Source organism: Mycolicibacterium novocastrense, assembly GCF_001570485.1.
Lineage (GTDB): Bacteria > Actinomycetota > Actinomycetes > Mycobacteriales > Mycobacteriaceae > Mycobacterium > Mycobacterium novocastrense.
In genome coordinates, this window is the sequence record NZ_BCTA01000036.1 from 171,965 (window position 1) to 227,946 (window position 55,982).

The 55,982-nt window shown below is 67.3% G+C and carries 62 protein-coding genes (2 of these 62 running past the window's edge); 27 read left to right on the forward strand and 35 right to left on the reverse strand.

The annotated features are described in order from the left end of the window. The 3 genes from nusB to RMCN_RS13830 form a co-directional block, all read right to left on the reverse strand. A protein-coding gene (nusB, locus tag RMCN_RS13820) for a transcription antitermination factor NusB (RefSeq protein ID WP_067390031.1) crosses the window boundary here: on the reverse strand, positions 1–54 show its beginning. 426 nt of this gene lie to the left of the window's left edge; the window shows 54 of its 480 coding nt (coding positions 1–54); its start codon is at positions 52–54; its stop codon lies beyond the left edge, outside the window. 76 nt (positions 55–130) lie between these two features. Further along, positions 131–694, reverse strand: coding sequence for an elongation factor P (gene efp / locus RMCN_RS13825; RefSeq protein ID WP_064350768.1), 564 nt, complete (start codon positions 692–694; stop codon positions 131–133). A gap of 16 nt (positions 695–710) precedes the next feature. Then, positions 711–1,796, reverse strand: coding sequence for a M24 family metallopeptidase (locus RMCN_RS13830; protein WP_067390035.1), 1,086 nt, complete (start codon positions 1,794–1,796; stop codon positions 711–713). Between the two features lie 33 nt (positions 1,797–1,829). Here RMCN_RS13830 and RMCN_RS13835 point away from each other — a divergent pair, with 33 nt between their 5' ends. Further along, positions 1,830–2,375, forward strand: coding sequence for a B-4DMT family transporter (locus RMCN_RS13835; RefSeq protein WP_067390038.1), 546 nt, complete (start codon positions 1,830–1,832; stop codon positions 2,373–2,375). A 30-nt stretch (positions 2,376–2,405) separates the two neighbouring features. Continuing rightward, a complete protein-coding gene (locus RMCN_RS13840) occupies positions 2,406–3,302 on the forward strand; it encodes a hypothetical protein (RefSeq protein WP_067390040.1) in 897 nt (298 codons plus the stop codon). Here the strand turns inward: RMCN_RS13840 and aroQ are convergent. The 8 genes from aroQ to RMCN_RS13880 form a co-directional block, all read right to left on the reverse strand. Continuing rightward, positions 3,230–3,697, reverse strand: coding sequence for a type II 3-dehydroquinate dehydratase (gene aroQ, locus RMCN_RS13845; protein WP_067390044.1), 468 nt, complete (start codon positions 3,695–3,697; stop codon positions 3,230–3,232). The genes RMCN_RS13840 and aroQ overlap by 73 nt on opposite strands. A 4-nt stretch (positions 3,698–3,701) precedes the next feature. Continuing rightward, positions 3,702–4,778 (reverse strand): 3-dehydroquinate synthase, encoded by a 1,077-nt coding sequence (aroB, locus tag RMCN_RS13850; RefSeq protein ID WP_067390047.1) that lies wholly within the window; start codon positions 4,776–4,778, stop codon positions 3,702–3,704. Then, complete coding sequence (locus tag RMCN_RS13855) at positions 4,771–5,418, reverse strand: shikimate kinase (protein ID WP_064350774.1); 648 nt, start codon at positions 5,416–5,418, stop codon at positions 4,771–4,773. Before RMCN_RS13855 ends, aroB begins: the two co-directional genes overlap by 8 nt. Beyond that, positions 5,418–6,629 carry a chorismate synthase gene (gene aroC, locus RMCN_RS13860; protein ID WP_067391109.1) on the reverse strand — a complete coding sequence of 404 codons (1,212 nt, stop codon included), beginning with the start codon at positions 6,627–6,629 and terminating at the stop codon, positions 5,418–5,420. Before aroC ends, RMCN_RS13855 begins: the two co-directional genes overlap by 1 nt. A 37-nt stretch (positions 6,630–6,666) precedes the next feature. Then, positions 6,667–7,281 (reverse strand): TetR/AcrR family transcriptional regulator, encoded by a 615-nt coding sequence (locus tag RMCN_RS13865; protein WP_067390050.1) that lies wholly within the window; start codon positions 7,279–7,281, stop codon positions 6,667–6,669. 16 nt (positions 7,282–7,297) lie between these two features. Continuing rightward, the gene (locus tag RMCN_RS13870) at positions 7,298–7,702 is read right to left on the reverse strand and encodes a nitroreductase/quinone reductase family protein (protein WP_067390053.1); all 405 of its coding nucleotides are present in this window, start codon (positions 7,700–7,702) and stop codon (positions 7,298–7,300) included. 66 nt (positions 7,703–7,768) lie between these two features. Then, positions 7,769–8,257, reverse strand: coding sequence for a DUF3237 domain-containing protein (locus tag RMCN_RS13875; protein WP_067390056.1), 489 nt, complete (start codon positions 8,255–8,257; stop codon positions 7,769–7,771). Continuing rightward, the gene (locus RMCN_RS13880; protein WP_234787658.1) at positions 8,254–8,616 is read right to left on the reverse strand and encodes a nuclear transport factor 2 family protein; all 363 of its coding nucleotides are present in this window, start codon (positions 8,614–8,616) and stop codon (positions 8,254–8,256) included. Before RMCN_RS13880 ends, RMCN_RS13875 begins: the two co-directional genes overlap by 4 nt. A gap of 132 nt (positions 8,617–8,748) precedes the next feature. Here RMCN_RS13880 and RMCN_RS13885 point away from each other — a divergent pair, with 132 nt between their 5' ends. The 5 genes from RMCN_RS13885 to RMCN_RS13905 are packed head-to-tail and all read left to right on the forward strand — an operon-like array spanning position 8,749 to position 11,125. Then, positions 8,749–9,291 carry a DUF1097 domain-containing protein gene (locus RMCN_RS13885; RefSeq protein WP_067390062.1) on the forward strand — a complete coding sequence of 181 codons (543 nt, stop codon included), beginning with the start codon at positions 8,749–8,751 and terminating at the stop codon, positions 9,289–9,291. Beyond that, positions 9,291–10,028 carry a nitrile hydratase subunit beta gene (nthB, locus tag RMCN_RS13890; RefSeq protein WP_067390066.1) on the forward strand — a complete coding sequence of 246 codons (738 nt, stop codon included), beginning with the start codon at positions 9,291–9,293 and terminating at the stop codon, positions 10,026–10,028. Before RMCN_RS13885 ends, nthB begins: the two co-directional genes overlap by 1 nt. Further along, positions 10,025–10,645 carry a nitrile hydratase subunit alpha gene (gene nthA / locus RMCN_RS13895; protein ID WP_067390069.1) on the forward strand — a complete coding sequence of 207 codons (621 nt, stop codon included), beginning with the start codon at positions 10,025–10,027 and terminating at the stop codon, positions 10,643–10,645. Before nthB ends, nthA begins: the two co-directional genes overlap by 4 nt. Then, positions 10,642–10,932 carry a nitrile hydratase accessory protein gene (locus RMCN_RS13900; protein WP_064415737.1) on the forward strand — a complete coding sequence of 97 codons (291 nt, stop codon included), beginning with the start codon at positions 10,642–10,644 and terminating at the stop codon, positions 10,930–10,932. The genes nthA and RMCN_RS13900 overlap by 4 nt, the downstream gene beginning before the upstream one ends. Continuing rightward, positions 10,925–11,125: a CbtB domain-containing protein gene (locus RMCN_RS13905; protein WP_067390072.1), complete on the forward strand. Its 201-nt coding sequence runs from the start codon at positions 10,925–10,927 to the stop codon at positions 11,123–11,125. The genes RMCN_RS13900 and RMCN_RS13905 overlap by 8 nt, the downstream gene beginning before the upstream one ends. Here the strand turns inward: RMCN_RS13905 and RMCN_RS13910 are convergent. The 8 genes from RMCN_RS13910 to RMCN_RS13945 all read right to left on the reverse strand — a co-directional run bounded on the left by RMCN_RS13910 (position 11,122) and on the right by RMCN_RS13945 (position 19,259). Next, the gene (locus tag RMCN_RS13910; protein WP_067390075.1) at positions 11,122–11,553 is read right to left on the reverse strand and encodes a prepilin peptidase; all 432 of its coding nucleotides are present in this window, start codon (positions 11,551–11,553) and stop codon (positions 11,122–11,124) included. The two genes, RMCN_RS13905 and RMCN_RS13910, sit on opposite strands and share 4 nt — an antisense overlap. Positions 11,554–11,653: 100 nt before the next feature. Next, a complete protein-coding gene (locus tag RMCN_RS13915; RefSeq protein ID WP_131808550.1) occupies positions 11,654–12,175 on the reverse strand; it encodes a hypothetical protein in 522 nt (173 codons plus the stop codon). Between the two features lie 20 nt (positions 12,176–12,195). Then, positions 12,196–13,317: an esterase-like activity of phytase family protein gene (locus RMCN_RS13920; protein ID WP_110765854.1), complete on the reverse strand. Its 1,122-nt coding sequence runs from the start codon at positions 13,315–13,317 to the stop codon at positions 12,196–12,198. Between the two features lie 56 nt (positions 13,318–13,373). Beyond that, the gene (locus RMCN_RS13925; protein ID WP_067390084.1) at positions 13,374–14,180 is read right to left on the reverse strand and encodes a shikimate dehydrogenase; all 807 of its coding nucleotides are present in this window, start codon (positions 14,178–14,180) and stop codon (positions 13,374–13,376) included. 13 nt (positions 14,181–14,193) lie between these two features. Continuing rightward, positions 14,194–15,435 carry an endolytic transglycosylase MltG gene (locus RMCN_RS13930; protein WP_064415743.1) on the reverse strand — a complete coding sequence of 414 codons (1,242 nt, stop codon included), beginning with the start codon at positions 15,433–15,435 and terminating at the stop codon, positions 14,194–14,196. Next, entirely contained in the window at positions 15,428–16,009 is a 582-nt protein-coding gene (gene ruvX / locus RMCN_RS13935) for a Holliday junction resolvase RuvX (protein ID WP_067390087.1), read from the reverse strand. The genes RMCN_RS13930 and ruvX overlap by 8 nt, the downstream gene beginning before the upstream one ends. Before the next feature lie 4 nt (positions 16,010–16,013). Then, a complete protein-coding gene (gene alaS, locus RMCN_RS13940) occupies positions 16,014–18,710 on the reverse strand; it encodes an alanine--tRNA ligase (RefSeq protein WP_067390090.1) in 2,697 nt (898 codons plus the stop codon). Positions 18,711–18,857: 147 nt separating this feature from the next. Then, positions 18,858–19,259 carry a secondary thiamine-phosphate synthase enzyme YjbQ gene (locus RMCN_RS13945; RefSeq protein ID WP_067391112.1) on the reverse strand — a complete coding sequence of 134 codons (402 nt, stop codon included), beginning with the start codon at positions 19,257–19,259 and terminating at the stop codon, positions 18,858–18,860. Positions 19,260–19,381: 122 nt separating this feature from the next. Between RMCN_RS13945 and RMCN_RS13950 the strand changes: the two genes are divergently transcribed. Then, positions 19,382–20,002 carry a hypothetical protein gene (locus RMCN_RS13950; RefSeq protein ID WP_067390093.1) on the forward strand — a complete coding sequence of 207 codons (621 nt, stop codon included), beginning with the start codon at positions 19,382–19,384 and terminating at the stop codon, positions 20,000–20,002. A 72-nt stretch (positions 20,003–20,074) separates the two neighbouring features. Continuing rightward, positions 20,075–20,383 (forward strand): GlsB/YeaQ/YmgE family stress response membrane protein, encoded by a 309-nt coding sequence (locus RMCN_RS13955; protein ID WP_064415747.1) that lies wholly within the window; start codon positions 20,075–20,077, stop codon positions 20,381–20,383. Positions 20,384–20,449: 66 nt separating this feature from the next. Here RMCN_RS13955 and RMCN_RS13960 read toward each other — a convergent pair whose 3' ends face one another. Beyond that, positions 20,450–20,923, reverse strand: coding sequence for an SRPBCC family protein (locus RMCN_RS13960; protein ID WP_064415748.1), 474 nt, complete (start codon positions 20,921–20,923; stop codon positions 20,450–20,452). Further along, positions 20,920–21,294 (reverse strand): ArsR/SmtB family transcription factor, encoded by a 375-nt coding sequence (locus tag RMCN_RS13965; protein ID WP_067390096.1) that lies wholly within the window; start codon positions 21,292–21,294, stop codon positions 20,920–20,922. Before RMCN_RS13965 ends, RMCN_RS13960 begins: the two co-directional genes overlap by 4 nt. A gap of 166 nt (positions 21,295–21,460) precedes the next feature. Between RMCN_RS13965 and RMCN_RS13970 the strand changes: the two genes are divergently transcribed. Then, a complete protein-coding gene (locus tag RMCN_RS13970) occupies positions 21,461–21,901 on the forward strand; it encodes an SRPBCC family protein (RefSeq protein ID WP_067390099.1) in 441 nt (146 codons plus the stop codon). Here RMCN_RS13970 and RMCN_RS13975 read toward each other — a convergent pair. Together RMCN_RS13975 and RMCN_RS13980 are read right to left on the reverse strand one after the other, a co-directional pair. Then, positions 21,898–23,226, reverse strand: coding sequence for a replication-associated recombination protein A (locus tag RMCN_RS13975; protein ID WP_067390102.1), 1,329 nt, complete (start codon positions 23,224–23,226; stop codon positions 21,898–21,900). The genes RMCN_RS13970 and RMCN_RS13975 overlap by 4 nt on opposite strands. Positions 23,227–23,246: 20 nt before the next feature. After that, on the reverse strand, positions 23,247–24,083 hold the full coding sequence (locus RMCN_RS13980) for a DUF3097 domain-containing protein (RefSeq protein WP_067390105.1): 837 nt from the start codon (positions 24,081–24,083) through the stop codon (positions 23,247–23,249). A 119-nt stretch (positions 24,084–24,202) separates the two neighbouring features. Between RMCN_RS13980 and RMCN_RS13985 the strand changes: the two genes are divergently transcribed. Then, positions 24,203–25,003, forward strand: coding sequence for an SDR family NAD(P)-dependent oxidoreductase (locus RMCN_RS13985; protein WP_067390108.1), 801 nt, complete (start codon positions 24,203–24,205; stop codon positions 25,001–25,003). Continuing rightward, positions 25,000–25,473: a nuclear transport factor 2 family protein gene (locus RMCN_RS13990; protein WP_064415752.1), complete on the forward strand. Its 474-nt coding sequence runs from the start codon at positions 25,000–25,002 to the stop codon at positions 25,471–25,473. The genes RMCN_RS13985 and RMCN_RS13990 overlap by 4 nt, the downstream gene beginning before the upstream one ends. A 104-nt stretch (positions 25,474–25,577) precedes the next feature. Here the strand turns inward: RMCN_RS13990 and RMCN_RS13995 are convergent, their stop codons facing one another. The 4 genes from RMCN_RS13995 to RMCN_RS14010 form a co-directional block, all read right to left on the reverse strand. After that, positions 25,578–26,606 (reverse strand): zinc-binding metallopeptidase family protein, encoded by a 1,029-nt coding sequence (locus RMCN_RS13995; RefSeq protein ID WP_067390111.1) that lies wholly within the window; start codon positions 26,604–26,606, stop codon positions 25,578–25,580. Continuing rightward, positions 26,599–27,531 carry a transglutaminase family protein gene (locus RMCN_RS14000; RefSeq protein WP_067390112.1) on the reverse strand — a complete coding sequence of 311 codons (933 nt, stop codon included), beginning with the start codon at positions 27,529–27,531 and terminating at the stop codon, positions 26,599–26,601. Before RMCN_RS14000 ends, RMCN_RS13995 begins: the two co-directional genes overlap by 8 nt. After that, the gene (locus RMCN_RS14005; RefSeq protein ID WP_067390115.1) at positions 27,528–30,188 is read right to left on the reverse strand and encodes a circularly permuted type 2 ATP-grasp protein; all 2,661 of its coding nucleotides are present in this window, start codon (positions 30,186–30,188) and stop codon (positions 27,528–27,530) included. The genes RMCN_RS14000 and RMCN_RS14005 overlap by 4 nt, the downstream gene beginning before the upstream one ends. A gap of 75 nt (positions 30,189–30,263) precedes the next feature. Next, positions 30,264–30,731: a winged helix-turn-helix transcriptional regulator gene (locus tag RMCN_RS14010; protein WP_064415756.1), complete on the reverse strand. Its 468-nt coding sequence runs from the start codon at positions 30,729–30,731 to the stop codon at positions 30,264–30,266. A gap of 94 nt (positions 30,732–30,825) precedes the next feature. Between RMCN_RS14010 and RMCN_RS14015 the strand changes: the two genes are divergently transcribed. Next, positions 30,826–32,007 carry a thiolase family protein gene (locus tag RMCN_RS14015; protein ID WP_067390118.1) on the forward strand — a complete coding sequence of 394 codons (1,182 nt, stop codon included), beginning with the start codon at positions 30,826–30,828 and terminating at the stop codon, positions 32,005–32,007. Positions 32,008–32,190: 183 nt separating this feature from the next. On the opposite strand, the gene RMCN_RS14020 is transcribed toward RMCN_RS14015, so the two are convergent. Both RMCN_RS14020 and RMCN_RS14025 read right to left on the reverse strand, forming a co-directional pair. Continuing rightward, entirely contained in the window at positions 32,191–34,608 is a 2,418-nt protein-coding gene (locus RMCN_RS14020) for a S8 family peptidase (protein WP_234787659.1), read from the reverse strand. A 95-nt stretch (positions 34,609–34,703) separates the two neighbouring features. Beyond that, on the reverse strand, positions 34,704–35,681 hold the full coding sequence (locus RMCN_RS14025) for an AAA family ATPase (RefSeq protein WP_067390124.1): 978 nt from the start codon (positions 35,679–35,681) through the stop codon (positions 34,704–34,706). A 194-nt stretch (positions 35,682–35,875) separates the two neighbouring features. Here RMCN_RS14025 and RMCN_RS14030 point away from each other — a divergent pair, with 194 nt between their 5' ends. Then, entirely contained in the window at positions 35,876–36,046 is a 171-nt protein-coding gene (locus tag RMCN_RS14030) for a hypothetical protein (protein WP_308206369.1), read from the forward strand. On the opposite strand, the gene RMCN_RS14035 is transcribed toward RMCN_RS14030, so the two are convergent. Beyond that, positions 36,043–36,465, reverse strand: a complete 423-nt coding sequence (locus RMCN_RS14035) for a nitroreductase family deazaflavin-dependent oxidoreductase (protein ID WP_067390127.1) — start codon at positions 36,463–36,465, stop codon at positions 36,043–36,045. The two genes, RMCN_RS14030 and RMCN_RS14035, sit on opposite strands and share 4 nt — an antisense overlap. Positions 36,466–36,522: 57 nt before the next feature. On the opposite strand from RMCN_RS14035, the gene RMCN_RS14040 reads away from it, so the two are divergent. Beyond that, positions 36,523–37,317 (forward strand): SDR family NAD(P)-dependent oxidoreductase, encoded by a 795-nt coding sequence (locus RMCN_RS14040; protein WP_067390130.1) that lies wholly within the window; start codon positions 36,523–36,525, stop codon positions 37,315–37,317. On the opposite strand, the gene RMCN_RS14045 is transcribed toward RMCN_RS14040, so the two are convergent. Then, positions 37,318–38,184 (reverse strand): DUF8686 domain-containing protein, encoded by an 867-nt coding sequence (locus RMCN_RS14045; RefSeq protein ID WP_067390132.1) that lies wholly within the window; start codon positions 38,182–38,184, stop codon positions 37,318–37,320. Between the two features lie 46 nt (positions 38,185–38,230). Then, on the reverse strand, positions 38,231–39,997 hold the full coding sequence (gene aspS, locus RMCN_RS14050; RefSeq protein WP_067390135.1) for an aspartate--tRNA ligase: 1,767 nt from the start codon (positions 39,995–39,997) through the stop codon (positions 38,231–38,233). Positions 39,998–40,075: 78 nt separating this feature from the next. Here aspS and RMCN_RS14055 point away from each other — a divergent pair, with 78 nt between their 5' ends. Then, positions 40,076–40,960, forward strand: a complete 885-nt coding sequence (locus tag RMCN_RS14055; protein WP_067391115.1) for an oxidoreductase — start codon at positions 40,076–40,078, stop codon at positions 40,958–40,960. 36 nt (positions 40,961–40,996) lie between these two features. After that, positions 40,997–41,497: an SRPBCC family protein gene (locus RMCN_RS14060; RefSeq protein WP_067390138.1), complete on the forward strand. Its 501-nt coding sequence runs from the start codon at positions 40,997–40,999 to the stop codon at positions 41,495–41,497. Positions 41,498–41,509: 12 nt separating this feature from the next. Here the strand turns inward: RMCN_RS14060 and RMCN_RS14065 are convergent, their stop codons facing one another. Then, positions 41,510–43,015, reverse strand: a complete 1,506-nt coding sequence (locus RMCN_RS14065) for a carboxylesterase/lipase family protein (protein WP_067391118.1) — start codon at positions 43,013–43,015, stop codon at positions 41,510–41,512. Between the two features lie 31 nt (positions 43,016–43,046). Between RMCN_RS14065 and ypfJ the strand changes: the two genes are divergently transcribed. From ypfJ to RMCN_RS14090, 5 genes are read left to right on the forward strand one after another with little or no spacing between them, the layout of a single operon-like run. Continuing rightward, positions 43,047–43,940 carry a KPN_02809 family neutral zinc metallopeptidase gene (gene ypfJ, locus RMCN_RS14070; RefSeq protein ID WP_064415762.1) on the forward strand — a complete coding sequence of 298 codons (894 nt, stop codon included), beginning with the start codon at positions 43,047–43,049 and terminating at the stop codon, positions 43,938–43,940. Further along, positions 43,933–45,591, forward strand: a complete 1,659-nt coding sequence (locus tag RMCN_RS14075; RefSeq protein WP_067390141.1) for a DUF885 domain-containing protein — start codon at positions 43,933–43,935, stop codon at positions 45,589–45,591. Before ypfJ ends, RMCN_RS14075 begins: the two co-directional genes overlap by 8 nt. Before the next feature lie 40 nt (positions 45,592–45,631). After that, positions 45,632–46,306, forward strand: a complete 675-nt coding sequence (locus RMCN_RS14080) for an MBL fold metallo-hydrolase (protein WP_067390143.1) — start codon at positions 45,632–45,634, stop codon at positions 46,304–46,306. A gap of 56 nt (positions 46,307–46,362) precedes the next feature. Further along, a complete protein-coding gene (locus RMCN_RS14085; RefSeq protein ID WP_067390146.1) occupies positions 46,363–47,109 on the forward strand; it encodes an SDR family oxidoreductase in 747 nt (248 codons plus the stop codon). A gap of 13 nt (positions 47,110–47,122) precedes the next feature. Then, positions 47,123–47,950, forward strand: coding sequence for a mycofactocin-coupled SDR family oxidoreductase (locus RMCN_RS14090; RefSeq protein WP_067390149.1), 828 nt, complete (start codon positions 47,123–47,125; stop codon positions 47,948–47,950). A 103-nt stretch (positions 47,951–48,053) separates the two neighbouring features. Here the strand turns inward: RMCN_RS14090 and RMCN_RS14095 are convergent, their stop codons facing one another. Then, positions 48,054–48,938, reverse strand: a complete 885-nt coding sequence (locus tag RMCN_RS14095) for an acyl-CoA thioesterase (protein ID WP_067390152.1) — start codon at positions 48,936–48,938, stop codon at positions 48,054–48,056. 75 nt (positions 48,939–49,013) lie between these two features. Here RMCN_RS14095 and RMCN_RS14100 point away from each other — a divergent pair, with 75 nt between their 5' ends. The 4 genes from RMCN_RS14100 to RMCN_RS14115 all read left to right on the forward strand — a co-directional run bounded on the left by RMCN_RS14100 (position 49,014) and on the right by RMCN_RS14115 (position 53,479). Continuing rightward, complete coding sequence (locus RMCN_RS14100) at positions 49,014–49,664, forward strand: TetR/AcrR family transcriptional regulator (RefSeq protein WP_067391121.1); 651 nt, start codon at positions 49,014–49,016, stop codon at positions 49,662–49,664. 110 nt (positions 49,665–49,774) lie between these two features. Then, positions 49,775–50,998, forward strand: coding sequence for an amidohydrolase family protein (locus tag RMCN_RS14105; protein WP_064415769.1), 1,224 nt, complete (start codon positions 49,775–49,777; stop codon positions 50,996–50,998). 73 nt (positions 50,999–51,071) lie between these two features. Further along, a complete protein-coding gene (locus tag RMCN_RS14110; RefSeq protein WP_067390155.1) occupies positions 51,072–52,220 on the forward strand; it encodes an acyl-CoA dehydrogenase family protein in 1,149 nt (382 codons plus the stop codon). Then, positions 52,217–53,479: an acyl-CoA dehydrogenase family protein gene (locus tag RMCN_RS14115; RefSeq protein WP_067390158.1), complete on the forward strand. Its 1,263-nt coding sequence runs from the start codon at positions 52,217–52,219 to the stop codon at positions 53,477–53,479. Before RMCN_RS14110 ends, RMCN_RS14115 begins: the two co-directional genes overlap by 4 nt. 27 nt (positions 53,480–53,506) lie before the next feature. Here the strand turns inward: RMCN_RS14115 and RMCN_RS14120 are convergent, their stop codons facing one another. Next, complete coding sequence (locus tag RMCN_RS14120) at positions 53,507–54,526, reverse strand: Rv2578c family radical SAM protein (RefSeq protein WP_067390161.1); 1,020 nt, start codon at positions 54,524–54,526, stop codon at positions 53,507–53,509. Positions 54,527–54,555: 29 nt separating this feature from the next. Here RMCN_RS14120 and helR point away from each other — a divergent pair, with 29 nt between their 5' ends. Further along, on the forward strand, positions 54,556–55,982 hold the 5' portion of the coding sequence (gene helR / locus RMCN_RS14125) for an RNA polymerase recycling motor ATPase HelR (protein WP_234787660.1). 802 nt of this gene lie beyond the right edge of the window; the window shows 1,427 of its 2,229 coding nt (coding positions 1–1,427); it begins with the start codon at positions 54,556–54,558; its stop codon lies beyond the right edge, outside the window.

A 55,982-nucleotide genomic window follows, 5' to 3' on the forward strand; every position in this document is an offset into this window, starting at 1 on the left:
GACGGCGCGCTTGCGGGCCTGATGCCTTCCCCGATCGCCTTTGCGGTCACTCACCCCGTCGCTCCGCTGCGCTCCCGCTCGCCCCTCAGGTCACTCACCCCGTCGCTCCGCTGCGCTCCTCTCGCCCCGGTCAGGCATTCACCCGACCCAGATAGCTGCCGTCGCGCGAATCGATCTTGAGCTTGTCGCCGGTGTTGATGAACAGCGGCACCTGGATCTCGGCACCGGTCTCGACGGTCGCGGGTTTGGTGCCCGCGCTGGAGCGGTCGCCCTGCAGGCCCGGCTCGGTGTGGGTCACCTCGAGCTCGACGGTCACCGGCAGTTCGAGGTAGAGCGGGTTGCCGTCGTGGAAGGCGATCTGCACCGGCATGCTCTCGAGCAGGAACCCGGCGGCGCGGCCGACCAGCGACTCGGGCAGCGGGTGCTGCTCGTAGTCCTCGGAGTCCATGAACACGAAATCCGTACCGTCGCGGTACAGATAGGTCGCGTCGCGCCGGTCGACCGTCGCGGTCTCGACCTTCACCCCGGCGTTGTAGGTCTTGTCCACGGTCTTGCCGGAGACGACGTTCTTGAGCTTGGTGCGCACGAAGGCCGGCCCCTTGCCCGGCTTGACGTGCTGGAACTCGATGATCTGCCAGAGTTGGCCGTCGATCACCAGGACGAGCCCGTTCTTGAAGTCGGCGGTCGTTGCCACGTTGGTAGTACTCCTGTCAGAGAATGGCCAGTTCCTTGGGGAACCGGGTGAGCAAGTCTGGAGTGTCGTTTCCGACGACGAGCGTGTCCTCGATCCGGACACCGCCACGGTCGGGCAGGTAGACACCGGGCTCCACAGTCACCGCGGAGCCAGCAAGCAGTGTACCGACAGACGCGCCGCTGATTCCCGGCGCTTCGTGGATCTGCAGCCCCACGCCGTGGCCGAGCCCGTGGGTGAAGTTCTCGACGTAACCGGCATCGGCGATGACCTGCCGCGATGCCGCGTCGACGTCCTTGCACGCGACTCCCGGCGCCAACGCTTCGCGACCGGCCTTCTGCGCGGCGGACACCAACGCGTAGATCTCGTGCTGCCAGTCCGCGATCGGTGCGAGCACGAAGGTCCGGGTCATGTCCGAGTGGTAGCCGCTCACCAATGCACCGAAGTCGATCTTGACGAAGTCACCGGCGGCCAGCGCGGCGTCGGTGGGCCGGTGATGCGGGATCGCCGAGTTCGGCCCGGCCGCCACGATCGTCTCGAACGACGGACCGTCGGCGCCGTGCTCGAGCATCAGCCATTCCAGTTCGCGGGCGACCTCCTTCTCGCTGCGCCCGGCCCGCAGCCCGTCCCGGTCGACCAGGTCCCGCAGTGCCGCGTCGGCCGCCTCGCATGCCAGCCGCAGCAATGCGACCTCGCCGGCGTCCTTGACTTCGCGCAGGGCCTCGACGGTCCCGGCGGCGCGCACCAGTTCGGTCCGCTCGCCGGCGGCCTTCGTCAGCGCCGAAAACGCATCGACGGTCACCACGTGACTCTCGAAGCCCAGCCGGCGCACTCCGTCGGCGGCGGCACGACCCGCCAGATGCGGTCCGCAGGCCCGCTCGATCACGATTTCGGCGTCGGGCGCCTGCTGCCCCGCCTGCGTGCGGTAGCGCCCGTCGGTCGCCAACACCGGCGTTTCGTCATCCACCTTGACCAGCAGCGCGGCATTGGAGCCGGTGAACCCGCTCAGATAGCGCACGTTGACCAGGTCCGATACCAACATGGCATCGATTCCGGATTCGGCCAGCCGCTCGCGCAGCCGGTCCCGGCGCTGTGAAATAGTCACGGTCGATGACGCTACTCGCTAAGGTGAGGCCCCATGAGTAAGTGGTTGCTGCGCGGACTGGTGTTCGCGGCCCTGATGGTGATCGTGCGATTGCTGCAGGGCGCGCTGATCAACGCGTGGGAGACCAAGGCGGGACTGATCAGTGTCGTGCTGGTCGTTCTGTACGCCGTCGCGGTGTTCCTCTGGGGGTTCGTCGACGGACGCGCCGACGCCCGCGCCAATCCGGACCCGGACCGCCGCGGAGACCTGGCGATGATCTGGCTGCTGGCCGGCCTGTTCGCCGGGATCGTCAGCGGCGCGGTGGCCTGGTTCATCTCGCTGTTCTATAAGGCGCTCTACGTGGAGGCGCTCGTCAACGAACTCACCACCTTCGCGGCCTTCACCGCGCTGCTGGTGTTCCTGTTCGCGCTCGCGGGGGTGGCGCTCGGCCGCTGGCTCGTCGACCGCAAGGCCGACCAGACCCCGCACCTGCACCGCGCCGGTGACGACGACCGCGCGGACACCGACGTGTTCGCCGCCGTCAGCCAACCGGGCAGCGACGAGACCACCCAGACCGCGCCCCGCGACGACCGGGTCTAGCGCCGGGCCAAGCGCTCTGTAGTTTCCCCTGTGAATCCGGACGAGTTCTGCACGTCCGACCAATGGAGTGTGCTGTCGTCCGCGGCGTCGAACTCACAGCTCGCCGGGGTGCTCGGCGGCTTCCTGATCACCGCGATCGCCCTGCTGTTCGACAAGAACAGCCGCGAGGGCGTGCACACCCTCGCGTTGTTCTCCTCGGCCGTTCTGGTCCTGATGCTCGACAGCTTCCTGTTCAGCTTGATCACCGGGACCCAGGTGCCCGACGGATCGCGCCGGGCCACCTGCGCGATCGCCTGGACTCAGGGTGCGGTGTCGACCGGGATGCTGGCCGCGGGTGCGGCGGCGTTGTTCGGCGGGCTCGGCTGGATGCTGGCCAGTCACGCCGTCAACAAGGTGAGCGACCAGGACCCCGCCGACGTGCGCGCGTACTGCTTCCTCGCCGAACTCGGAGGCTGGCTGACCTTCGCGGCCGCGATGACCGCGACGCTGATCGTGTCCGAGACCTCGATCGACTATCTGCGCTTCATGTGGGGCCACCGGCCCGCGGTGTGGGTCGAGGGCACCATCGTCGTCGCGGCCGCGGCGTTCGTCATCGCCGATTTCGTGCTGGTGTACCTGCGCACCCGGACGTTGCGGAAGTCGTTGGCCGACACCGCCGAACCGACGCTGCTTGAGCTTCGGTCGATCAAGTTCGCGACCATCGGCACCGTGGTGCTCGCGATCGTCGGATCCTGGCTCGCCGTCAGCCTGGCCCGCATCCCCGAGGCCTGGCTCACGGCGCCGAACCCCGCAATCGTCATCTGCGTGCTGGTGCTCACCCTCGTGTTGCCGACCGTGATCTCGACGGCGATCTGCTACTCGGTGGCCAGCACCGACGAACGCGGATCCTCACCCATGCTGGCCAGATACCGCAGGGCCAACAGGTAACCCTGCACCCCGAGCCCGACGATCACCCCGGTGGCCACCGCGCTCAGGTACGAATGATGCCGGAACTCCTCGCGCGCGTGCACATTTGAGATGTGCACCTCGATCAGGGGCGCGCGGAGTTCGCTGCACGCGTCGCGCAGGGCGACCGACGTGTGCGTCAGCGCACCGGCGTTGATGATCACCGGATCCCCCGCGTCGGCGGCCGCATGAATCCAGCCCAGCAGGTCGGCCTCGTTATCGCTCTGGCGCACAACGGCCTTCAGACCGAGAGTCTCGGCCTCGCGGTCGATGAGCGCCACCAGCTCGTCGTGGGTGGTGCTGCCGTAGACGTCGGGTTCGCGCCGGCCCAGCCGGCCGAGGTTGGGGCCGTTGAGCACCAGCACGGTCTGGGTCATGACGTCACCGCCCTATCTCTGCGTAGGCCGCCGCCAGGAGCGACGGGTCGGGCCCTTCCAGGCGCCCGGGCTTGCCCAGACCGTCGAGCACGACGAACCGCAGCACACCGGCGCGGGTCTTCTTGTCACCGGCCATGTTCTCCAGCAATTCGCCGAACGCGTCGGGGTCATAGCTGACGGGGAGTCCCAGCGAGGTGAGCACGGAGCGGTGTCGCTCGGCGGTTTCGTCGTCCAGTCTGCCTGCGAGCCGGCCGAGTTCGGCGGCGAACACCAGCCCCACCGAGACAGCAGCGCCGTGCCGCCACTGGTAGCGCTCGCGGCGTTCGATCGCGTGGGCAAGGGTGTGGCCGTAGTTCAGGATCTCGCGCAGTTGCGACTCCTTCTCGTCGGCGGCCACCACCTCGGCCTTGACCGCGATCGCGCGGCGGATCAGTTCGGGCAGCACGGTGCCCGTCGGGTCGAGCGCCGCGTCGGGATCGGCCTCGATCAGGTCGAGGATCGTCGGATCGGCGATGAAACCGGCCTTGACGATCTCGGCCATACCCGCCACGAGTTCGTTGCGCGGCAACGTCTCCAACGTCGCGAGGTCGACGAGCACGGCCGCCGGCTGGTGAAACGCGCCGACCAGGTTCTTGCCCGCGTCGGTGTTGATGCCGGTCTTTCCGCCGACCGCGGCGTCGACCATGCCGAGCAGCGTGGTGGGCACGTGCACGATGTCGATTCCGCGCAGCCAGGTCGCCGCGGCGAACCCGGCCACATCGGTGGCCGCTCCCCCGCCCAGGCTGACGATCGCGTCCTTGCGGCCGACCCCGATGCGCCCCAACACTTCCCAGATGAACCCGACGACGGGCAGGTCCTTGCCCTTCTCGGCGTCCGGGATCTCGATGCGGTGTGCGTCGATCCCACTGTCCGCCAGGGTGCTTCGAATGACCTCGGCGGTCTGCGCAAGCGTCGGCTGGTGCAGGATCGCCACCTTGTGCCTGCCCTCGAGCACGCGTTCGAGATCGCCGAGCAGTCCGGTGCCGACGATCACCGGGTAGGACGGGTCGACGAGGACGTCTATGGTCACGGGCTCAGTCACGGTTGGCCTTCGGATTGCGGGCGGCGACCGCCGCCGGGGACGGCGGGGCCTCGGTACTGGGTTCGGCGGTCAGCTGCGACGGCCCCCTGCGCCACGGCGAGCGGCGCTTGCGTCGCGGAGGGTGGGAGGTTTCGGGGTTCTCGAGGCGGGCCACGATGTAGCGCACCACCGCGCCCGGGTTGCGCCGGTTGGTGTTGACCCGCAGCGTCGCCACTTGGCGGTACAGCGGAACCCGTTCGGACATCAGCGCTTTGAACTTCTCGCTGCGATCACCACCTTCGAGCAGTGGACGCACGGTGCTTCCGCCGGTCCGGCGTACCCCCTCGGCGGCGCTGATCTCCAGATAGATCACGGTGTGACCGGCCAGCGCCTCGCGCACACCGGGTGTGGTCACCGCGCCGCCGCCCAGCGACAGCACGCCGTCGTGGGTCTGCAGCGCCGAGCGGATCACCTCTTCCTCGATCCGGCGAAACTCCTGCTCGCCGTCGGTGGCGAAGATGTCGGCGATTGTGCGGCCCGTGGTCTCCTCGATCGCGGCATCGGTGTCGAGCAGCGAGAGGTCGAGCGCCTTGGCCAGCCGCCGCCCGATGGTGGACTTACCCGAGCCGGGCAACCCCACCAGCACTGCTCGGGGCGCCATCAGCCCGAAGCCTGGACCCGATGCGGCGAGGGTTCACGTTCAGCCACCGCCCGCAGGTAGTTGTCGATGTTGGCGCGCGTCTCGGTCAACGAGTCGCCGCCGAACTTCTGCAACACCGCGCGCGCCAGTACCAGCGCCACCATGGTCTCGACGACCACGCCCGCGGCGGGCACCGCGCACACGTCGGAGCGCTGGTGGATCGCGACGGCCTCCTCACCGGTGGACATGTCGACGGTGGCCAGGGCGCGCGGCACCGTGGAGATCGGCTTCATCGCCGCCCGGACGCGCAGCGGTTGGCCGTTGGTCATCCCGCCTTCCAGTCCGCCCGCGCGGTTCGTCGAGCGCATGATGCCGTCCGGTCCCGGATACATCTCGTCGTGGGCGACGCTGCCGCGACGGCGCGCGGTCGCAAAGCCGTCGCCGATCTCGACGCCCTTGATCGCCTGGATGCCCATCACCGCGGCCGCGAGTTGGCTGTCCAGCCGGTTGTCACCGCTGGTGAAGGAACCCAGTCCGACCGGAAGGCCGTTCGCGACGACCTCGACGACGCCGCCCAGCGTGTCGCCGTCCTTCTTGGCCGCCTCGATCTCATCGATCATCGACTTCTCGGCGTCCTTGTCGTAGGCGCGCACGGGGCTGGCGTCGATCGCCGCGAGGTCGGCGGCCTGCGGCGGCGGGCCGTCGTAGGGGTCGGAGCCGCCGATCGAGATGACATGGGACAGCACCTCCACGCCGAGGGCCTCGGAGAGGAACGCCCGGGCGATGGTGCCGGCGGCGACGCGCGCCGCGGTCTCGCGCGCGCTGGCGCGCTCCAGCACCGGGCGGGCGTCGTCGAAACCGTATTTGAGCATGCCCGCATAGTCGGCGTGCCCGGGCCGGGGCCGGGTCAGCGGCGCGTTGCGCGCGCTTTCGGCCAGCTCCGCAGGGTCGACCGGATCCGGCGCCATCACCGTCTCCCACTTCGGCCACTCGGTGTTGCCGATCTCGATCGCGATCGGGCCGCCGAGCGTGACGCCGTGCCGGACCCCCGCAAGCATCGTGACCTGGTCCTGCTCGAACTTCATCCGGGCGCCGCGGCCGTACCCGAGACGTCGGCGCGCCAGCTGACCGGCGATGTCGTCCGAGGTGACGTGCACGCCCGCGACCATGCCTTCGACCACGGCCACCAGGGCGCGGCCGTGTGATTCACCAGCAGTGGTCCATCGCAACACGCGTCCCATCTTCCCACGTCGGCCGTCTCACCCCGAATCAGCCGATGACCAGGCCGCCGAGAACGTGACCGAGCTCGGTGACGGCCTGACGATGCGCGGAGCGCTGATCGGTTGCCCGCGCGACGATCATGGCCGTCTCGCACAGGGCCCCGAACAGGAAGTGGGCCAGTGGTCCGGGTGGACGCTTGGCGATCACGCCCGCGTCGACCGCGCGGGCGATCGCGGCCTCCATCATGTCGAGCAGCGGGGTCTCCAGCCGGCGCATCTCCTCCCAGCCCAGCGCGGTGAACGCGTCGCGCAGCACGATCCGCTGCACCCCGGGGTCGAGGCACTCGTCGAGGAACACCCGGCAGGCCGCCCCGAACGCGTCCCACGGATCCTTCTTGCGCGCGTAGGCACGCTGATAGGCCTCGGCCAGCGGTACGGCCATCCGCTCGACCTCGCGGGTGAACACCGCCTCGAACAGCCGGCGCTTGCCCTCGAAGTGGTGGTAGACGGCGCCCTTGGTCACCCGCGCCCGGGCCGCGACCGCGTCCAGCGAGGTCGCCTCGTATCCGTTCTCGGCGAACAACGCGCGCGCCGCGTCGACGAGCGCAGAGACGGTCGCCTCGGTGCGTTCCGCTTGGGTGCGCCTGGCGCTCTTCGTCGTCACGGCCGAACGATAACCGCTACGACCCGGCCGGTTCGAGCGCGATCAGCGGCAGTCGCCGCTCGGTGAAGCGCGCGTAGTACTCGGCTTGCGGATACATGCCGACAAACGCCCGCCACGCGCGCTCGCGCTCGGCGCCGGTCAACTCCCGGGGCCGCACCGACGTGCGAACCCGGCCGATCTGGACGACGCCGGTCCCGGCGTGGCGCAGGTTCAGCCACCATGCGGGAGTGTGGGACGCCCCGGCGTTGGCGGCCAGCACGACCACGGCGTGACCGTGCCGCAGATAGAGCACGGCCGTGCGGCGCCGCGCACCGGTGCGACGGCCCGTGGTCTCGAGCACCATCACCGGAGCACCCGCGAACCAGCGGCGTCCGAGGCGCCCGCCGCTGGCCCGGTAGATCCGGGCATGCACGCGGCCCATCGCCCGCTGCGCACGCGTGCCAGCGGTTGACCACCCGGTTCGACTGCCGGGCAAGCCGTTCGTCGTTCACAGCACTCGGTAGACGCGGTAGTCGACGTGACCGGGCGACAGGATGTTGTAGCCGACCGCGACCACCTCGCTGAGCCACGCGTATCGCTCGTCGGAGGTGGCGAACCTCGGTGTCGTGCGGACGTAGGTCTCGTCGAAGCCGAGCACCTCGCCGTGCGCCAACCGGTCGAGTCCGTCGGCCGGCACCTTGATGATCCCTGCGCTCTCGAAGTGGATCAGCACACCGTCGTGGGTGCGCAGCGTCGCGCGGACATCGACCCGGCCGCAGCCGTCGTCACCGACGAGCAGCCAGTCACCGCCGCCGGCAAGCACCTCACCGCGCAGCCGCGGTCCGTCGATGTGCCCGCCGGTCGTGATCAACGTCATGCGGGTTCCGGTGGGAGTCGGGATCGGTTGTGCCGGTTGCAGGTTGACGTGCATGTCGAACAGGTGCTCCACCGGCAGGGACTCGACGAGGGGCAGCTGGGCGACCGCTGCCGTGGTCACGCTCGATCCCCCGCCATGGTCGCCGTCAGCTGGACGGAGTCGATGAACGAATCCTTGCGCGAAACCAGCCCGTCGGGCGTGACGGTGACCAGGTCCAGGCAGTCGAACCGGACACCGCCGGAGACCAGCGTCCAGTCCAGCACCCAGTGCGCCTCGCCGTAGAGAACCCGTTTGGTTTCGAAGGCGAAGTCCGGGAACTGCGCGAAGACGGCGGCGAACGCCTCGTGCGCGGCGGCGCGGCCGACGACGGGCTCGGCGCCCAGATGTGTCCAGAAGCAGGTGTTCTCGGTGTGCAGAGCGGCGATCGCGTCGGGGTCGCGGTCGGCCCAGGCGGCGAAGTAACGCTCGGATAGAGCCATCAGATCATTTTGCATACTCGCAGTATGTACTAACATACCCTGAGTATGCAATAGCTGTACGCCGATCCCGCGTTGTCACGAATCCAACATGGCCGTCACATCGCGGAAACACATTGGCTGCACAGTTCATCCATGGATTCAAGATCGGCATTGACGGTGAGCATCGGTGTGCTCGGCGGACTCGCGGTGGCCGTGACCGCGGAAGTGATCACGGTCCCGATCTGGGTGGTCTTCCTGACATGGGCCTCGTTCTTCTTCGTCGGCGGCGGAATCGGCGGATGGGTGCGGTCGCTGACGAGCAATCTGGCCGGCGTCCTGATCGCCTCGGCGAGCCTGTATGCGGGCCATCTGTTGGGCGGCAGCCTGGTGGCGGTCGCGGTCGCCGTCGGAATCGGCAGCGCGGTGATGGTGCAGGCGTCCTGGGTGCCGCTGCTGTCGACGACGCCGGCGGTGGTCGTCGGTTTCGCGAGCACGGTGTCCACGGTGGCCGGGACGGGCAACGCGATCACCGTGACGTCGATATCGCATCCGGGCCTCGTCGCCGCGACGGCGTGTGCGCTCGGCGCCTCGTTCGGGCTGCTCTCGGAGTACGTCGCGAAGGTGTTGACCCGCGAGCCCGAACCCGACCACACCAGCCCCGAAATTGCACCGACGACGGAAGGCAGCCCCGCGTAATGAAACTGCAGCACTACCTCGGCGGCCTCGAGGGGCTGCCCGAACCGCTCACCTTCGAGAAGCGGGTCTTCGTCGAAGAGTGGGAGAAGCGGATCTTCGGTATCCACGTCGCGATGATGGGGCTGTCGAACCACCTCGGATCCGCGCTTGCGCAGTACCCGATCGACACGGTGCCGACCGCGTTCAAGGACGAGTGGACGTGGGCCGATCTGCGCACCGGCGCCGAGGCGATGAACCCGTTCGACTACTTCAAGTTCCGCTACTACGAAAAGTGGCTGGGCGGCATCACACAGTTCTTCATCGACAAGGGCTACGTGACCGAGGACGAATTATCCGCGCGCAAAGAGGAATTGGCTGTGGATGCCGCCCCTGCCCTCACCGATCCGGAGCCGGCGATCGACGAGCAGGTCGTCGACTACCTGCGCCGCGGCGACAGCCCACGCCGCGACGTCGCGCATCCGAAGTTCGCCGTCGGTGACGGCGTGCGCATCACCAACGTGCCCGCCGCCGCCCACACCCGCCTACCCGGCTATCTGCGTGGCCGCATCGGCACCGTCGAGCGGATCTTCGAGGGCGACTACGCGTACTTCACCCACACCGGCGACGGCATCGGTGACCCGATGCCGATCTACATCGTCGCGTTCGACCCGCAGGACCTGTTCGGTGAGCGCGCCGAGGACGGTCCGCTGACCATCTACGCCGAGCTGTTCGAGGCCTACCTGGAAGGAGCGCGATGAGCGACCAGTTCCACTACCCCGAGGACCGCGAGCTGTCCAGCGCTGCCAAAGTCGCCGCACTGGAATCGCTTCTGATCGAGAAGGGCGTGATCACCAACCAGACCGTGGACAAGGTGTTGTGGTACTTCGAATCGGAGATGACACCGCTCAACGGTCGCAAGATCGTCGTGAAGGCATGGACCGACCCGGAGTTCGCGGCTCGCATCGTGGTCGACACACCTGCGGCCATCGCCGAACTCGAGCTGCCCGAGGGCATGGCAGGCGCCGAGGGTGAGCATCTGCAGGCCGTGGCCAACTCGCCCGGTGTGCACAACCTTGTCATCTGCACGCTGTGTTCGTGCTTCCCGTGGCCGGTGCTCGGTCTGCCGCCGTACTGGTACAAGGACCCCGTGTTCCGTTCGCGGGCGGCACGCGAACCGCGCAAGGTGCTCGCCGAGATCGGCGTCGACCTACCCGAGGACACCGAGATCAAGGTGTGGGACAGCAGCGGTCACTCACGGTGGTTCGTCATCCCCGAACGTCCCTCCGGCACAGAAGAATTCACCGACGAGGAATTGATGGAGCTGGTCACGACCGAATCGATGATGGGTGTGGCGCTGGCGGGACCGGTCTCATGAGCCTGCACGAAACCTGCACCACCGACCAGGCCGCGCCGCAGTTCGATCACGACTGGCAGCGCCGGGCGTTCGGCCTGGCGCTGGCCCTGTCGGAATTCCGCCACTTCGATTGGGTCGACTTCCAGCAGAGCCTGATCGAGACGATCGGGCGGTGGGAGGACATGCCCGAAACCGAGCGCGGCGACTGGCAATACTACGACCACTGGGTCAGCGCCCTGGAGAAGGTGATTCATGACCACCATCTGCTGACCGCGCCGGCCCGCATGACAGGAGACAGCCATGACTGAGGCGACCGCCACCCGCATCGAGGCCAGCGCGCTGACCGCCACGGCGTGGTTGACCGGCACGGCGTTCCTGGCGTTGATGGTGCTCTACCTCGTCGGGCTCGACCAGGGTGCGACCTCGATCTTCGGCTCGGACACCCACATCCACGAGTTCGTGCACGACGCGCGCCATCTTCTCGGGTTCCCCTGCCACTAGGTCACCACGAGAGCGGTGGCGGTCGCAGCGGCCAGACACATCGACAGGCCGTGTGGGACGGTGCTTTTCGAACGGCACATCACGGCGACGACGGCCCATGTGGCCGTCACCAGCGGTGCTGTGAGCGCGGCGAGGGTCCACACGTCGACACCGAATGAACCGGTCAGCGCTCCGAGACCGATGGCGAGTTTGACGTCCCCCGCGCCCATCGCCGTCGGCGCGAGCAGGTGCACGGTCAGGTAGACGAGGAACAGTGCCAGGGCGCCGATCGAGGCGGCAACACCGCGTCCCGCCACGAACGCGACCGCCACGATCACCAGGGCGCCCGGCAGGGTCAGCCAGTTGGGCAGCCGACGCTGCGTGACGTCGAACACGCTCAGCGTCACCAGCCACACCAGCGCGACGACACCGCAGACCCCCGCCCCCACGAACTGAAGGCTAACGGCGTTCCGGCGCCGTGCTCATCACTTCTTTGAGCGCGGGTGTTGCGGTGAACCGCTCGACCTGGGTGTCGTGGCCTGGTGCGCCTCAACACGTCTCGACGGCAGTGATGGCCAGCAGCCGTCGCAACGGGATCACGAACCGCTCGCCATCGGCGTCGAGATGAACCGCTCCGGTGCGGCCGGGAACCGGAACTCCACACACCGAGCCCTGCGAGGTCGTCACCTCTATCCTGGGCGCGATCGGCGCCTCGCTGCGCGACTGCGGCCACCACCAGGTCAACGCCGCCACCGCGGTCAGCGCGGCCGCGGCGAACGTGAACGTGATCCCCACGCGCAGTCGCGAAATGGTGGCCGGACCGAGACGGGGCTGCCCGATGACAGGGTGTGCGATCGTGGCGACGAGAAAGATCCCCGCGACAGCCAGCACGAAACCTGCGAACGCGCTCACAGCGCCGATCTCCTGCAGCCAGTGCGGGCGGCTCCGACCCGAATCATCGCCGGTGAGAACGCCGCACAGGCCAACGAAGCCCAACACGGCAAGCTGAAGTGTCTGCCACTGGCGCGCCGACTCTTGAATGCGGTTGTCGTACTGATACGGCATGCCCACGGTGTTTCTCCCGGTCGCGGTTACAGCGCGAACGCCAGGAACTGGGTCACTTCGATCGGCTGGAAATTGTCGTCGCTGACCAGGACGACGGATCGGCGGCCGTCGGGCAGCACAGGACCCTGAGTGATTCCTTCGACGTTGTCGAGCGGCTCGAGTTCGTCGAGGGCATTGAGGTCGAGGGCCAGCGACTTGGCCATCGGTGTGACCGACGCTTCGTTCAACGAGGGCATCCCCAGCACATCGGTGGCGTGGCCGACATCAGCGCGATAGAGCGCCACCGCGACGGCTTGGGGAAGATTGGCTGCGCGTTCGATGACCAGCAGTGAGCTCTCCGAGAGTGCCAGGATGTCGGGCACACCGTTCTTCCCGGTTCGCGGTGCCGCCCGTTCCACTCGATAGACGTATTGCGCGACGGCCGTCCTCGACTCGACGTCGAACTTCGTGATGCGGATCTGCCCGGCTGTCTGCTCGTCTGCGGTGGGGCCGTCCTGGTACAGCGAGTGCTCCATGGCCGCGAACAGGTAGCGGCCGTCGGGCGTGAGCGAGAGCCCCTCGAGCACCCCGTTGGGACGAGGGCCGCTGGTCTCGTCGGCGGACAGGGCGATCCCGGGCGGCATGACGAATTGCCCGCGGTACGTACCATCGAGGCCGGCGATCCTGATCCAGGGCTGCAACAGTCCCGCCGGGTCGGTGTCGTCACCGTCGGCGACGAATCCTTCGGAGGTCCAATACAACTGCTCGCGCGCACCGTCGAAGGCGATCGCCTCGGCGTCGGGGGCCAGCACCGGCGGCTCGACGGACATGTCGTTGGGGCCGAAGGGTTGTCCCGATTCGTCGAGCAGGTCGTGCCTGCTGACGAAGTGACCGCCGTCGACACCACCGTCGGAGACATTCAGTCGAACGCTGTAGAACCGAACCGTGCCATGGTCGGACTTGTCGTCACTGATCGTGTAGTACAGGTCGCGCTGCGGGTCGTAGCTGATCCCGGAGAGACCTCCGATCACGGTGCTGTCGAAGACCGCGCCGTGGGGCGCCTGCCACTGACCCAGGTATTGCGGCGCCGAGGCATGGGCAACGGGCGGCGTCGCGGACAGGATCGCTGCCGTGGTCACCGAGAGAGCGGCCTTGCCGGCTGAGTTCATACCCTTACCAACGCCAGACCGGGCGAGCACGTTCACCACCGCCGGCAGACCGGTGATCATCGATCCCGCAGCGCGGCCCGCATCGCCTCTTTCGGCGCCGGCATCCCGGTGAAGAGTTCGACCTGTGCGAAGGCCTGGTGCAGCAGCATCTGCAGGCCGCTGATCACCTGCCCACCGGTGTCCTGCACCGCGGTGGCCAGCGGGGTCGGCCAGGGATCGTAGATCGCATCGAGCAGCAGCGGGACGACGGCCAGCGCGGGGGCATAGGCCGCGGCGACGTCGGCCGGAATCGTGTTGATCATCAGGTCTGCGTCGGCCGCGGCCGCGGCCAGGCCGGTTCCGCCGATGTCGACCCATCGGGCGTCGGCGCCGACCCGCGTCGCCAGGTCCACCAACGGACCGGCCTTGTGCGGATCACGCGCGATCACGGTGATCCTGGCGACGCCGCGTTCGGCCAGCGCGACGATGGCCGCCGGCGCCGTGCCGCCCGACCCGATGACCACACCGTGTCGGGCAGGCGCCTCGCCCAGGGCGCCGCTCACCCCGTCGATGTCGGTGTTGTCGGCCCGCCAGCCGGTATCGGTGCGCACCAGCGTGTTCGCCGAGCCGACCAGTTCCGCGCGCGCCGTGCGCTCGTCGGCGACCTGGAGCGCGGCGAACTTACCGGGCATGGTGACCGACAAGCCGACCCACTCCGGTCCGAGCCCACCGACCAGGCCCGGCAGCTGTTGCGCCGTGCATTCGATGCGCTCGTAGGTCCAGTCGGTCAGGCCCAGCGCCCGGTACGCCGCGAGATGCAACTGCGGAGAACGCGAGTGCGCGATCGGCGAGCCCAGCACCGCCGCCTTTCGGCCCGGACTCACCGCGCTACTGCGCTCACCGCGCCGAATCGAGCACACCGTTGCGCCGGGCGAGCTCGATGTTCGCGAGGTGCTGCGGGTAGTCGCGGGTGAACAACGTCGTGCCCTGCATGTCGATGGTGACGAAGTACAGCCAGTCCCCCGGCGCCGGGTTCTCCGCAGCGGTCAAGGCCGCAGTGCTCGGCGAACAGATCGGGGTCGCCGGAAGGCCGGGCCGCACATAGGTGTTCCAGTCGTTGTGCTGCGCGCGGTCGGCGTCGGTGGTGGCCACCTCGATGCGGTCGAGCGGATAGTTCACCGTCGAGTCGAACTCGAGCGTGCGGTTCTCGGCCAGCCGGTTGTAGATGACGCGCGCCACCTTCGAAAAGTCCTCCGGTGTCGACTCCCGCTGCACCAGTGAGCCGACGATCAGGATCTCGTAGGGCGACATGTCCATGGCCGCGGCCGTCTCGAGCAGTCCACCGTTGGCGTATTGCGTTGCGCTGGTGGAGATCAGATTCGTCAGGATCTCCTGTGGCTGTGCCGAGGGGTCGATGTTCCACGTGCCCGCGGCGATCAGCCCCTCGAGGCGGCGATGGTCGTCACCCATCGCCTGGACGGGGCCGAGGGCCCAGTCGGCCACACCGAGCGATGCCGGCGCCGCCGTCGCGGCCACGTTCTTCAACGCGTCCGCGGACACGCAGTGCCGCTCACCGTCGAGGTCGACACACGTCGCTCGGGAGATCAGGGTGAGGATGCCCTCGGTGACCGCGTTGGTCTTGACATCCCGCACATCGTCGAGCTGGCGCCCTTCGGGGATGGTCAGCTTGCCGACCCGGTTCTTCGGATCCGAAAGCCGCGCAACGGCATTGGCCGCCGGGATCTCGGTCCGCATCTTGTAGAAGCCCGGCTGGATCGCCGATATCGCGTCGTTGCCCTCGGCGGCGTCGACGAACACGCTGGCGGTCGCGACGATGTTGTGCTCCTGCAACGTCTTGCCGATCGCTGTCGTCGAGTCGCCGTCATGCACCTGGATCACGACATCCGCGACGCCCTCACCGGTGAAGTCGTTGCCTCCGAACAGTGAGTGCCACAGCTTGGAACCCAGGAACACCGCGCCGATGACGACCACGATCAGCAGGCCGACGGCCAAACCACCCGCCACGCGGCGCTTGCGCCGGTTGCGCGCGGCCCGGATCCGCTCCGCGCGGGTCATCCGGCGCCGCGGCGGGCCCACCGCTACCGGTTCGGCCCGCTCGCCGCCCCAATGGTTAGTCATCCCCGACCTCTCCATGCGCGGCAACGTGCTGATCCGCTCCTCGCGTGCGCGCCGCTTCACGCCGCTGGTCCAACCAGTTCTGCAGAATGCCCACCGCCGCCGCCTGGTCGATCACCGAGCGCTGGCCTCTGGCGCGCACACCGGCATCCCGCAGCGAGCGTTGAGCCACCACCGTAGTGAGTCGTTCGTCCGCGAGTCGCACCGGTGTCGGGGCGATCCGTTCGGCCAACGCGTCGGCCAGCGCGACGGCGTCCTGAGCCGAGGTCCCCGATCGATCGGCGAGCGTGCGCGGCAACCCCACCACGACCTCCACCACATCCAGGTCCTTGACCAACCCGGTGAGCCGCCGGATGTGCCGGTTGGTGCGGTCGCGACGGACGGTCTCGACGGGGGTGGCCAGGATGCCGTCCGGATCGCTGGCGGCAACGCCGATCCGCACGCTGCCGACGTCGATGCCGATCCGGCGTCCGCGACCCGGATCCGGCGGGTTCAGTGACTCCCCGGGCCGATCCGGCCGACGGTCGCCTGATGCCCCCCGCGCGTGCGGATCGCCTCCCGCCGGTGTGGAATCCACGCCGCTAGCCTCGGTCGATCTCTGCGCGGAGCGCGGCCAGCGCCGCGTCGATGCCTGCCGCCCCCTTGCCGGAACCCTGTGCCAGATCGGCCTTTCCGCCGCCGCGGCCGTCGACCGCCGCACCCAACGTCTTCACCAGATCGTTGGCCCGGAATCCGAGGTCTTGGGCGGCCGGATTGACCGCGACCACGAACGGGACGCTGTCGTTCTCGCCCTCCGCGATCAACGCGACAACGGCGGGATCGCTGCCCAGCTTGCCGCGCACATCGCCGACCAGCGTGCGCAGATCACCGGCCGACATCCCACTGGCCATGCGCTGCGCCACGAGACGGACCTTACCGACAAGTTCTGCGCCGGCGGCGGCATTGGCTGCCGCGGCACGCGCATTGGCCAGGCGCAACCGGTCCAGCTCTTTCTCGGCTGCCCGCAGCCGCTCGACCAGGTTCACCACTCGCGCAGGCACCTCGTCGGAGGGCACCTTCAGCGTCGAGGCCAGTCCCGCCATCAACGCCCGTTCCTTGGCCAGGTGGCGGAACGACTCGAGGCCGACGTAGGCCTCCACCCGGCGCACGCCGGAGCCGACCGACGACTCACCGAGGATGGTGACCGGACCGATCTGCGCGGAGTTGTGCACGTGGGTGCCGCCGCACAGCTCCAGCGAGAACGGTCCACCGATCTCGACCACGCGGACCTGTTCGGGGTACTGCTCACCGAACAGCGCTATGGCACCCATCGCCTTGGCCTTGTCCAACTCGGTGGTGAACGTGTGCACCTCGTGGTCGGCTTCGACCGCCTCGTTGGTCACCTCTTCAATCTGGCTGCGCTGGTCCTCGGAGAGCGGGCCCTGCCAGTTGAAGTCGAAGCGCAGATACCCGGGCCTGTTCAACGAGCCGGCCTGAACGGCGTTGGGCCCCAGCACCTGCCGCAGCGCGGCGTGCACCATGTGGGTCCCGGAGTGCCCCTGTGTGGCACCGTGGCGCCACTTCGGGTCGACCGCGGCGACGACCGTGTCGCCCTCGACGAACTCGCCGGACTCCACGTGGACACGATGCGACCACAATGTCTTCGCGATCTTCTGCACGTCGGTGACCGCCGCCTTGGCCGCGGTGGAGGCGCCCGATCCGCTGATCGTGCCCTCGTCGGCGATCTGGCCGCCGGACTCGGCGTAGAAGGGTGTGCGGTCGAGGATCAACTCGACGCGGTCCGGCGGCGGGCCGCCCCCGTCGTGGCTCACGACGGGTACGCGCTCACCGTCGACGAAGATACCGAGAATCCTTGCCTCGGAGGATAATTCGTCGAAGCCGGTGAACTCGGTCGGACCCGCGTCGACCAGGTCACGGTACGCCGACAGGTCCGAGTGCGCCTGCTTGCGCGCCGCGGCGTCGGCCTTCGCGCGTTGGCGCTGCTCGGCCATCAGGCCGCGGAAGCCTTCCTCGTCGACGGACAGACCGTGTTCGGCCGCCATCTCCAAGGTGAGCTCGATCGGGAATCCGTAGGTGTCGTGCAGCGTGAAGGCATCCGAGCCGGACAGCACCGTGGCTCCCTTGGCCTTCGTCGCGCCGGCCGCCTCGTCGAACAACCGCGAGCCGGAGGCCAGCGTCCGGTTGAACGCGGTCTCCTCGGCCACGGCGATGCGTTGGATGCGGTCGAAGTCTTCGGCCAGTTCGGGATACGACGGGCCCATCGCGTCGCGCACGGTGGTCATCAGGTCGGCCATGATCGGCTGTTCGACGCCGAGTAGTTTCGCGGCGCGGATGATCCGGCGCAGCAGGCGACGCAACACGTAACCGCGGCCCTCGTTGCCCGGGCTCACACCGTCGCCGATGATGATCGCCGCCGTGCGGCTGTGGTCGGCGATGATGCGGTACCGCACATCGTCGGTGTGGCTGCCCTGGCCGTAACCGCGCGGGGCGCGCGCGGCCATCAGGTCGATGGCCGGACGCAGCAGGTCGGTCTCGTAGACGTTGTCCACACCCTGAAGCAGGCACGCCACCCGCTCGACGCCCATCCCGGTGTCGATGTTCTTGCGCGGCAGCGGCCCGAGGATCTCGAAGTCCTCCTTGGAGGTGCCCTCGCCGCGCTCGTTCTGCATGAACACGAGATTCCAGATCTCGATGTAGCGGTCCTCGTTGGCGATCGGACCGCCCTCGACGCCGTACTCGGGTCCCCTGTCGTAATAGATCTCCGATGACGGACCGCACGGCCCGGGAATGCCCATCGACCAGTAGTTGTCGGCCATCCCGCGGCGCTGGATGCGCTCGGCCGGGAGCCCGGCGACCTCCTGCCACAGGGCCATCGCCTCGTCGTCGTCGAGGTAGACGGTGGCCCACAGCCGCTCGGGGTCCAGCCCGTATCCGCCTTGTTCGACCGGGTTGGTCAGCAGCGTCCACGCGAACTCGATGGCGCCCTTCTTGAAGTAGTCGCCGAACGAGAAGTTGCCCGCCATCTGGAAGAAGGTGTTGTGGCGGGTGGTGATGCCGACCTCGTCGATATCGGGCGTGCGGATGCACTTCTGGATGCTGGTGGCCCGCTTCCACGGCGGAGCCTGCTGCCCCAGGAAGTACGGGACGAACTGCACCATGCCGGCGTTGACGAACAGCAGATTCGGGTCGTCCAGGATCACCGAGGCGCTCGGCACCTCGGTGTGGCCCGCCTTCACGAAGTGATCGAGGAAACGCTTCCTGATCTCGTGTGTCTGCACGTCTGATACATCCTTGAAGTTTCGCTGATACCTGCGACTATTCGACCGCACTACAGTACCGGTCGCCGTTGTCACGCCGAAAAGACAACGAACGGGCAGCGTCGACGGTGCCCAGGTCAGACTCGGTCGGGTGTCACCGACGTCACGTCACCCGTCGATGAAGCTCAGTCGGACCTTGCGTTGCGGATTGTCGCGGTTGAGGTCGACGAGCACGATGCTCTGCCAGGTGCCGAGCAACGGCTCGCCGTCCTGCACGGGCATGGTCACCGACGGCGACACCAGGGCGGGCAGCACATGATCGGCACCATGTCCCGGCGAGCCGTGCGAGTGCCGGTAGCGGTCGTCGCGCGGGAGCAGGTTCTCGAGGGTGTCGACGAGATCGTCGTCGGAACCCGCACCCGTCTCGATGATCGCCACACCCGCCGTCGCGTGCGGCACGAAGACGCTGCACAAGCCGTCGCCGCGGCGACCGCAGAACGAGCGCACCTCGTCGGTCAGGTCGATGATGCGGCGCTGGCCGGTCTCGATGTCGATCACGTCGGTATCCACGTCATCGAGCGTACGAGGCTTCTCGGCCGAATCGTCCATTGAATCGACCACCCCCCAGGAGGAAGCTGGGAGGTGGTCCGGCGGCGCCGCTGGGGCGCTGCCCCGAGCAAAGGGGGTCGGCCGTGTACGCACGTTCCACCACCGTCCACGCACGACCTTCGTCGGTCGACGACGGCATCGCGTTCATCCGGTCCGAGGTCCTGCCCGCACTCGAAGCGATCGACGGGTTCGTCGGCCTGTCGCTGTTGGCGGATCGAGAATCCGGCCACTGCATCGCGACCAGCGCCTGGGACTCCGAGGACGCGTTGCGGACCAGCGCCGAGCGGGCGGCACCGCTGCGCGATCGCGCCGTCGAGGTCCTCGGCGGTGAGGCGACCGTCGATCAGTGGCAGATCGGCGTCATGCACCGCGATCACCGCTCGGCAGAGGGCGCCTGCGTCCGGGCCACCTGGCTGAGGGTGCCGCGCGAGCACATCGCACGCTCGATCGAGTTCTACAAGACCGATGTGCTGCCGGCCCTGGAGGCACTGGACGGCTTCTGCAGCGCCAGCTATCTGATCAACCCCGAATCGGGGCGCGCCGTGTCGTCGGCGACGTTCGACAGTCGTGAAGCCATGGCGGAAAACCGCGAGCAGGCCAGGGAACTGCGCAACGCCCGCACCCGCGAACTGGGCGCCGACATCGTCGATGTGGGCGAGTTCGATCTGGTACTCGCCCACCTGCGCATCCCGGAAATGGTCTGATCCGGTCGTCGATCCGTTTATTGACGTCGGTGTCGGGGTATATCAGCTGCACCCCGAGACCCTGGAGGAACCATGACCGTCACCGGCGTTATCACCGCGATTCTCATCGGCGCAGTGGTCGGCGTGCTCGCCCGCCTGATCCTGCCCGGCAGGCAGCCCATCGGCATCATCGTCACCGTTCTGGTGGGCATCGTCTCGGCTCTGATCGGCACCGCGATCGCCCGGGCGCTGGGTCTTCCGACCGCCACAAGTGGCGTCGACTGGATCGAGTTGCTCTGCCAGGTCGTCGTCGCCGTGATCGGCGTGGCGCTGGTGTCCGCGCTCATGGGCCGCAGGCGCACCGGCGTGACGGGCGGCCGCCGCGGCGGCGTGCTGCGCTAGCGAAACCACCCAGGCGATCCCGGCTGCACCCCCCGGCAGCCGGGATCGCTTCTGTCGCAGCGCCTGTCATAGGGCGGCCAGCAGTTCGTCGAGCTTCTCGTAGCCCTCTGTCATCCCGCCCTCCATTCCGGAGGACAGCAGCGCGTCGCGGGCCTCGACCGTCGGGCAGATCGACCGGCCACGCAACCGGCTGCGGCCGCCGCCGAGATCCTCGAACCACAGGTATTCGATGTTGACCTGATCGGGCGCCCCGTCGAACTCGAACGTCTGCAGGATGAACTCGTTTTCCCGGACGGTGTGGAATGTGCCGTTGAAGCCGTATGCGCCGCTCTGGTCCTTGTGCACGTAGCGATACCCGCCGTGGCTCTTGAACTGCCATTCCTCGATCGTCATCTCCAGTCCGCGCGGGCCGAGCCACCGCTTGAGCAGGTCGGGCTCGGCGTGTGCGCGGAACAGAGCGTCGACGGGTGCGTCGAACTCCCGGGTGAACTCCATGGCCAGGGTGTCCACGGGGGCGGTGAGATCCAATGCGTTGCTCATGTGTCGGTTCCTTCCTCTGGTGTGTCGGTTGGTGTGTCGGTCATCTCAGCCAGCAGGGCATCCAGCCGGCGGTAGCTGCGTTCGGCGTCGAGCCGGTACCGGTCGATCCATGCGGTGAGCCGCTCCAGCGCGGCGGCGTCCAGGTGCACGGGCCTGCGCTGAGCCTCGCGGGTTCTGGTGACCAGGCCGGCGTGCTCGAGCACCTGAATGTGTTTGGACACCGCCTGTTTGGTGATCTCGAAGGGTTCCGCGAGTTCGTTGACCGTGGCCGGCCCCCGCGAGAGCCGCGCCACGATGGCCCGCCGGACAGGGTCGGCCAGCGCCAGGAAGGCGCGGTCGAGCGCAGCGTCTGCATCGTGATCACGCTCCAATTATCAACCCTTTAATTGATCAACTTAATGATTGAATACCAAGGTAGACCGCGACTCGCTCACCCGTCAAGGGTTGCGGACAGCGGAGCAATGTGACTATCGACGATTTGCCGGCAGATGCCACAAACGTCGGATTTCAATGTCGCCGTTATATACGTTTCGCTGCATGGGATCGGTGGTGTCGTGCCGTGTGGAGCAGTTCTCAGCCGCCTCAGCTGCGGTCGTCTACGACACCCTTATGGACGCCTCGCGGTGGCAGGACTGGATGCCGACGGTGTCGGCGGCGTCGTGGGAGGCGGAACCCGGGGAATCGGCAGTGGGTGCGGTCAGGCGCGTACGCAACGGATTGTTCGTCACCCGCGACCAGGTGACCGCGGCGGCGCGCCCGCACCACCATGCCTATGTCGCAATGATCCGCTTCTTACCGATCAGCGATTTCCACGGCGATGTGCGCATCGAAAAGCGGCCGAACGGAAGTCTCATCGTCTGGACGGTGACTTGTCGATCACACATACCCGCAACGGGCAGCCTGTTTCGGTTCACGACGCGCCGATCGTATACCCGTCTCGCGGCGGCGCTGGCTCGAGAGGCGGAACGGCGGGCCTAGCGCTTGCGACGGATGATCGCGCGCAGCTTGTCGAGCCGGGCGGCGATCTCCCGCTCGACGCCGTGAGACGTCGGCTTGTAGTAGTCGACGCCGACCAGTTCATCGGGCGGATACTGTTGCGGCACGACGCCGTCGGGATCGTCATGGCTGTACTTGTAGCCGACCGCATTGCCCCGCTTCTCCGCGCCCGAGTAGTGGCCGTCGCGCAGATGCGGCGGCACCAAACCGGCCTTACCCGCCCGGATATCGGCCATCGCCGCCCCCAGCGCGGTGGTCACGGCGTTGGACTTCGGGGCTGTCGCGAGATGAACCGTGGCGTGCGCGAGCGTGAGTTGGGCTTCGGGCATGCCGATCAACTGCACGGTCTGCGCTGCGGCCACGGCGGTCTGCAAGGCGGTCGGATCGGCCATCCCGATGTCCTCGCTCGCCAAGATCATCAGCCGGCGCGCCACGAAGCGCGGATCCTCCCCCGCGACCAGCATCCGGGACAGATAGTGCAGCGCGGCGTCGACATCGGATCCGCGGACGGACTTGATGAACGCGCTGATCACGTCGTAGTGCTGATCCCCGTCGCGGTCGTAACGGACGGCGGCCTTGTCCAGGGACTGCTCGATGGTCTCGACCGTCACGGCCTCCCCCGCTTCGGCCGCGACCTCGAGCGCGGTCAGCGCCCGGCGGGCGTCGCCGGCCGACAGCGCGACCAGAAGGTCGACAGCCTCGTCGGTGACGCTGACCTTGCCGGCTAGTCCGCGAGGGTCGTCGATGGCGCGGCGGACCAGCGTGCGCACCGCATCGGCGTCGAGGGGTTGCAGCTGCAGGATCAGCGACCGCGAGAGCAGCGGGGCCACCACCGAGAACGACGGGTTTTCGGTGGTGGCGGCGACCAGAGCGACGACACGGTTCTCGACCGCGGACAGCAGGGCGTCCTGCTGGGTCTTGGAGAAGCGGTGCACCTCGTCGATGAACAGCACGGTCTGCTCGCCGTATGCGGCCGCGCGCCTGGCGACGTCGATCACGGCGCGCACCTCTTTGACGCCCGCCGACAGGGCCGACAGCGCCTCGAATCGGCGGCCGGTGGCTTGTGAGATCAGCGACGCCAGCGTGGTCTTACCGGTACCGGGCGGGCCGTAGAGGATGACCGAGGCGGCACCCGAGCCCTCGACCATCCGGCGCAGCGGAGAGCCGGCCTGCAGCAGGTGGTCCTGGCCGACCACCTCGTCGAGCGTGGCCGGACGCATCCGCACCGCCAAAGGCGACGACGCGCCGACGGGCCCGGCCGCGGGCGTGGGAGCCTCGCCGGGGACGTCGAACAGACCGTCGGACACGCCTTCTGCTTACCACGCCGTCACGACGCGGGTTGCGTCACGAAGTCGATCAGCTCCTCGACCCGCCCGATCAGCGCGGGCTCGAGGTCGTTCCAGTCCCGCACCCGCCCGCGGATGCGCTGCCACGCCCGCGCGATGTCGGCCTGATCGGCGGCGGGCCAGCCGAGCGCGCGGCACACGCCCGTCTTCCAATCGATGCCCTTCGGAATGACGGGCCACGTCTCGACGCCGAGCCGCTCGGGTTTGACGGCCTGCCAGATGTCGATGAACGGGTGCCCGACGACCAGGGTGTGGGCGCCGCCGGGGCCGCGCCGGACCGCGTCCGCGATGCGTGCCTCCTTCGACCCCGAGACCAGGTGGTCGACGAGGACGCCGAGCCGGCGGCCGGGCCCGGGCCGGAAGTCCTCGACGATGGTCACGAGATCGTCGATGCCGCCGAGGTGTTCGACGACGACGCCCTCGATCCGCAGATCGTCACCCCAGACCTGTTCGACGAGTTCGGCGTCGTGCCGGCCCTCGACGTAGATGCGGCTGGCCAGCGCGACCTTGGCCCGCGCGCCGTGCACCGCGACGGATCCCGACGCGGTTCGGGTGGTCGTGGGTGCGGCCCGGCGGGGCGCGGTCAGGATCACCGGCTTGCCGTCGATCAGGTAGCCCGGCCCGACAGGAAACGGCTTGCGCCGTCCGTTGCGGTCTTCCAGTTCCATGCGGCCGTATTCGACACGGACGATGGCGCCGACGTATCCGGTCTGCGCGTCCTCGACGACCAGCCCGATCTCGGCCGGTTGTTCGGTGGAGCGAACCTTCCGCGGGTGCGGATTGTTGGCCAGGATGTCGGAGCCATATCGATCAGCCACCGGGCGATCGTAGGGCCGCCTCTCGCCGTCGACGGACCAAAGTGTTTCCGACACGCCGAGATGTCGGGTGGCCCACGTCCGCGCGCGGAAGCCGACAGCGCGTCGGCGACAATGCGGGCGTGACGGATCTTGCTCGATACGGACCTTGGGCGGTGATCGCCGGCGGCTCGGAAGGTGTCGGCGCCGAATTCGCCCACCAGCTCGCCCGCGCGGGCTTCAACCTCGTGCTGATCGCGCGCAAACCCGATCCGCTCGAGCAGACGGCCGAGGCTTGTCGCCGCAGCGGCGTGGAGGTGCGCACCCTAGCCGTCGACCTGACCTCACCCGACGCGATGGAACGCACCGTGGCGGTCACCGGTGACGTCGAGGTCGGCCTCCTGATCTACAACGCCGGAGCCAACACCTGCAGCGAGCAGTTCCTCGATGCCGGCCTCGCTGACTTTCAGAAGGTGATCGACCTGAATGTCGGCACGATGCTCGCGATGGTGCAGCACTTCGGCCGTCCGATGCGTGAGCGCCGCCGCGGAGGCATCTTGATGGTGGGGTCGATGGCCGGCTATCTCGGCTCCGAGCGCCATACGGTCTATGGCGGGGTGAAGGCGTTCGGCCGGATCTTCGCCGAGAGCCTGTGGCTCGAATTGCGTGAGTATGACGTGCACGTGCTCGAACTGGTCCTGGGCGTGACCCGCACACCGGCGATGGAGCGGGTGGGCTTGAACTTCGACGTGCCCGGTATGCGAGTGGCCGATCCCGCCGATGTGGCGCGAGAAGGTCTGGAGCAGTTGGCCAATGGGCCCGTACATGTCGCGGGCGGTAACGCCGATGACGTCGCACGCCGTAACGACCCGGACCGCGCGAAGGTAGTGCTGCGCACGCACGAGTTCATGCAGAAGCTGCTGGGCGAGAGGGGAACCCGATGACCGAGTTGGCGGACCTGGAGCGGCGGCTCGCCCGCATCGAGGACGAGCGCGCGATCGAACGGCTGATCGCGTCCTACGGTCCGCTGGTGGACGCCGGCGAAGCCGATGCGGCAGCAGACCTCTGGGCCGACGACGGCAGCTACGACGTCGAGGGTTGGCACATGGCGGGCCGTGAGGAGGTCGCGGCGATGGTGCGCTCCGGCGCCCACCAGGGTTTGATCCGTCGCGGTTGCTGCCACTTCCTTGGGCCCGCGGTGGTCACGGTGGACGGCGACGATGCGGTCGCGGTCTGCGAGTCGCTGTTGGTGACGCGCCACGACGACGGTTTCGCGGTATCCCGGGCAGGGGCCAACCACTTTCGGTTGCGCCGCAGCGACGGGCGGTGGGTCATCGTCGAACGGCGGACCCGTCAGCTCGACGGCGGCGCCGAGGCGCGCGAGCTGTTGGCCACGGGTGTGGCAGGGCGGTGACTCAACCGGCGCGAGCGACCGCGAGATGACAACGTTGCGCGGCGTGTTGCGTGCAGACACGGCCGCTCGCGGAGGTGGTGAGGGTGCTCGCGGTGGTGGTGGGACTAGGTGTGGGTGATCTCGTCGACCACGGTGTGGACGAACCGCATCTTCTCGAGCACCGGGACGGGCAGCACAAACGGGTACACATCGTCCTTGCCCATCGAGCGGTTGAGCATGTTCAGCGCCCACGACAGCGGCAGCCACATGTCGATGATCGCATCGAAGCTGCTCGGCCCCAGCACCTTTCGTTCGAACGTCGCCGCCGCGGGCGCCACCCCGAACGCGGCGGCGGTGTCGAGGGTGTCGCGGATGTGCAGATAATGCGCGAACGTCTCCGCCCAGTCCTCGGCCGGATGCATGGTGGCGTAGGAGGAGACGTAGGTCTCCCCCCAGTTATCGGGCGGGCCCTCGTTGTAATGGCGGTCCAGCGCCGCCTGGTAATCGGCGTCGGGGTCGCCGAACAACTCGCGGAACCGGGCGTCGTAGTCGGGTGACACGCTGACCAGGCGGTAGTAGTAATAGTGCCCCACCTCGTGGCGGAAGTGGCCGAGCAGCGTGCGGTACGGCTCGTCCATCGCCTTGCGCAACTGCTCACGGTGCACATCGTCGCCCTCGGCGAGATCCAATGTGATGACACCGTTTTCGTGACCGGTGAATACTTTCTGGTGCTCGCTGGAGAGCAGGTCGAAGGCCAGGCCGTAGTCGGGATCCTCGTCACGGCCGACGATCGGCAGCTTGAGCTCGTACAGTTCGACCAACAACCGCCGCTTGGCGCGCTCGGCATCGGCGAACGCCGCGAGCGCCTTGGTGTCGGAGTCCTGGGGCCGGGTGCGGGTGAGGCTGCACGACTCACACAGCTTGTGGATCGGGCCCTTCTCCACCAGCCAATTGCATTCCGCCAGATGCATGTTCGCGCACAGTTGATACTTCTCGCCGTCGACGAAGCCGGCGTGGTTCTGCTCGTCCCCGGTGGCGATGACCAACAGCGCCATGTCGTCGAGGGAGAACCCCAGCGGTTTACCGCACGACAAGCACAACGAGTTCTCGAACGCCAGGCGCTGTCCGCAATTGGGGCACAGGAAGTCACGCATGCAGCACTCCCCCCTCGAACGGTTCGACGTCGACGGAGACGTCGATCTCGCTGCTCTGCGAGTCGGTGTAGATGATGCCGCGCAACGGCGGGACGTCGGCGTAGTCGCGGCCGTACCCGACGGTGATGTAGCGCTCGTCGACCATCTGGTCGTTGGTGGGATCCAGGCCCAACCACTGGTTCTGCGGTGTCCACACGGCGGCCCACGCGTGGGTCGCGTCGATACCGATCATCCGTTCCTTCCCGGGCGGTGGATCGGTCGCCAGATAACCGGACACATAACTGGCGGCCAACCCGTTGGCGCGCAGGCAGGCGATGGCCAGCCGTGCGAAGTCCTGACATACCCCTTCGCGTGCCGCCAAAACCTGGCTGACCTGAGTGGACACCGTCGTCGATCCCGATCGGTAGGTGAAATCGGAGTAGATGCGGTGCGTCAGGTCCTCCAGCGCGTCGATCAGCGGCCGTTCCGGCTCGAAACTCGCTGCGGCGTAATCGCGTAGGGCCGGCGTGATCTCCGGCGGTTGCAGGTCGAGGGTGAACTCGGTCGCCAACGCCGCGTCCACGCCGACGGGGCGGGCGATCTCCCACGGCGCCAACGCCGAACCGGCCCCGTACAGCGTGGGCGGCGGTGGGTCGACTTCGACCACCGAGCGGCTGGTCACCGTCAGCGCCCGGTGACGTTCGGTGACGTGGAAGTACGAGCTGATGTTGCCGTAGACGTCGCGACTGGTGGAGCTGTCGGCGGCCGGCGGATCGATCTCGAGCTCGTGCGACAGGCAGCGCTGCCGCTCGGTGTCCCGTGGGGCCAGGAAGCCGCGGCCGTAGGAACTGGTGACATCGGCGGCGTAGCGGTACACGGTGCGGTGCATGATGCGGTAGATGCGGCTGGCGGCCGACGAGGTCGGGCCGTCCGGGAAGGCGGTCATGGCATCAACCTTCGCTCGTCCTTGCCCCACAGGTGCTGCATCCCGCCGGGCAGCGACAGATGGGTCGCGGTGATGACGTTGGCCAACTCGCGGAGGTCGGCATGCATCCCGTCGAGCAGCTCGGCCAGCTCGGCTCGCCTGCCGTTCACGATCTCCTCCAGGTCATCGGGGTCGAGTCGCCGTAGCCGGGTACCGATCTCGTCGACCATCCGCTCGGCCCGAGACGATCCCGAGGAACCGGGCAGCGCCTTGAGATCCGTGCGTAGCCGCTCCAGCTGGTAGGCCAGCGAGCGTGGGTTGTCGGCGTCGAACAGCACGAGGTCGGCGACTGCGGACACGCTGACCTTGCCGAGCATGCGGCGCCGGTAGATGATCGCCGACTCACACACCACCAGAGTCGATTCGGTGATGGCCTGTTCGGCGCCGGGGTTACGGGCGGTGGTCAGCGTTGCACTCAGCAACGCGGTGAGGTTCAGCCCGCGTTCGATGCGCTTGCCGATGTCCATCATCGTCCAGCTGACGTCGCGGATCATCGACTCCGCCGCCACGCCCGACAGTGCCAGCATGCCCGCGAGGGTCAGGCTGGCCGTTGCGGTGAGGAACGCCTCGCCCTCGGCCTGCGAATCGGGCGGCTCGTCGGCGGGACGGCCGGACGATGACGCGGGTGGATGAAGCAGCGCCCGTTCGACAGCGGCCAGCACCATCCAGGTGTCGTTGGACATCTGGTCGCGCACCGAACGGGTGAGCAGGCCCAGACGTTCGACGGACTGCGCCAACGAGCCCGGGCGGTGCCGGTCTGCGGTCAACGACCACAGGGTCGACTGGGCGGTGGCGATCAGCTCCGCGTCGTCACCGTCGGCGCCGGTGTCGGTACCGGTTTGGTGGCCCAGCGCGGTCAGCAACACCGGCACGCATTCGCTGCCGTCCATGTCTCGGCGGTAATGGAATTCGTGGTAGCGCTCCCTGGTCACGGTGAGCAGCCTCGCCATGTGCTCGGCGCGTTCGGCGTAGCGTCCCACCCAGAACATGTCGGCCAGCACGCGCGGCGAGCTCACCGCCCGCGTCGGGCTCGGCGTGATTGCGGGCAGATCGACCGGCGAAACCCGCTCCACGGTGCCCCGCTCCGGTGCCCGAACCCAGACATCCTTGGCCGCAACGGTGTTCAGTGTGTACGCCACGTCGCCCGGCGCCAGTACGTAGCCGAGGCCGCCGATCATCGGCGCATACCCGCCGCGCTGTGCCACGGTGAACAGCCGCATGCCGACGTTCGCTGCAGACAGCGCACCCGAACTGACGATGCTTGGCGCAGAGGAGAACTCGGGTAGTTCCTGGCCGACCCACTGCCACGGCGTTGCTTCGATGCACGCGCTCAGCTGGCGGCGCTGCTCGGCGGACAGGGCCGGGCCGACGATCGGGCGGCCACCGGTCACCGGCCTGATCAACAGCGACGACAGGTGAGCGACCAGGTGCGAGCGCTCGGTGCCGTTGCCGCCCCAGTACATCGGCGTGGTGTCGAGCATCGGTGACTCGCCGAGCAACACCTCCGAGAGTTCAGGCAGAAACCGCTGCAGCCCGGGGCTTTCGAGGATGCCGCTGCCCAACGTGTTGACCACGGCGACCGTGCCACGGCGCAGCGCCTCGACCAGACCGGCGACTCCGATCCGTGAGTCCGAACGCAGATCCAGCGGATCGACGAAGTCCGCGTCCACCCGGCGCAGCACGACGTCGACGCGCTTGAGCGTTCCCATCGAGCGCATCCACAGCTTGCCGTCGCGCACGACGAGGTCGGCGCTCTCCACCAGCGGGAAGCCGAGCACGCCGGCCAGATACGCCTGGTCGAAGGCGGTCTCGGAGTGAATGCCGGGGCTGAGCACCACCACCGTGGGCTCCTCGGCCGACTCGGGGGCGGCGTCGATGAGCGCCAGTCGCAGCGCCTGCGCCCACGGAGACGCCGGCCGCGGGCCGATCCGTTCGTAGAGGTCGGGAACGGCGTGCGCCACCACGCGCCGGTCCGCCAGCGCGTAGCCCGCCCCCGAGGGTGCCTGCGTCCAGTCGGCGTTGACGCGGAAACCGCCGTCGCCGACACGGCTGACGTCGCAGCCGTGCAGAAACAGCTGGTGGCGGCCGGGGATGTCGATGCCCCGCGCGGCCCGCACATAGCCGGGATGGGCGAAGAGAAGCGCAGCGGGCAGCACGCCGCTGGTGATCGACAGCTGAGGCCCGTACAGGTCGGTCAGGACCGCATCGAGAAGTCGGGAGCGCTGCAGCAGACCGGATTCCAGCGTGTTCCACTCGTCGGCAGAGACCACCAGGGGCAACGCGTCGAGATGCCAGGGTCCCGGTTCCGCGGGCTCATGGCCGTCGGGGCCGGCCTGGCCGACCACCGAACCGCGCCCGTCGACCGAGACGTAGGTGATGCCGTCGTTGTCGACCAGGCTGCGCACCACGTCACTCAGCTGCGCCAGGCCGGGGCGGCCACGCCCGGCGACGCATTCGGCCAACTCCTGCCACCCCGGGCGGATATCGCCTGCGGCGTCGACGAACTCGTCGTAGCCGCTGCCCGCGCCCGGTCGCACGTCGAACAGCGCCTGCTGAACGCGCGCGGTGCGGTACCTACCCAGCAGGTCGTCGGGCGGGTGGTGTAGCGGTAATGCCATCAATGCAGAACCGTAACCGGTGATCGCCGAATGTGGCGGGACGGCACTCTTGGCGCGAGACCCCACCGCCGGGGCTCACCGCTTCAGCCGTACCGCGAGTTCCTCGGGCGGGACGCGGTGGCCGTCGGCGCAGCGGATCTCGACGGTGGCCTCCGCGCCACAGCCCCGGTGCGCGAGGCGCAACGGCGTGCGGTTGGGCAGATGGCGGCGTCCCCACTCGAACATCGCCCAGACCACCGGCATGAACTCGCGGCCCGCCTCGGTGAGCACGTACTCGTCGCGGCTGCGCTGACCCGGCTCCTGATAGGGCTGGCGCTCCAGCAGACCGGCCTCCACCAGGTCCGAAAGCCGGGCTGCGGCGGCAGCTTTGGTGATCCCGACCCGGCGCCAGAAGTCCTCGAAGCGGGTGGTGCCGTAGTAGGCCTCGCGCATGATGAGCATCGCCGACTTGGTGCCCGCCACCGCCATCGTCTTCTCGATGGGGCACTCCCCGACCGCCGACCAGGCATCCCGGTCGGCCAGCCTCCCCTGCAGAACTGTCATGGAATTCACCGTACCCCTGAGTTGTTATCGCTATACCTAGCTGCTATAGCTGGGTATAGACAAGTTCACTCAGCGTGGAGGCTAGGAGACAGCAATGTCGGGATTCTCAGGTCGGGACGCCGTCATCGTCGGAGCGGTTCGCACACCGGTCGGAAAGGGCAAGCCGAACGGGGCGCTGCACGACGTGCTGCCCGTGGACCTGCTCGCGCACAGTCTCAGGGAACTGGTGGCCAGGACCGGCATCGACCCGGTGCAGATCGACGACGTCATCGCCGGGGCGGTCACCCAGGTCGGCGATCAGGCGGTCAACATCGCGCGCAATGCCGCTCTGGGCGCCGGGTTCCCCGAATCGGTACCCGGTACGACGGTCGACCGCCAGTGCGGCAGCAGCCAGCAGGCCATCCACTTCGCCGCCCAGGGCGTCATCTCGGGCGCCTACGACATCGTCGTCGCCGCCGGTGTGGAATCGATGTCGCGGGTACCGATGGGCTCCAGCGTGCTACCCGGCAGCGACCCGTTCGGCGCGATGGCCCAGCGCTACCCCGAAGGCCTTGTGCCACAGGGCATCAGCGCTGAGTTGATCGCCGCGAAATGGGGTCTGTCGCGTCAGCAGCTCGACGAGTTCTCGGCGGGCAGCCATGAGAAAGCCGCGGCCGCGACCAAGGAGGGCCGCTTCGACAACGAACTGATCCCGGTCGCGGGTCTCACCACCGACGAGATCATCCGGCCCGGCACGACCGTCGACACGCTGGCCGCGCTCAAACCGGCGTTCTACAACCCCGCCTACGAGCAGCGGTTCGGCCAGATCGGCTGGAAAATCACCCCGGGCAACTCGTCGCCGCTGTCGGACGGCAGCGCGGCGGTGCTGATCACCACCAGCGAGGTGGCCGCGCGTCTGGGTCTGCGTCCGCTCGCCCGTATCCACTCGATGACCGTCGTCGGCTCCGATCCGCTCTACATGCTGACCGGTGTCATCCCCGCGACGGAGAAGGTGCTGCAGCGTGCCGGGCTCACCCTCGCCGACATCGACCTGTTCGAGGTCAACGAGGCGTTCGCCCCCGTCGTGCTGTCCTGGGCACAGGACACCGGAGCCGATCTCGCCAAGACGAACGTCAACGGCGGCGCGATCGCCATCGGTCATCCGCTGGGTGCGTCCGGCGCGCGCATCATGACGACGATGGTCAACGCGCTCGAGCAGCGCGGCGGTCGCTACGCCCTGCAGACGATGTGTGAGGGCGGCGGCATGGCCAACGCCACCATCATCGAGCGGCTGTAGTCAGCGATCCCCCTCGAGTGCTCCCGGGAGTAGCAGTACGGTGCCGCACGACTATGGCGAGAACTTCGACAGAGACACAATCCCAGCCCCTGATCGCCGCTAGGCCCGAAGTGGCAAACGGGCATCGGGAATGGGTATGCCCGCGAGCGAGAGAAGAAGGTGTCTCCCCGCAGGCGTCTGTTGTTATGTCGATTGAACGGTAACGCGCGCCTGGACCTGCTCCCGAACCTGGCTGTACACGTCGACTTCAATCGTGGGTGCAACCCAAAGCGACAGCGCGGCAGCGTAATCGATACGCTCACCTTGTAGGCCGCCAGCCTGCTCGTAGCACTTGACTCGGACCGTCATCGCGGAGCCTACACCCGACGCGAAAGCGCTATCAGTTAACCAAGTTTGGTGTTGGACGGTTGTCGCTCCCCGAGTCGCAGCATCAGAACTCAGTCCGCTCGCCTTCCCCAGCGTGGGAATGGCTCCTTCCGGCTTCACGAATGAGAGCGCAGCTCGGCGGTACTGACGATGCCGCCAGTTGACCGGGGACAACCAGGCCAACGTAGTATCGATCCGTTTGGTTTCCCTGACCCCGAGCCCATCTGGTAATGGGAGTATTAGATCCTGTTCTTCTGACGCGCCGATGGTTCCAAAAAACAAAAGGACCGCTTCGTTAGTCGCGCATCCTTGGCTGAGATCCCGTCCAAATACACCGTTGCCGAGTAGCAGTTCGGTTGGAAGGCTCTCGGTTTCGAAGCCATCGAGATCGCTACACCCGTGGATGAGTAGAGCCTTGATCGCGGCGGCCCGGTGGCGACGAGTGATGCTGATTTCGCTAGTAATGCCGTCGACTAGGTCATTCAGGCGGCAAGCGTAATGCGAAGTGAGAGCGGCAGCAGCACTTGTGCCACAGATGAAAGTCTCTCGCTGCGCGCTAGGTGACGCCACCCGCATTCCGGGCCCAAGGGATGAACCCGGTCTGAATCTGACGGTCGCTGGTTCCACGTCAGGATGTCTGAACACGGCGCGGCCGCCCATCGCAACGAGGTCGGGTTTCACGCTCCTCCGATATCCCGGCCCAAGCGCGGAGACCGGGCTCACACCGTCTAGCCCATCGAACGGGTCGACTACGTAGCCGGTCGGTTCCATATTCGAGTTGTCAGCATGCAGAGCGCCGATAGTAATTGCATTGATCGATTCTGCTGGCGCTAGTAACCGCCGGAGGTTTCGTGACCGGGCTTCCGCATCCAGAACTGCCCGCCGTCGCTCATCCCGCTTGAGCGCCACCACGTCGGAGCTTGTAGCTGGAGTGAGATGCAGCTGGGGGTGGTTACCCGCAGCTACGACTATCAGGACTCCGTACTCGTAACTGAGCCAATCAAGAATTCGCGCCCAGGAGGACACGATCGATTCGAACGGCGAAGATGGGTCCCCCACCGACAAATTAATAATCGTAACCTGCGGAGCCGCGGCGTCTCTTCCGTCCGTGTCTTCGAACAGCTCACGAAATATTCGTTGCATCAGGTCCGGTACGAGCTCATAACTCGGCAATTCTTCACTACCATCCGTCGTTTCTGCGGACGGGACTAAGATTGGACGTACGAGAACTGGCGTCATGGTGGGGTTTTGAGCGCTACTACGATCACCCCAAATTGCTATCGACGTCATCCACGTGCCGTGCTTCTGTCGTTCGACGGTGTACCCGCTGCCGAGATCATCAGGATCATGGATGATGACGCGTCCGTCCAGGAGAGGATGGTTTGCCTCCGGCAGGCCATCTAACACGCACAAGATTGGTGCGCCTTGGGGCGTAGGGTCTTCTGCCGCAACGACTTCTGCATCGGTTTCATCGCTCGCAGGCGGAATGGCTTGAGCGGAAATCCGTAAGTACATTACGTCAGCTGAAGTCACCAATTGCACTTCGTCGAATTCGCCATCGGCAAGTTGCCTTAGCACAGTGAGGGGAACCTTGCACTTGATTCCGTGATATCCCACTTCAGGGATGACCACAGATGTCAAGAACTCCCCACCCGCTTGACTGATGAGTTCAACCGTGTTCGCCTCGGCGCGCTGCCTTCGATCAGTGGACTCCCTGAACCATAGCTCAATTTCTATGGTGTGCAGTTGATCTGGGATGAGTCCGTCGAAATACTGGTCCCAATCGATGGCTTTCAGACGATCCACGGGACCCCAAGGTCGAACATCACGCAAGTGTTGGAACAAATCTCTGAGCGGCGACAGACCGTACCGAAGAGTTCGATCCGATTTCCATGCGCCCCAGAGGGTCCGCAACTGATCGAAGCTCTGCTGGTTGAGGCAGATCGCATGAAGGCACGATGAGATCAATGGATTACGGGGGTTTGCCGCAGTGAGGACGAACTCGTCACTCTCCTCAACAGAATCTTCTACTTCCGTAAGAACCTCGAATCCGAGGGTCTGAGCTACACCGCTCAGATCGATTTGCTCATCGAGTGCCTCGAAAACCAACACGAGCTGCGGATCCGAGGCTTGGAGTGACTGAGCGAGCTGGATTTGGACGTCGAAGGCCGCGAGGGCTTCTTGAAAACGCGCGTCTAGCCGAGCAATTCGCTCTTCGACACTTCGGAACGCCACCCTGCCGCCCCCACCCCGTCGAGATGGAATCGCCCGGGGTTGGCTGATGGAGCCAAGTATCACCGGGCGAGCAGCTGACCTACCTCCATCCGGATTCATCTGTCCTTGACGCCTACCCTCAGCGCCCACTGGTCAAGGACCTGCTGGGTCACTCTCCGGGCGTCCGGCTCAGGGCCAGTAAGAATCAAACGGCGTTGAACATCGCGTGCAAAGTCTTCAAGTTCTGCGAAACTAACATCGCGGAGCCGATCAGCGATTGTGCGCGGTGTAAGGCCAAGTTCCACTCCAGTGCGAGCGGTCCATGCCTTCAACCATTCGATCTTCGCCGAACGCGTTGGTTGAGGCAGTTCCAAGCGGAGTTGCATTCGTCGCCACACGGCGCGATCCAGCAACTCGGCGTGATTCGTAGCTGCTACCACGATGACATGGCTTGGCAGACGGTCGACTTGCAGTAGCAACGAGCTCACAACACGCTTTATCTCACCTGTCTCGTGGGTGTCCCCACGTTCTTTTGCAACAGCGTCAAACTCGTCGAAAAACAGGACACACGGCCTAACGCGGACAGCCGCAAAGAGGGCCTCCATGCGTGAAGCGGTCTCACCGAGGTAACTGCCGATCAGCCCTTCATAGCGAACCGTCAGCAAGGGAACGGCAAGTTCAGTCGCGATAGCCTCAGCCAGTGTCGTCTTACCGCCGCCCGCGGGACCCACTAACAGGAGCCGATGCCGTGGTTCTACCCCGTGGCTCCGCAAGAGATCGCGACGGTGATGTTCCTCGATGAGTTCATTGATTCCCGAACGCACCGCAGGGAGCAAAACTAGGTCTGAGACACGGCGCTCGGGCTCTTGTTCGTAATAGAGCTTTCCAGCGTCGTCGTTCCGGGCCAACGTTGTGACGTTGGCCCCCGAATAGGGCCTTCGTCGGGTTAGTGCGTCAGCAAGCTGTGAAGCGAGAATGCCATGCTTCTTCCCTTCTTCTTCAGCGATTAGGGCCTCCGCTGCGCGACGAAAAGCCAACTCATCACCCCCGGCCCCAGACCGAACGAGCGCGAGAAGCAGATCCGCTCGAGCCATTACCCCTCCATGCGGGTCAATTCGCTACCCTGGTCGACATCGTTGCAGAGAGCCACAGACATGCAGGGTAGCGACACCAACCGACTACACAAAGCGAAGTAGCTGGGCGAGGCTTACTTAGTCAACACCACACGCATCTGCAACGAGCCGGCCCGCAGGCAGGCGACGTCTCCGGGCACGTAGGCGCTTGGGCAATGTGGGTCAACCGTCGGCTTCAACATCCCGTCGTCCTGCCCTTGGGGCCCATCACCGGCGCCGGTCTCGCCAAGACCAACGCGCTCAAGCAGCCCGGCGGCCGCTACGCCTTGCAGACGATGTGCGAGGGCGGCGGCATGGCCAACGCCACCATCATCGAACGGCTCTAAGAGCGGGCGAGCTCGAAGACCGGGATGACCCGGCTCGTCTTCGCCTGGTACTTGGCGAACACCGGCGCGACCTCGACCAGCTTCGGGTAGAGCGCATCACGCTCCTCGCGAGGTAGCTCGCGCGCGGTGGCGTCGTAATCAGTGGCACCGATCTCGATGTGGACTTGCGGGTGGGCGCGCATGTTTTGCACCCACGCCGGGTCCTTGTCGGCGCCGGCGAACGACCCGACGACGTAGATCCTGTCGTCGACGCCGAAGTACGCCAACGGTGACAGCCGAGGCTGACCAGACTTCGCACCGGTGGTGTGCAACAGCAGGAGGTTGCCGCCCTCGAACGGTCCGCCTACCTTGCCACCGTTGGAGCGGAACTCGTCGACGATGTCGGCATTGAGGTCCTTGATATTGGGGATCTCGGTCATTTCTTCTCCAAGTCCCAGTGTGGTCCTCGCTATTCCGCATCCGCATAATCGACAACCATGCGGGTGATAGTGACGGGCGGTAACAGCGGCGTCGGCAAGGCCACGGCGGCGGCACTGGCGGCCGACGGCCACAGCGTGCTCATCGCCTGTCGCGATGTGGACAAGGGCCGTCGGGTCGCGTCCGAGATGACCGGTGACGTCGAGGTGGCCGCCCTCGACCTCGCCGACCTGGCCAGCGTGCGCTCGTTCGCCGATTCCGTCGAATCCGTTGATGTGCTGGTGAACAACGCCGGCGTGATGGGCATGCCGCTGACGCGCACCACCGACGGTTTCGAATCGCACATCGGCATCAATCATCTCGGCCACTTCGCGTTGACGTGCCTGCTGGCCGACCGGATCACCGACCGGGTGATCTCGGTGGCGAGCGCGACGTACCTGTTCGCGACTTTGCATCTCGACGACTTGAACTGGCATCGCCGCAAGTACTCGAAGTGGAGCGCCTACGGCGAATCCAAGTTGGCCAACCTCCTGTTCGTCGCCGAGTTGGCCAATCGGGGTGTGCGCGCCTACGCCACCGACCCCGGCTCCACCGACACCGACATCACCCGATCGCTCGGAATGGGTGAGCATCAACGGATCCGTCGCCTGATGCACACCCCCGCCCAGGGGGCCCGGGCCACCTTGCAGGCGGTGACGACCGACCTGCCCAGTGGGACCTATCTGGCGCCGCGGTTCAATCAGCTCGGCAGGCCCAAGGTCACCCGGTTGCGACGCAAGGCCGTCGATCCGGCGACGGCCCGCCGCCTGTGGGCCGCGTCGGCCGAACTCACCGGCTGCGCCTGGCCGCGCTGATCAGTCCTTCTGTCGCCACCACGCGACGACGTACAGCACCATCGCCGCCGCCAGCGCGATCAGCACCCACAGGACCACCGCCAGGTCGATCCAGGCGCCGGCCGGCGGCGCACCGGGCAACAGGTTCCGCAGCGGCACCACCGCGAACAACATCGCCGCGAACCAGGTCGTCAACGGCGGCAGGAACTTTCGTCGTCCCAGCACCGTCTCGATCGCCACGAACAGTGCAGCCGCGGGCAGCGCGAGCAACACCAGCAGGACCCCGACGTCGAACGCGAGCGCTCCCCTGGTGCGCTCCATCGTGAAACGCACGGTCGACACCCCCTCGGCGGTGCCTTGTTCGGTGTGGACGTCCCATCCGTTGATCTGCCCTGCGACGACGATGCCCGCCACGATCGGGCGTTGCTCCGGGCCGTCGCCCGAGAAAGCCTGCACGCCGATGATGTCGGTGGTGAACCTGTCGAACGGCCAGTCATCAGGGTCACCGACGGCGACCAGCTGGGTCGTCGTGTCATTGGCGGACAAAGCGGGGTGGACGTAGATCAGCTCGCCGGAGCTGGTCCACGAGCTCAGGCGGATCGTGACGTCGTCGGTTGCGCCGGTCTGCAGCTCCGGGCCGGGGTGCAGCAGGACGTCGACGACGAACCGGTTCTGCACCGCATTCATCTCCCGCAGCCGGATGATGACGACGGTTTCGCCGGTGACCGAGGGCTCGGAGAACTGGAAATGTCGGTGCTCGGGCTCCAGCAGGGCGTATCCCACCAGGGAGCCGATGTAGACGGCGATGACCGCGACCACCGTCGTCACGACGGTGACCCGTCGCCGCCTGGGCGTGCCTGATGGCGCCGACGGAACCGCACCTGTCACGCGCGGATCGTAGCCTCAGTGGCGACTGATCCGACGCGGATTGGATTCAGTCGGTCTTCGGCTTGGCGTCGATTCCGGATTCCTTGCGCTGCTGCGGGGTGATCGGCGCCGGTGCACCCGTCAACGGGTCGACACCACCGCCGGACTTCGGGAACGCGATCACTTCGCGGATCGAGTCCGCACCGGCCAGCAGCGCGGTGGTGCGGTCCCACCCGAAGGCCAGGCCGCCGTGCGGCGGCGCGCCAAAGGTGAACGCCTCCAACAGGAATCCGAACTTCTCCTCGGCCTCGGCCTTGTCGATACCCATCACCGCGAACACCCGCTCCTGGATGTCGCGGCGGTGGATACGGATCGAGCCGCCGCCGATCTCGTTGCCGTTGCACACCACGTCGTAGGCGTCGGCCAGCACGCTGCCCGGATCGCTGTCGATGCGGTCTTCGAACTCGGGTTTGGGCGCGGTGAACGCGTGGTGCACCGCGGTCCACGCTCCGGACCCGACCGCGACGTCGCCGTGTGCCGTCGCGTCATCGGCGGGCTCGAACAGCGGCGGGTCCACCACCCACGTGAACGCCCAGGCGTTCGGGTCGATCATGTCGAGCCGTTTGGCGATCTCGGTGCGCACCGCGCCGAGCAGCGCCCGCGAACTCTTCGCCGGACCCGCCGAGAAGAACACGCAGTCACCGGGCTTCGCGCCGACGTGGGCGGCCAGGCCCTCACGTTCGGCGTCCGACAGATTCTTGGCCACCGGGCCGCTCAGCGTGCCGTCCTCGCCGACGAGCACGTAGGCCAGCCCCTTGTGCCCCCGCTGTTTGGCGAAGTCCTGCCAGGCGTCCAGGGTGCGGCGGGGCTGGGAGGCGCCGCCGGGCATGACGACGGCGCCCACGTACGGCGCCTGAAACACCCGGAACGGGGTGTCTTTGAAGAACTCGGCACACTCGACGAGTTCGAGTCCGAACCTCAGATCGGGCTTGTCCGAACCGAACCGGCGCATCGCGTCGGCGTACGTGATCCGCGGCAGCGGCAGGGGTACGTCGTAGCCGATCAACCGCCACAGCGCCGCGACGATCTCCTCGGAGACGGCGATCACGTCCTCGGAGTCGACGAAGCTCATCTCGAGGTCCAGCTGGGTGAATTCGGGCTGGCGGTCCGCGCGGAAATCCTCGTCGCGGTAGCAGCGCGCGATCTGGTAGTAGCGCTCCATGCCCGCGACCATCAGCAGCTGCTTGAACAGCTGCGGGCTCTGCGGCAACGCGTAGAACGAGCCGGGCTGCAGCCGTGCGGGGACCAGGAAGTCGCGCGCACCCTCGGGGGTCGAGCGCGTCATCGTGGGGGTCTCGATCTCGACGAAGTCGTGCCGCTCGAGCACCTCGCGGGCGGCGGCGTTCACCTTGGAGCGCAGCCGGATCGCGTGGCCGGGTTCATCGCGCCGCAGGTCGAGGTAGCGGTACTTCAGGCGCGCCTCTTCGCCGGGCTGCTCGTCGAGCTGGAACGGCAGCGGCGCGCTCTCCCCCAGCACGGTCAGCGACGTCGCGTTGACCTCGATCTCGCCGGTCGCGATGTCGGGGTTGGCGTTGCCTTCGGGGCGGATCTCCACGACGCCGTCGACGGCGATGCAGAACTCGGCGCGTAATCGGTGCGCCGACTCCAAGACAACCGCTTCGCGGAACACGACCTGCGACACCCCCGACGCGTCGCGCAGATCGATGAAGATGACGCCGCCGTGGTCGCGCCGACGCGCCACCCAGCCGGCCAACGTCACCTTCTGACCGGCGCCGGCGGGCCGCAACGATCCGGCGGCATGACTGCGCAGCACTGAGACTCCTGAGGAAATCGCCTGACAAGACAACTGCCCAAGTGTAGAGGGGTGCGGTTCGCCGGTAACTTGGCGTTCATGCCTAGTCGCGTCGCCCTCGTCGGGCCCGGGGCGATCGGTTCGACCGTGGCGGCTCTGTTGTATGCGGCCGGTCACGCGGTGACGCTGTGCGGACGGACACCGCGCGACTCGATCGAGGTCAGGCCCGACGACGGCGATCCGATCGTGGTGCCCGGTCCGGTGCTGACCGACCCCGCCGACGTCGACGAGCCGGTCGACGTCGTGCTACTGGCGGTCAAGGACACCCAAAACGAGCAGTCGGCGGGGTGGCTGGCGAAGTTGTGCGACGACCGCACCGTGGTGTGTGCGCTGCAGAACGGTGTCGAACAGCTCGAGCGCGTCGGCCGCTTCTGCCCTGCATCGACGGTTGTGCCTGCGGCCGTATGGGTTTCGGCCGAGCCGACGCCGCAGGGTCATGTCTGGTTACGCACCGGAGCGCGGCTGGTGTTACCCGACACGGCAGGCGCGCAGACGTTGGCAGACCTGTTCGCCGGCAGCGCGGTGGCGGTCGAGATCGATCCGAACTTTCTCGACGCCGCCTGGCACAAGCTCCTGGTCAACGCGGTGGTGGGGTTCATGGTGCTCAGCGGTCGCCGCTCGGGCATGTTCCGGCGCGACGACGTCGACGGCCTTGCCCGCCGTTATCTGGCCGAGTGCCTCGCCGTCGCGCGGGCCGAGGGCGCCACGTTGGGCGACGAGGTGGCCGACATCGTCGGCCTGCTCGCCAAGTCCCCGGAGGACATCACCACGTCGATGCTGACCGACCGCGAGGCCGGCCGGACGTTGGAGTGGGACATCCGCAACGGGGTGATCGCCCGCAAGGGCGCCGAGCACGGGTTGAGCACGCCGATCAGCGATGTGCTGGTGCCGCTGCTGGCGGCGGCCAGCGACGGACCTGGCTAGACCTGGGCTCTGACTAGACACCGTCCTTTACTGTGTATGCCCATGCAGCAGTGTGAACGCGTCTACCTGGGCTTCATCGAGAGCGCGCCGTTCCGGTTCGTCAGCACCGTCGACCTCGCGATCACACCCGAACAACTCTTCGAGGTGCTCGCGGACGCGGAGTCATGGCCGCACTGGGCCACCGTGATCACCGAGGTCACATGGACCAGCCCCGAACCACGCGGTGTCGGCACCACCCGAACGGTGAAAATGCGCGGCGGCATCGTCGGCGACGAGGAGTTTCTCGCCTGGGAGCCCTACACTCACATGGCTTTTCGGTTCAATGAGGCCTCGACCGGAAGTATCGCGGCGTTCGCCGAGGATTACCGGGTCGTGCCGACGCCGCAGGGCTGCCACCTGACGTGGGTGATGGCGATGAAACCCCACGGCGCCGCCGCCCGGATCGGGATGACGCTCGGCAAGCCGGTGATGGGCTGGCTGTTCCAGAAGTTCCTGTACAACCTGCGCGACTATGCCGCCAACCGCTTCGGGGCCTGACCTCTCGGCGGCCTAGTAAAGCCCTGCCCAGGCTTCCCGTCGCGCAAAGTCGGGATCCGAGACGACCGTGTCGCGCGCGCTCATGATGATCCGGGTGCAGCGCCGTTCGGTGTCATAGACGGGCCAGTCGTGCCCGTTGGACCAGTAAATCTCGCCGCTGTCCCACCCCTGAGAAGCGAAGTCGAGCCACGCCCGCTGCATGCGCCTGCCGACCGCGGGCTGCAGCCGCCGCCCCAGCGGATGGATCCTGCGCCCGAGATATGACGCGTAGCTGTGCTGGATGTGCACGATCTCGCTACCGTGAGTCGCGCCGAGGCCGAGCACGCGCAGGCTGAAACCGAAGTGGTCGAAGCGGTACATGTGGGTGGGGGCGTGAGCGCTGTACGCATCGGCGAACGCCCACGCCGGCCCGCCGAACATCACGTCGGAGGCGAACGCCACCAGCTCCCGTCGGCGCGGATAGTGCGGGTACGCGGCCAGCACGCGCTGTTTGGCGTCGGGCCCGATGCGGGCGAAGTACGCCTCCACAGACGCCTGAGTGGTCGGCAGCATCGGCGGTTTGGTCCAGGCGAACATCGACGCTTCGTGGCTGTTGGTCCCGATGATCAGCGGCACCCGCCGCAGGGTTCCGGCGCGTGCGGCATCCACCGGATGATGGGGCAGCAGGTCGACGCCGTACGTCAACCCGTAGGCCAACGTCGGCGTGCGCGCGGCGCTTTCGAGTTGCAGCCTGCCCGCCGCGCGGCGCAGCTCCCGTTGCGGTAGCCCCTTGACCTCGGATACCGGCACGCCGAGTCGGCGCACGAACTCGTGCGCCTGCTGGGCCCGCTGCTCCCGATCGGCGATCAGCGGCAGCGCCGGGCTCTGGGCGATCGCTCGGCTGAACAGGCCCTCGGCGGCGGGGCTGGCGATCAGCGCGAGCACCGACGTGCCGCCCGCGGACTCGCCGAACACCGTCACGCGGGACGGATCGCCGCCGAAGGCCGCGATGTGGTCGCGGACCCACCGCAGTGCGGCGATCTGGTCCCGCAGCGCGAGGTTGTCATCGAACCCGTCGCCGAGGTCGCCGAGTTCGAAGCCACCGAAGACGCCGATGCGGTAGGTGATGTTGACGACGACCACGTCGCCGTTGGCGGCCAGCCGCGAACCGTTGTAGAGCTGGAACTGACCGGCACCGAACACGAACGCGCCGCCGGGGATCCACACCATCACCGGAAGCCACGCACTGGTGTCGGGCGACCACACCGTCAAGGTGAGGCAGGCCTCGTCGCGGACCTTGGGATCGTCGCGGCCACCGCCGACGAACGACTTGCCCTGCGGTGGCAGCGGCCCGTGCTCGACCGCGTCGCGCAACCCTGTCCACGGCCGCTTCGGCTCTGGACCGAGGAACCGGCGCTCACCCACGGGTTGCTCGGCATAGGGCACCCCTCGCCAGACCCCGACGCCGCCTTCGGTCGTGCCGCGGAGATCACCGAGGTCGGTGTGCACGACGACCGAATGTCCGACAACGGTGGCCACGACCGAATCGTAGTGTGCGAAGCTGAACGTCATGACCTTCAACGAAGGTATGCGGATCGACACCAGCACCGCCTCGTCCAGTGGCGGCGGGGGCGGACCCGGGCGGGGTATCGCGGTCGGGGGTGGAGTCGGCGGCCTGCTCATCCTCGTGGTGGCGCTGTTCCTCGGCGTCGACCCCAGCACGGTGGTGCCCCAGCAGGGTCAGTACGACAGCCAGGGTGTGCAGGCGCCCGGTTTCGACGTCAGCCAGTGCAAGACCGGCGCGGATGCCAACGCGATCCCCCAATGCCTGGTGCTCGCCACCGCCACTTCGTTGGACGGGATATGGCCGCAGCTGATGCCCGACTACACGCGGCCCGGCGTTCACCTCTTCACCGAGAGTGTCAACACGGCGTGCGGCCATGCCACCAGCGAGGTCGGACCGTTCTACTGTCCGGCGGATCAGACCGCCTACTTCGACGTCGGCTTCTTCGATGTACTTCGTGACCAATTCGGTTCCAGCGGCGGGCCGTTGGCACAGGAATACGTGGTGGCCCATGAGTTCGGCCACCACGTGCAGAACCTCACCGGCGCGCTGCGAAACTCGCAGGGCCCCGGGGCGGCGGGACCCACCGGCGGCGGCGTGCGCACCGAACTGCAGGCCGACTGTTACGCCGGGGTGTGGGCGCACTACGCCGCCATCACCAAGCAGGAAGGCACCGACGTCACGTTTCTAGAGCCGTTGACGGACAAGGACATCGCCGATGCGCTGTCGGCCGCGGCCGCGGTGGGCGATGACCGTATCCAGAAGCAGACCACCGGCCGGGTGAACCCCGAGGCGTGGACGCACGGATCCGCCGCGCAGCGGCAGAAGTGGTTCACCGAGGGCTACCGCACCGGTGATCCCAAGGCCTGCGACACCTTCTCCACGAACGACCTTGGGTAGGACGCCCACGGCTGTCGACTCCGTCGCCGAACGCTACCTGGACACCCTCGCCGAGCTCGACCCTTGCGCCGCAACGAAAATGGGCATAACCGGTCACGACCGCAACTATGAGGAGGAGATCACCGACTACTCCCCCGACGGTGTCGCCGCGCGCGCCGACGCAGCGCGTCGCACACTGCGCGAACTGTCCGAGGTCACACCGGCGGACGCGGTCGACGAGGTCACGGTGGCGGCGATGCGCGAGCGCCTGGGAATCGTGATCGACCTCAACGACGCCGGCCTCGATCTGGGCGAACTCAACGTGATCGCCTCACCGCTGCAGTCGATGCGCAACGTGTTCGACCTCATGCCGACCCAAACCACCGACGACTGGGCGGTGATCGCGCGCCGGCTGTCGCAACTGCCCGACCGTGTCGCCGGATACGCCGACGCCCTGCGTGCCGCGGTCGCCGACGGACATCCTCCGGCGGTGCGCCAGGTCATGCGCGGGATCGAACAGGCCGCGAGCATTCAGCACCTGCTGGTCGACATGGTCGCGAACGCGGTCCCGGAGAACAAGGCGTTGCACGACGAATTGCAGCAGCACGCGGCGAACGCCGCCAACGCCTACCGGGAGCTGGACAGGATCCTCGGCGACGAGATCGCCCCGCATGCGCGCGCCGAGGACGCCGTGGGCCGAGAGGTTTACCGGTTGTGTTCGCGTTCGTTCCTAGGCGCCGAGGTCGATTTCGACGAGACGTACGAGTGGGGTCTGGAGCGGCTGGAAAGCATTGTCGCCGAACAGGAGAGGCTCGCCCAGCAGTTGTATCCCGGCACGTCGATCGCAGACGCGCTGCGGCGACTGGACGGTGAGGAGCGCTACCTCATCCACGGCGTCGACGCGCTGCAGGCATGGATGCAGGACCTGTCCGACCGTGCTGTCGAGGCACTGGCCGACACGCACTTCGACATCGCCGAACCACTGCGTGAGCTGGAGTGCCGGATCGCGCCGACGCACACCGGCGGCATCTACTACACCGGTCCGTCGGAAGATTTCAGCAGACCGGGCCGGATGTGGTGGTCGGTTCCGCACGGCGTGGACACCTTCCACACATGGCAGGAGACCACGACGGTGTTCCACGAGGGCGTTCCGGGACACCATCTGCAGATCGGCCGCGCGGTCGTGCGCGCCGACCAACTCAACCGGTGGCGGCGGCTGGGCTGCTTCGTGTCGGGTCACGGCGAGGGTTGGGCGCTGTACGCCGAACGACTGATGGCCGAACTCGGCTGGCTCGACGATCCCGGCGACCACATCGGAATGCTGGACGCGCAACGCTTCCGGGCCGCCCGCGTCGTCATCGACATCGGGGTGCACTGCGGTATGACCGCGCCCGACGGCGCCGTGTGGGATGTCGACAAGGCGTGGCAATTCCTGGTGTCCCACAGCGCGATGAACGAGGAGCACCTGCAGTTCGAGCTCGACCGCTACCTGGGCTGGCCGGGCCAGGCGCCGTCGTACGCGATCGGGCAGCGCATCTGGCAACGGCTCCGCGACGAGATGCTCGGCCGCGGTGTGTCGCTCAAGGAATTCCACGATCGCGCGCTGGACCTCGGCGGACTGCCGCTCGACGTGCTGCGGTCGGCGCTGACGAGTGATTTCGCCTCCGGCTGAGCCCCTTTCGCCGCCCGCTCGTACGCCCTAGCGTGGACGCATGGAGTCCGTTGCCGTCACCGCGAACCTGACCATGCTCGTCGTCGACGGGTGGCAGGTCTACGCCTGGCGCGACGGTGACTCGGTGACGCTGATCGACACTGGGGCACCGGGATCCGGCGCGGCCATCGCCGAGGCCGTACCTGGAGTCGATCGGATCGTCTTGACGCACGGGCATGTCGACCACGTCGGCTCGGCGGCCGAACTCCACACATCGACGGGGGCCCCTGTCCTCGCCGGCGCCGGCGACGCCGCGGCCATTCGCGACGGTGCCGCGCTGCCCCCACCGGTGTTCGAAGATTGGGAGGTGCCGATCCACGCGCGTGTCGCCGCGGGATTGCCCGATGCGGCCGACCCCGTGCCCGTCGCTCGGGAACTACGCGACGGCGACATCCTGGATTTCGGCGGCGGCGCCGAGATCCTGTCGATACCGGGCCACACCGAGGGCAGTATCGCGATCCATCTGCCCCGCCACGGTGTGCTGCTGACCGGTGACACCATCGCCAACGTCGGCACGCTCATGCTCGGCACCTTCAACCAGGACCGGGCGCGCACGGTGGCGTCATTCCGCCGCCTCGCCGCGCTCGACATCGACACGGCGTGTTTCGGGCACGGCGAACCGATCATCTCCGGTGCGGGCGCACGGCTTCGGGAGGTCGCGGCCACGCTGAGCTGACCGGCCCCATCCGAATCGCCCAGCGAGTACCGTCACCGTGGTCGAAGGAGACACTCATGCGCATCGCAATCGCAGGAGCGACGGGAAACATCGGCGCCCGCACCGCCGCCGCACTCGAGCGCGACGGCCACGAGGTCGTCCGCATCAGCCGCTCACTCGGGGTCGACCTGATGTCCGGTGAAGGCCTGGACTCCGCGCTCGCCGGCGTACACGCCGTCGTCGACGCCGTCAGCGCACCACCCATCGACCGGGACCGCACCATCGAGTACTTCGGCACCACCACACGCAATCTGCTCGCCGCCGAGCAGCGCGCCGGTGTCGGTCACCATGTGCTGTTGTCAATCGTCGGCATCCACGACATCGAGGGCAATGCGCACTACTCGGGCAAGCGGGAACAGGAACGGCTCGTCGCCGACGGACCGGTGCCGTGGACCATCGTGCCCGCCACCCAGTTTCACGACTTCGCGGCCATGGTCGCCGGTTGGTTCGAACAGGACGGGGTGTCGACCATCGCCCCGCTGCTCGTGCAGCCGATCGCGCCCGATGACATCGCCGAGGTCCTCGCCGAGGTCGCCGCCGGTCAACCGCAGGGCCGGTATGTGGATGTCGCGGGTCCCGAGACCCAGGACCTTGTCGACATGGCACGCCGGACGCTGGCCGCCAGGGGCCGGCAGCTGAAGCTCGTCCCGACCTGGTCGGGCATGTTCGGGCTCTCGATGGCCGGAAACGTCCTGCTGCCCGGCGAGAATGCGCGCATCGCCCCGACGACGTTCGACGACTGGCTCGCCGCCGGCGCCAACTGATCAGGAGAACTGAATGACCAACCCCGACACCCCGCTGGCCGGAAAGGTGGCCTACGTGACGGGCGCCGCCCGCGGCCAGGGCCGCTCGCACTGCGTCCGGCTGGCCCGCGCCGGCGCCGACATCGTCGCGATCGACGCCTGCGGTCGGGTCGCCGCGCACAACGGTTATTCGCCCGCGGGCCCGGAGGATCTCGCCGAAACGGTGAGCCTCGTCGAAGGTGAGGGCCGCAAGATCGTCGCCGACCGGGTCGACGTCCGCGACCTCGCCGGCCAGCAGCGGGTGGTCTCCGACGCGATCGAGCAGTTCGGCCGCCTCGACATCGTCGTCGCCAACGCCGGTGTGATGAATTGGGGCCGGCTGTGGGAGATTTCGGCGCAACAGTGGCAGGAAGTCCTCGACGTCAACCTCACCGGTGTGTGGAACACGATCAAGGCCGCCGTACCGCCGATGATCGAGGCGGGCAACGGTGGGTCGATCATCACGATCAGTTCGGCAGCCGGCATCAAGGCCGTTCCCGGCTGCGGTCACTACTGCGCCAGCAAGTTCGGCGTCGTCGGGCTCACCAACTCGTTGGCGGTCGAACTCGGCGAGTTCGGCATTCGGGTCAACTCGGTGCATCCGTACGGCACCGACACCCCGATGGGCAACGACACGTCGATGTACCAGATCTTCGCCGACCACCAGACCTACATCCACAGCTTCTCCCCCGGCGCGCTGTCGACGGAGTCGCTGGCCGACCCGGATCTGGTGTCCGACATCGTGGTCTGGTTGGCCAGCGACGCCTCGTCACTGCTGACCGCGGCGCAAATCCCCGCCGACAAGGGCTATCTCAAAATTTGAGCGTGCCGCGAGTCTGAACTTGTGCGCCAGATGTCGACGAATGTTCGTGCAGGAGTTCAGTTTCGGCGCCCGGGCACCGCCGCCGTCAGAGCCACCGCCTCCGTCAGAGCCGGGACTGCTCCTTGATCGCCGTATCGCTGGTGCGCAGCGGCCGGATCAGCGCGTCCTGGGTGAAGGACGCGATCAGCTCACCCGCCTCGGTGTGCACCGTGCCGCGCACGTATGACATGCCGGCGCCCACCTGGGTGCTCTCGTGGCTGTAGAGCAGCCACCCGTCCCAGGTAAACGGCTCGTGGAAGCTCACCGACACCGTCATCGGTGCGGTCGACACGGTGATGTGCGACTGCGCGGTGCCGATCCCCTCGTGCGCGCGCATCGTCGTCGAAATACCAAGGTGCCCGGTCAGATACGCGACGAGCGCCTTGGCGAGCTCGTCGCGGTCGGGGGTCTTGTCGTAGTGCACCCAGGCGTACAGTTCCGGCGGGCCGACCTCGTCGGGGCTGTTGACGTCGACGACATCGATGAGCCGGATCTCGCGACCGGCCATGGCCATGCCGGCATCGTTGGCTTCCGCGGGTGGCTTCACGTTGGGTCGCGGCACCGCATGCCGGATGACGTCGTCGGTCGGGACGTCGGTCAGCACGGTGACGGTGATGCAGCGTTTGCCGTTCTGCTTGGCCGCGGCGACAGCGGTTGCGGTGGAACGGCCTTCGTTGACGACGTCGATCTCCAACTCGACCGGTCCGGCCGCGACCATGACCGCCCGCGAGAACACCGCATGCACCGATCGAACCGACTTACCCTCGAATCGCTTGGCCACCGCCACGATCACCTGGGCGAGCACCTGGGTGCCCTCGACAACCTGCCGGTCCTCCTCACCGGCGGGCCCGGTCTCGGCGATGAATCGGTTCTCCCCGTCCGGGCGGACGTCGAACAGGTCGAGCAGGGTGTCGACGGTCCACTGTTGCTGCGCTGAGTCTGTGGTCATGCAAGGAACAGTAACCGAGCCTCTACAAAAGCGGTAACGTCGTTACCAGGCAATCACGAGCCGGAGGTGACGACCATGGCCAAGCCGAGCGGGCGCCCCGCCGCGAGCGCTACCCGCACGGCCGACGCTGCCGATGGCGATCCCCGGCCCAAGCGCTTCATGAAGTCGGCATTGGCGATCCTCGGCGAGACCGGGCGCACCGACTTCACCGTGCTCGAGGTGGTCGAGCGGTCGAAGACGTCGCTGCGGTCCTTCTACCAACACTTCTCGACCAAGGACGAGCTGCTCCTCGCCTTGGTCGACAAGATCATGTCCGAGTCGACGCGCCGCTGGCGCGAGGACACTGACGGGCTACCGGCCGCCGCGGCCCTTCGGGTCCTCATCGACCGGATCTGCACCCCGCCCGAGACCACCGCACAAGACAAGGTCAACCGGGGTCTGACGAACTACAACGACCGCCTCGCCGAGACCTTGCCGCGTGAGTACTCGCGCGTGCTCTCCCCGGTCTACGAGTTGATCAGAGACATCATCAACCGCGGCATCGCCGAGGGCGTTTTCCGGTCGGACCTCAACGTCGACGCGCGGGCCGCGCTGATCATGCAGTCCGCGCTGGGCGCGATCCGGCTGCAGGTGCTGGGCGCGGAACTCAGCGGGATACCGGTCGGCGCCGACGACATCTACGACTACTGCCTCAGCGGGCTCACCGGCCCGGACAAGCACGCTTGACCTGCACCGCACAAGCCGAGAACCAGCCTCTCCAGGGCGGCTGTTTATGCTGGTCCGAAAGTGGTAATGTCATTACCACTCACAGCCAATCAGACTTGCAGGAGGCGAACATGACACGCCAGCTTCCCTATCCCGTCTTCGACGCGGACAACCACTTCTACGAGCCCAAAGAGGCGCTGACCAAGTTCCTCCCCGACCACCGCAAGCACGTCATCGACTACATCGAGGTGCGCGGGCGGACCAAGATCATGGTGCGTAACCAGGTCAGCGACTACATCCCGAACCCCACCTTCGAGGTCGTCGCGCGCCCGGGCGCCCAGGAGGAGTACTTCAAGCACGGCAGCGGCGGCAAGAGCTTCCGCGAGGTCATGGGCAAGCCGATGAAGGCGATTCCGGCCTTCCGCGAACCCGCCGCGCGCCTCGAGGTCATGGACGGCCTCGGCCTGGACTACTCGCTGATGTTCCCGACCCTGGCCAGCCTGGTCGAGGAACGGATGAAGGACGATCCGGAGCTCATTCTCGACGTCATCCACGCGCTCAACGAGTGGATGTACGAGACCTGGCAGTTCAACTACGAGGACCGGATCTTCTCCACCCCGGTGATCAACCTCGGCATCGTCGACCGCGCGCTCGAGGAACTCGAGTGGTGCCTGGAGCGCGGCGCCAAGACCGTACTCGTCCGGCCTGCCCCGGTGCCCGGGCTCAAGGGCACGCGCTCGTTCGGGCTGCCCGAGTTCGATCCGTTCTGGGACGCCTGCGTCAAGGCCGGTATCCCGGTGTCGATGCACGCATCGGATTCCGGCTACGCCGAGTACCTCAACGACTGGGAACCTGCCGACGAGTACCTGCCGTTCAAGCCGACCGCGTTCCGGATGGTCTCGATGGGCAAGCGGCCGATCGAGGATTCGATGGCCGCGCTGGTGTGCCACGGCGCGCTCACCCGCAACCCCGACCTGCGGATCTTGTCGATCGAGAACGGTGCGGACTGGGTGCCCTACCTGTTCAAGCAGTTCGAGGGCGTCTACAAGAAGATGCCGCAGGAATTCCCCGAGAATCCGATCGAGGCGTTCAAGCGCGGCGTGTATGTCGCGCCGTTCTGGGAGGACGACTTCAAGCAGATGGCCGATCTCATCGGCGTCGACCGGGTGATCTTCGGATCGGACTGGCCGCACCCCGAGGGCCTGGCCGAGCCGACGCATCTGATCGACGACCTGCAGGGCCTCGACGAGGAGGGCCAGCGGAAGGTCATGGGCGGCAACATGATCGAGTTGTTCAAGGTGCCCAACGAGATCGTCCACAACCCCGACGTGCCCGCGCTCGTCATCCCCGCCTGAGTTCAGGCACCGTCGCGAAACGTGCGTGTCGATCCGTCGACACGCACGTTCGCACGATTACGAAAGAGAGCCCGTGAGCGACAGCGCGAACAACGGCACGAATCCCGAGGTACTGCTCTTCGCCTCAACGACACAGTCGTTCCTCGAGAAGGAAGTGCCGCTGAGCCGTATACGGCAGATGCACGACGCCGGAACCTCGTTCGACACCGACTGGTGGCGTCGAGCCGTCGAACTGGGCTGGACCAGCCTGCTGGTGCCCGAGGAACTCGGCGGCGGCAGTGTCTCCGGTAACGGCGTCAAGGATCTGGCACTGGTCGCCGAGATCGCCGGTAAGACCGTCGCTCCCGGGCCGCTGCACCCGGTGAGCACCGTGCTCGCCGGACTCGTCGACGCGCCCACTGGCCACGAGGACACCATCGCGGCGCTCGTCGCCGGCGATGCGGTGGCCAGCTGGGCGGTGTATGAACCCGGCCGGCCATGGTCTCCCCTGACCCCGTCGGTCACCGCCACCGCCACCGCGACCGGTTTCCGCATCGACGGCGCCAAGGACCGTGTCGAGGCCGGCGCGCACAGCGGATTGTTCTTGGTGACAGCACTATCCGACGACGGTGTCCGTCAGTTCCTCGTACCCTCGGACGCACCAGGTGTGCGTGTGGAGCCACAGCGTTCGATCGACATGGTCAAGAGTTACGCGCGCGTGCACTTCGACGGGGTCGAGGTCGACGCGGGCGCGGCGGTCGGCACGGCCGAGGTGACACCAGCGCTGATCGAGCGCCAGGCCCAGATCGCCGCCGTGCTGCAGTGCGCCGAAGTCGTCGGCATTCTGGATACCGTGTTGGCCTTCACGATTCAGTGGGGATTCGACCGGCACAGCTTCGGTCGCCCCCTGGGCTCGTATCAGGCGCTCAAGCACAAGTACGCCGACCTGAAGATCTGGTTTGAAGGGTGCCGGGCCACGACCAACGCCGCGGTGGCCGAGGTGGCGGCGCGGACTCCCGGGGCAGCGATGGCCGTGAGCGTCGCGAAATCCTATGTGGGCGAATACTCACCGGGCATGTTGCAGCTGTGTGTGCAGCTGCACGGCGGCATCGGGGTGACGTGGGAGCACGACCTGCACCTGTTCCTGCGTCGAACCACGGTGAACCGCTCGATGTTCGGCACCCCCGAGGACCACAACCTGCGCGTCTACGCCCTCACCGAAAACCTGGAGCAAGCGTCATGACCGAGACGACGTCGGCCCCGGCCGCGCCGGCCACCGCGGAATCCGTCGAGGAGTTCGCCGCCCGGGCTCAGGCGTGGCTGGCACAGAACATGCCGTCCATCGATCCGAACAACCCGCCCGAGCACGATCGCGGTGAGGAGGAACCGTGGCAGCGCGCGCGGGAACTCCAGAAGCGGTTGTGGGACGGCGGATTCGCCGGCATCTGCTTCCCGAAGGAGTACGGCGGGCTCGGTCTGCCGATCGCCTACCAGAAGGCGTTCGACAACGTGTCGCGCTGCTACGAGATGCCGGTGATCCTGAACACGCCGACGTTCACGATCTGCGCGGCCACCATCCTCGACACCGGAAGCGAAGAGCAGAAACGTCAGCACATTTCTGCGGCGCTGCGCGGTGACGAGGTGCTGGTGCAGCTGCTGTCGGAGCCCAGCGGCGGCTCCGACCTCGCCGGTGTGATCACCCGTGCGGACCGCAAGGGCGACAAGTGGGTGATCAACGGCGCAAAGACGTGGAGTACCAGCGCGTTCGCCGCCGATTACGGGTTGATGCTCGCGCGCACCGACTGGGATGTGCCCAAGCACGAGGGCCTGACCATGTTCATGGTGCCGATCGACAGCCCCGGCATCACACTGCGCCGCATCAAGCAGGTCAACGGTTCCGTCGAGTTCTGCGAGGAGTTCTTCGACAACCTCGAACTCGGCGACGACGCGGTCGTCGGCGAGGTCAACGGCGGCTGGCACGTGGCGTCGCGCCAGCTCTACCACGAGCGGCGCGCGGTCGGCGGCGGCTCGGAGTTCGCCAGCGGTATCGGCGCCGAGGGCAAATCCGATGTGCCGATCAACTACGTCGAGCTGCTCGAGAAGGTCGGCCAGCCGGATAATGAGCGGCTGCGCGCGATGGCGGGCCGCGCGCTGGCGCACCGGGCGGTCCGCGAACAGCTGATCGACCACGTGTACCACGGCGTCCTCGACGGATCGCTGCCTCCGGCGGCGGGTTCGATCATCCGCATCGCGCACGCCGACATCCACCATCTGGAGTTCGACACCGCCCTGGCCATCACCGGCAGCGCGGGCGTCGTCGACGTCGACGGTGACCTGATCCGTTACGGCGAGCGGTATCTGGGCCGCCAGGCTGCCGCCCTCGGCGGCGGCACCACCGAGATCGCGCGCAACATCATCGGCGAGCGCGTGCTCGGCTTCCCACGCGAACCCGCCGCCGATCGCGATGTGCCGTTCAAAGAGGTCAAGCGCAACAGGGGCTGACTCTCCGTGCGCCCGTAACCGTTGCGTTCAGAACAGAGTGGGCTGCAGGGTCTGGACGGGTGACGGCACCGGCGGTGTGTCCGCGGCGCGGAACGACCGGCGGTCGGGCGCCAGACCGTGCTTGGCGACCAGCGGTGCCGCCCTGTCGTGCAACATCTTCCGGTAGTCCTGCGGCAGATAGGCGCCGCGGCGATACAACTCGCGGTATTTGGGCACCAGCTGCGGGTGTGCGGCGGCCAGCCAGTTCATGAACCAGCCGCGCGTGGAGCCACGCAGGTGCAGGCCGAACACGGTGACACCGGTGGCTCCTGCCGCCGCGATCTGGGCCAGCAGCGCATCGAGGTGCTCGGCCGAGTCCGTCAGATGCGGCAACACCGGGGCCACCATCACATGGCAGCCCAGCCCGGCGTCGCGGATCGCGGCGATCATCCCGAGGCGCGCCTGCGGCGACGGGGTACCCGGTTCGACTTCCCTGTGCAGCACGGGGTCTCCGACGGCGAGCGAAACGGCCACGCTGACGTCCACCTGGCGGGCGGCCTCGCGGATCAGCGGCAGATCGCGTCGCAGCAGGGTGCCCTTGGTGAGGATGGAAAACGGCGTACCGGAATCGGTCAGCGCCGAGATGATCCCCGGCATCAGCGCATAGCGGCCCTCGGCCCGCTGGTAGGGATCGGTGTTGGTGCCCAAGGCCACCGTCTCGCGTTGCCACGACCGTCGCGACAGTTCGCGGCGCAGCACGTCGGCCACGTTGGTCTTGACCACGACCTCGCTGTCGAAATCGCTGCCGGAGTTCAGATCCAGATACTCGTGCGTGGGCCGCGCGAAGCAATAACGGCAGGCGTGTGAGCATCCGCGGTAGGCGTTGACCGTGAACCTGAACGGCAGCATGGCAGCGTTGGGCACCTTGTTGAGAGCCGACTTGCACAGCACTTCATGGAAGGTCATGCCCTCGAACTGCGGCGTCCGCACGCTGCGCACGAAACCGATACGCTGCAGTCCGGGCAGCGCGCCGTCGTCGACGCTGACACCCTGCCCATCCCACCGCATACATTCGATTCGAACTCACGTTCGATAAGATGTCAAGGTCGACGCGCGCGCGAGCCGGCGGTGACCCGACAGAGAGGGGCAGTGTGCCGATCGAGGGCCACGAGGACGAGCTGGCATCCGAACAGCGCTACATCGACGGGTTGTATGCGCGACTCGACGCCGAACGCGCCCGCGTGCGCAAGCACTACGACGCTGCGCTGCGCGGTGACGGCGGCTCGCTGGTCGACCGCGACGCCGAGGTGCGCGCGGTGACCAAGCGGATGAACCGGCTCAACGTCGCCGACCACGGTCTGTGCTTCGGTCGGCTGGATAGCGTCACGGGCGATCGTCTCTACATCGGTCGCATCGGGTTGCTGGACGAGGCCAACGAGTACGAGCCGCTGCTCCTCGACTGGCGGGCTCCCGCGGCGCGCCCCTTCTACGTCGCCACCGCGGCCCACCCGGAGGGTATGCGCCGGCGGCGCCAGTTCCACTCCATCGGGCGTCGCATCACCGATTTCACCGACGAGACCCTGGGTCGACCCACCGAAGGCGCGCAGGGTGACGCCGCATTGCTCGCGGCGGTCAACGCACCTCGCGGCGAAGGCATGCGCGACATCGTCGCGACCATCCAGTCCGAGCAGGACGAGATCATCCGGCTCGAGCACCCGGGCGTGCTGGTGATCGAGGGCGGCCCCGGCACGGGCAAGACCGTCGTCGCATTGCACCGCGTCGCCTACCTGCTCTACACGCAGCGGGAGCGGATGGAACGCCACGGCGTGCTGGTGATCGGCCCGAACACCGCGTTCTTGCGCCACATCGACCGGGTGCTGCCCTCGCTCGGCGAAACGAACGTCGTGTTCATGACGACCGGTGACCTCGTTCCCGGCCTGCGGGTCGCCGCCGAGGACTCCCCCGACGCGGCGCGGGCGAAGGGTTCGCTGACGATGCTGGACGTGCTGGCAGCGGCGATCGCCGACCGGCAACGGGTTCCCGCAGAACCGGTGCCGATCAAGCTGGCCGACGTCACCGTCCGGATCGACGCCGAGACGGCCGAGTGGGCGATCCAGGAGGCCCGTGACAGCGGCTTGCCGCACAACGACGCGCGGGCGGTGTTCGTCGACGTCATCACCTGGGTTCTCACCGAGCGTGCGATCGCCCGCATCGGTAAGGGCTGGCTGACGCGCGGCGACAAGGCGGCGTGGGAACACCTGCGAGCCGAGCTTCTCGACGAGCTCGGTGACCACGAAGCGTTCCACACCGCCCTCGACGATCTGTGGCCGCAGCTGACGCCGGAGGCTCTGCTGGCCGGGCTCTACGAGTCTGCCGAACGGCTCAGTGCCGCAGGCGCTGACGAGTCCCTGTTGCGCGCGCACGGCGATGCGTGGACGGTGTCGGACGTGCCGCTGCTCGACGAGCTCGTCGACATGCTGGGCGGGGTCGGACCCGATGCCGCGGCCGAGACGCAACGCCGGGA

Coding starts and splice junctions, on each gene's coding strand:
- RMCN_RS13835 (WP_067390038.1), top strand. CDS start 1,830: ATGAGTAAGTGGTTGCTGCGCGGACTGGTGTTCGCGGCCCTGATGGTG.
- aroQ (WP_067390044.1), bottom strand. CDS start 3,697: ATGACCCAGACCGTGCTGGTGCTCAACGGCCCCAACCTCGGCCGGCTG.
- RMCN_RS13855 (WP_064350774.1), bottom strand. CDS start 5,418: ATGGCGCCCCGAGCAGTGCTGGTGGGGTTGCCCGGCTCGGGTAAGTCC.
- RMCN_RS13870 (WP_067390053.1), bottom strand. CDS start 7,702: ATGGGCCGCGTGCATGCCCGGATCTACCGGGCCAGCGGCGGGCGCCTC.
- RMCN_RS13880 (WP_234787658.1), bottom strand. CDS start 8,616: ATGGCTCTATCCGAGCGTTACTTCGCCGCCTGGGCCGACCGCGACCCC.
- RMCN_RS13885 (WP_067390062.1), top strand. CDS start 8,749: ATGGATTCAAGATCGGCATTGACGGTGAGCATCGGTGTGCTCGGCGGA.
- nthB (WP_067390066.1), top strand. CDS start 9,291: ATGAAACTGCAGCACTACCTCGGCGGCCTCGAGGGGCTGCCCGAACCG.
- nthA (WP_067390069.1), top strand. CDS start 10,025: ATGAGCGACCAGTTCCACTACCCCGAGGACCGCGAGCTGTCCAGCGCT.
- RMCN_RS13900 (WP_064415737.1), top strand. CDS start 10,642: ATGAGCCTGCACGAAACCTGCACCACCGACCAGGCCGCGCCGCAGTTC.
- RMCN_RS13905 (WP_067390072.1), top strand. CDS start 10,925: ATGACTGAGGCGACCGCCACCCGCATCGAGGCCAGCGCGCTGACCGCC.
- RMCN_RS13920 (WP_110765854.1), bottom strand. CDS start 13,317: ATGAACTCAGCCGGCAAGGCCGCTCTCTCGGTGACCACGGCAGCGATC.
- RMCN_RS13930 (WP_064415743.1), bottom strand. CDS start 15,435: ATGACTAACCATTGGGGCGGCGAGCGGGCCGAACCGGTAGCGGTGGGC.
- RMCN_RS13955 (WP_064415747.1), top strand. CDS start 20,075: ATGACCGTCACCGGCGTTATCACCGCGATTCTCATCGGCGCAGTGGTC.
- RMCN_RS13960 (WP_064415748.1), bottom strand. CDS start 20,923: ATGAGCAACGCATTGGATCTCACCGCCCCCGTGGACACCCTGGCCATG.
- RMCN_RS13970 (WP_067390099.1), top strand. CDS start 21,461: ATGGGATCGGTGGTGTCGTGCCGTGTGGAGCAGTTCTCAGCCGCCTCA.
- RMCN_RS13990 (WP_064415752.1), top strand. CDS start 25,000: ATGACCGAGTTGGCGGACCTGGAGCGGCGGCTCGCCCGCATCGAGGAC.
- RMCN_RS13995 (WP_067390111.1), bottom strand. CDS start 26,606: ATGCGTGACTTCCTGTGCCCCAATTGCGGACAGCGCCTGGCGTTCGAG.
- RMCN_RS14000 (WP_067390112.1), bottom strand. CDS start 27,531: ATGACCGCCTTCCCGGACGGCCCGACCTCGTCGGCCGCCAGCCGCATC.
- RMCN_RS14005 (WP_067390115.1), bottom strand. CDS start 30,188: ATGGCATTACCGCTACACCACCCGCCCGACGACCTGCTGGGTAGGTAC.
- RMCN_RS14010 (WP_064415756.1), bottom strand. CDS start 30,731: ATGACAGTTCTGCAGGGGAGGCTGGCCGACCGGGATGCCTGGTCGGCG.
- RMCN_RS14015 (WP_067390118.1), top strand. CDS start 30,826: ATGTCGGGATTCTCAGGTCGGGACGCCGTCATCGTCGGAGCGGTTCGC.
- RMCN_RS14025 (WP_067390124.1), bottom strand. CDS start 35,681: ATGGCTCGAGCGGATCTGCTTCTCGCGCTCGTTCGGTCTGGGGCCGGG.
- RMCN_RS14030 (WP_308206369.1), top strand. CDS start 35,876: ATGTGGGTCAACCGTCGGCTTCAACATCCCGTCGTCCTGCCCTTGGGG.
- RMCN_RS14035 (WP_067390127.1), bottom strand. CDS start 36,465: ATGACCGAGATCCCCAATATCAAGGACCTCAATGCCGACATCGTCGAC.
- RMCN_RS14040 (WP_067390130.1), top strand. CDS start 36,523: ATGCGGGTGATAGTGACGGGCGGTAACAGCGGCGTCGGCAAGGCCACG.
- RMCN_RS14055 (WP_067391115.1), top strand. CDS start 40,076: ATGCCTAGTCGCGTCGCCCTCGTCGGGCCCGGGGCGATCGGTTCGACC.
- RMCN_RS14060 (WP_067390138.1), top strand. CDS start 40,997: ATGCCCATGCAGCAGTGTGAACGCGTCTACCTGGGCTTCATCGAGAGC.
- ypfJ (WP_064415762.1), top strand. CDS start 43,047: ATGACCTTCAACGAAGGTATGCGGATCGACACCAGCACCGCCTCGTCC.
- RMCN_RS14080 (WP_067390143.1), top strand. CDS start 45,632: ATGGAGTCCGTTGCCGTCACCGCGAACCTGACCATGCTCGTCGTCGAC.
- RMCN_RS14085 (WP_067390146.1), top strand. CDS start 46,363: ATGCGCATCGCAATCGCAGGAGCGACGGGAAACATCGGCGCCCGCACC.
- RMCN_RS14090 (WP_067390149.1), top strand. CDS start 47,123: ATGACCAACCCCGACACCCCGCTGGCCGGAAAGGTGGCCTACGTGACG.
- RMCN_RS14095 (WP_067390152.1), bottom strand. CDS start 48,938: ATGACCACAGACTCAGCGCAGCAACAGTGGACCGTCGACACCCTGCTC.
- RMCN_RS14100 (WP_067391121.1), top strand. CDS start 49,014: ATGGCCAAGCCGAGCGGGCGCCCCGCCGCGAGCGCTACCCGCACGGCC.
- RMCN_RS14105 (WP_064415769.1), top strand. CDS start 49,775: ATGACACGCCAGCTTCCCTATCCCGTCTTCGACGCGGACAACCACTTC.
- RMCN_RS14115 (WP_067390158.1), top strand. CDS start 52,217: ATGACCGAGACGACGTCGGCCCCGGCCGCGCCGGCCACCGCGGAATCC.
- RMCN_RS14120 (WP_067390161.1), bottom strand. CDS start 54,526: ATGCGGTGGGATGGGCAGGGTGTCAGCGTCGACGACGGCGCGCTGCCC.